The following is a 56,566-nucleotide window of genomic DNA, read 5'->3' as shown; positions in this document are numbered from 1 at the left end:
TGCATGAATAAGCCGACACGGACGTTTACAATGGCCGCCATCGTATTTGGCCCGTGCCAGAACCTGAATCGTCCGCCGCAGCCAAGACTGCGCGGTCATTGCTTTGTGTGAGGAGAGTCTGAATGAGCCAAGTGCTGGAAGATCTGGTCGATCTGCTGACCCTGGAACCGATCGAAGAAAACCTGTTCCGTGGTCGCAGCCAGGATCTGGGGTTCCGCCAGTTGTTCGGCGGTCAGGTGCTCGGCCAGTCGCTGTCGGCGGCCAGTCAGACGGTGGAAGAGGCGCGTCATGTGCACTCGCTGCACGGTTATTTCCTGCGCCCGGGCGATGCCAAGTTGCCGGTGGTCTATTCGGTTGATCGCGTCCGTGATGGCGGCAGCTTCAGCACCCGCCGTGTGACGGCGATCCAGAAGGGCCACCCGATCTTCACGTGCAGCGCTTCGTTCCAGTACGACGAAAAAGGCTTCGAGCATCAGGGCCAGATGCCGGCGGTGGTCGGCCCGGAAAACCTGCCCTCGGAGCTGGAGCTGATCCAGCAGCGTGCGCACCTGATTCCCGAGCACATGCGTGAAAAACTGCTGTGCCCGAAACCGATCGAAGTACGCCCGGTCACCGAAAAGGATCCGTACAACCCGCAACCGGCCGATCCGATCAAATATGTGTGGTTCCGCGCCGACGGCGCCTTGGCCGACATCCCGGCGCTGCACAAATACCTGCTGGCGTACGCTTCGGATTTCGGCCTGCTGACCACGTCGATGCTGCCCCACGGCAAGTCGGTCTGGCAGAAGGACATGCAGGTCGCCAGTCTCGATCACGCGCTGTGGTTCCACAATGATCTGCGCGCCGATGACTGGTTGCTCTACGCGATGGACAGCCCGTGGGCCGGCAACTCCCGTGGTTTTTCCCGTGGCAGCGTGTTCAACCGCGCCGGGCAACTGGTCGCTTCGGTGACTCAGGAAGGCCTGATCCGCCATCGCAAGGACTGGGCATGAGCCTGACCGCAGTTCGCCATTGGGTGTTCGACATGGACGGCACCTTGACCGTCGCCGTGCATGACTTTGCGGCGATTCGTGTGGCGCTGGCGATTCCGCCGGAGGACGACATCCTCACCCACCTCGCGGCGTTGCCAGCGGATGAAGCAGCGGCCAAGCATGCCTGGTTGCTCGAGCATGAACGCGATCTGGCGTTGGGCTCGACCCCGGCCACCGGCGCGGTGGAGCTGGTGCGCGACCTGCATGCGCGCGGTTATCGCCTCGGCATTCTCACGCGCAATGCGCGGGAGCTGGCGCATGTCACGCTGGAGGCGATCGGCCTGGCCGACTGCTTCGCGGTCGAGGATGTGCTGGGTCGCGACGAAGCACCGCCGAAGCCGCATCCCGGCGGTTTGCTGAAACTGGCCGAAGCCTGGCAAGTGCCGGCCAGTAACATGGTGATGGTCGGCGATTACCGCTTTGATCTGGATTGCGGCCGAGCAGCGGGGGCGCGGACGGTGTTGGTGAATCTGCCGGATAACCCGTGGCCGGAGTTGACGGATTGGCATGCGAAGGATTGTGTTGAGTTGCGGCGGATGCTGTTTGCCTGACATCTTCGTCGCCTGAGCCGGCCCCTTCGCGAGCAAGCTCGCTCCCACATTGGATCTTCAGTGCACACATATTTTGTGCATGTCATAGAGCTATGTGGGAGCGAGCTTGCTCGCGAAGGGGGCGGTGGATTCAGAAAAAAACCTACTGATCAAACAACGCCTTCTGCCCCTCCGCCGACGTCAGCATGCCATCCCCGTCATGCCCGACTCCCGGCACTTCCACCAGCCGCTGATTGACCCCCTCGGGATGCCGGCGCAGTAAGTAGCCGAAATACATTTTTCCGCGCATCAACCGGTAAGCCCCTTGCGCCTCGGCCGCACAGCTCTTGTCCAGCGCCGGGTGTTCCGGATCGACGTCCTGCTGCCCGAGCAGATAAATCACCTCACGTTTGACGTAAGCGCTCTCGACCTGCAACGGCGTTTGCCCGCCGGCATACACCGGCATGTCCGCCAGGCCGTACTTCCAGCGATTGAAACCAGGACATTGCGCGTGATCGAACGCCACTGGCCGCTGCTCGTTGAAGTACGCATAAGAAGAAGGATTGGCTACCACATAGCGCAAGCGAATGCCGTTGGCCTTGAGCGCTGGCTGATCCTTGGCCAGCAGGGCGTAACGCTGCACCACCTGGCCCCCGCCAGAGTGGCCGAAGATCACGATCTGCTTCACGTCCGGAAACTGTTTGCGATCGCTGACCCGCGCGACGATTTCATCCAGCGCCGCGTAGGAACTCAGCGGATTCGGCCCGGTGGACAAGCCGCCGCCCATCCACTCGTTGCCCTGCCAGCGCAGCACTGTCGGCGGCAAGGAATACAGGGTGACGTCACTTTCATTGAGAAACTGCGGAGCGATCACCAGCGTGTGCGCAGTTTGCCCGGCGAGTTCGGCGGCACTTTCCGCGCTTTTGCGGTAGGTCTCGGCGTTGCGCAGGCGACCGTGAATGACGATCAGCACCCGCTCGATCTTTTCCGGTGCCGGGCCGATGCCCACTGCCATTTCCCCGGCCTTGAGTTGCAGGCGACCGGGGCTGATCGCATCGACGCCGGCCGCTTGCGCGGTGCCGACGATGAACAGTAACGCCACAAGCCATTTATGCATTTACAGGGTTTTCGCCGCGAAGGTGTCGCACTGGCTTACCTGGCCTTGCGCGAATCCGGTTTTGAACCAGCGCACCCTTTGCGCTGACGTACCGTGGGTAAACGAGTCCGGCACCACACGGCCCTGACCCTGTTGCTGCAAGCGATCATCGCCGATGGCGTTGGCGGCGTTCAAGGCTTCCTCGATGTCGCCCGGTTCCAGCCAGTTCAGGCGTTTCTGCGCGTTATACGCCCAGACGCCGGCGAGACAGTCGGCCTGCAATTCCTGGCGAACCAGCAAGCCGCCGTCGCCCTCCATCTGCCGGCCTTGCTGACGCGCCGCCTGCATCTTCGCCGAGACGCCCAGCAGCGTCTGCACATGGTGGCCGACTTCGTGCGCAATCACGTAAGCCTGAGCGAAATCGCCAGCGGCTTTGAAGCGCTGCGACATCTCCTGAAAGAAGGCCATGTCCAGATAGACCTTCTGGTCGGCCGGGCAGTAGAACGGGCCGGTGGCAGAAGTGGCCATGCCGCACGCGGAGTTCACCCGATTGCTGAACAGCACCAGTGTCGGGTCTTTGTATTGGCGTCCGGCCTGCTGGAAGATCGGACCCCAGGTGTCTTCGGTGTCGCCGAGGATAGAGCGGACGAATTCAGCCTGTTCATCGTTGGCCGGCGGTGCCTGACGGGTTTGCGAGGTGGGCGCCGGTTGTTCCATCTGCCCGGTCAACTGGCCGAGAATCTGCATCGGGTCCTGGCCGGTGAGCCAGCCGATGCCGACGATCAGCACAATAGCGGTCAGGCTCAGGCCCTTGCCGCCACCGAAGCGCATGCCGCCGCCACCGCCGGCATCATCACCCCGGGCGTCGACGACGTTGTCACTGCGTCGGCCTTTTTTCCATAGCATGTGGGAATCCTCTTTCTATTGCCGGTGATGAATCTGCTGGTGATGAGTGTTGCCGCTGTGTGAGTGTGGCGCCAGTCCGGTCGTCCGTCCATGCACACGCGCCCACATGGTGCGGGCCTGGTATTGACGGTCGAGCGGGCCGTGAATTCAATCCCGAGTGGAATTTCTTCCGTCGAATTCATGAACCCGCTGTTTCGACGGCAGTCTGTGATGTTGCACACTGGCCGGGCGCCGAAGTGGCGGGAATCTTGCGTCACGGTTTTGCTCAACGGCGGTTTCCCGGCGAAGAAGAGTGCAACCTGTGCGGTTGCTGAAAGCTCAGCCGACTATGATTGCCACAACGATTGCCGCCAGCGCGAACGCTCGCCCGGATTTTTTTCAGAGATTGCCAATGACCGTCAGCACCCCGCTCTCCGGTGTCAACCAGCCCTTCAAGGGGATTCTGCTGATTGTCGTGGCGACGTTCCTGTTTTCCAGCCACGACGCGTTGTCGAAATACCTCTCCGGTTTTTATCCGATCGTGATGGTGGTGTGGGCGCGCTATGTGGTGCACACCTTGTTGATGGCGGGGATTTTCCTGCCGCAGTCCGGCTTGCGTGTGCTGCGCACCAAAAAACCGTTATGGCAGCTCGCCCGTGCCCTGTGCCTGCTCGGCACCAGCCTGTTTTTCACCACGGCGCTGCTGTACATCCCGCTGGCCGAAGCCACGGCGGTCAACTTTCTCGCGCCAGTATTGGTGACGGCGTTATCGGTGCCGTTGCTCAAGGAACGCGTGACGCGCGGGCAGTGGATTGCGGTGATCTGCGGCTTCATCGGCGTGTTGATCATCGTCCACCCGGGCGGCGAACTGTTTACCCCGGCGATCCTGCTGCCGTTCTGCTCGGCACTGTTCTTCTGCTTCTACCAACTGCTGACGCGCAAGCTCGCCGAAGTGGACAGCCCGACCACCAGCAACTTCTTTGCCGGGCTGTGCAATACCCTGGTGATGAGCGCGCTGGTGCCGTTCTTCTGGCAGGTGCCGACGTGGACTCACGCCGCGCTGATGCTCGCGCTGGGCAGTTGCGGGATGACGGCGCATCTGTTCCTGACCCAGGCCTTCCGTCACGCCGCACCAGCCTTGCTGGCGCCGTTCGGCTATTGCCAGATCGTCTTTGCCGGGTTGTTGGGCTGGCTGCTGTTCAATCACACCCCGAGCGGGTTGACGGTGATTGGTATCGCAGTGATCTGTTGCAGCGGATTGGCGGCAGCGTGGCAGCAGAGCCGGCGCTGAAGAGCGGATCCCGGTACAACTTGTGGGAGCGAGCCTGCTCGCGAAAGCGGTGGGTCAGTCGCCATATTCAGCGGCTGACGTGACGCCTTCGCGAGCAGGCTCGCTCCCACAATGGGATGTATGCAGGCAGGTTATTCGGTAACGGTCGGAATCTTGCGCGGTGCCATGAAGTACATCCACGTCAGTGCGAGGAAGTACATCGCCGGAATCAGCGTGAACAGCACCGTGTAATTGTTGTTGGTGACGGTGAGGATGTGGCCGACGATCTGGGTCATGAACATCCCGCCGATCGCTGCGCACATGCCGCCGAAGCCGAACACCGTGCTCATCATGTGCTTGGGCGTGTAGTCCATCACCAGGCTCCAGATGTTCGCAGTCCAGGCCTGATGCGCGCCGATCGCCAGCGAGATCGCCGCCACCGCCACCCACAGATTCGCCGAGCCGGCAGCCATGACCACGCCGATGATGCAGCAGGCAAACAGCAACATCGACAGCAGCCGCGCCTTGATCGAGTTCATGCCGCGACCGATCAGGAACGAGGACAGAATCCCGCCGCCGACACTGCCGAAGTCAGCCGTGACGTAGATGATGATCAGCGGAATACCCATCTGCGTGACGTTGATGCCGAGGTTGTATTGCTGATTGAGAAACGGCGGCAGCCAGTACAGATAGAACCAGAACACCGGCGCGGTCAGCGAGTAGGCGAGGGCGAAGGCCCAGGTGCCGCGCATGCGCAGGATCTTGCTGAACGGCACGCGGGCCTGTTCCGGTTCGACTTGCTGCTGGATGTAATCGAGCTCCGACTGTTTCACCGTCGGGTGATCTTCCGGATTGAAGTATTTCAGGCCCCAGAACAACAGCCAGATCCCGCCGAGTGCCGCCATGCACAGGAACGCCGCTTGCCAGCCCCACACATGCAGGACCAGTGGCAGCAGCATCGGCGTGAACATCGCGCCGACGTTGGTGCCGGCGTTGAAAATGCCGGTAGCGACTGCACGTTCACCGGCCGGGAACCACAGGCGCGTGGTCTTCACGCAGGCCGGATAGTTGGCCGCTTCCGTCAGGCCGAGGATGAAGCGGCAGACCATGAAGCCGACCGCCGAGGTCGCCAGGCCATGGGCGCCGGTGGCCAGGCTCCAGAGCAGCACGGCGCAGAAGAACACGCGCTTGACGCCGACCCGGTCGATCAGGCGTCCCTGCAGGACAAAACCGATCGCGTAGCCGACCTGGAACCAGAAATTGATGTTGGCGTAATCCATCGCCGTCCAGCTCATTTCCTTGGCGAGGATCGGCTGCATGACGCCGAGTGCGGCGCGGTCGATGTAGTTGAGGGTGGTGGCGAAAAACACCAGCGCCAGCATGCCCCAGCGGGTCTTGCCGACAGCCATGGCGCCGCGGATCTTGTCGCCTATGCCACCCGTGGCAGTGCTCATGGCCGGAGCCATGCGGGAAGTCTGTGAAGGAATCATGTGTTCCACCCGTTTTTGGATTTGTTATTTGGTGTTCTTTTCTGTCGAACACCTTGCCCGGTGGTTAGTGGCCGGACTCGATGTGCAACCGATGTTGGGCAGTGAACAAAAAATCGTCAATTCGCCAAATCGCCTTAGTGTTCGATAATCGCACGCAAAACTAACCGGGTAGTACACTTTAATTTGCTGCGCGCAGGGATGCAGCCAATAATTTGCTCATCCTATAAAAGCGGCGCGGCTCACGCAGCCGCCGTCTCCAAACGGGAGTTGAAACATGCAGCCTTCCATTGCCACCGTTTCCTTGAGCGGCACCCTGCCGGAAAAACTCGAAGCCATTGCCGCCGCCGGGTTCGACGGCGTGGAGATTTTCGAAAACGACCTCCTGTACTACGACGGCAGTCCCCGGGAAATTAAACAGATGTGCGCCGATCTGGGGATCGCCATCACCCTGTTTCAGCCGTTCCGTGACTTCGAAGGCTGCCGCCGCGATCGCCTGGCGCGCAACCTCGAGCGTGCCGAGCGCAAGTTCGATCTGATGCAGGAACTTGGCACCGACCTGGTGCTGGTCTGCAGCAACGCGTCGCCGGACAGTGTCGGCGATCAGCAAATCCTCGTCGATGATTTGCGCCTGCTGGCCGAACGCGCCGGCGCCCGTGGCTTGCGCATCGGTTACGAAGCGCTGGCGTGGGGCCGTCACGTCAATACTTATCAACAGGTCTGGGACATCGTTCGTCAGGCTGATCACCCCAACCTTGGCGTGCTGCTCGACAGCTTTCACACCCTGTCGCTGAAGGGCGATCCCAGCGCGATCGCCGACATTCCCGGCGAGAAGATCTTCTTCGTGCAAATGGCCGACGCGCCGATCCTGGCCATGGACGTGCTGGAGTGGAGCCGGCATTTCCGCTGTTTCCCGGGGCAGGGCGAATTCGATCTGCCGGGTTTCCTCGCGCCGATCATCAAGAGTGGTTATACCGGGCCGTTGTCGCTGGAAATCTTCAACGACGGCTTCCGCGCCGCGCCCCCGCGAGCTAACGCCGCCGACGGTTTGCGCTCGCTGCTGTATCTGGAAGAGAAGACCCGTCAGCGTCTCGAGCAGGAAGCGCCGCCGGTGGCCAACCGTGAAATTCTTTTCGAAACGCCGCCGGCCAGCCAATACAACGGCGTTGAATTTCTCGAGTTTGCCGTCGACGAAGCGCTGGGCGCGAAGCTCAGTCACTGGCTGCAACGCCTCGGCTTTGCCAAGGCCGGGCAGCATCGCTCCAAGAGCGTCAGCCTGCTGCGTCAGGGCGATATCAACCTGATCCTCAACTCCGAGCCGTATTCGTTCGCCCACAGCTTTTTCGAAGCCCACGGCCCGTCGCTGTGCGCCACGGCCGTGCGGGTCAAGGACAGCGGCAGTGCGCTGGCCCGCGCGGTCGCTTACAAGGGGCAGCCCTATCGCGGCTTGGTCGGGCCGAATGAACTGGAGCTGGCGGCGGTGCGCGCACCGGACGGCAGCCTGATTTATCTGGTCGATGCGGACGCCGACGTGTACGGCACCGATTTCAATCTGTTGCCGGACGCGCAGACCGGCGGCGGCCTCAAGCGTATCGATCACATGGCCATGGCGCTGCCGGCGGACAGCCTCGACAGTTGGGTGCTGTTCTACAAAAGCCTGCTGGATTTCGAAGCCGACGATGAAGTGGTCTTGCCCGATCCGTACGGTCTGGTGAAGAGCCGCGCACTGCGCAGTCGCGACAGCTCGATCCGGCTGCCGCTGAACATCTCCGAGAACCGCAACACCGCCATTTCGCATGCGCTGTCGAGTTATCGCGGCTCCGGCGTGCATCACATCGCCTTCGATTGTGACGACATCTTCGCCCAGGTCAGTCGCGCCAAGGAGGCCGGTGTGCCGCTGCTGGACATCCCGCTCAATTACTACGACGACCTCGCGGCGCGTTTCGATTTCGACGATGAGTTTCTCAGCGAGCTGGCCTATTACAACGTGCTCTACGACCGTGACGCCCAGGGCGGCGAGTTGTTTCACGTCTACACCGAGCCGTTCGAGGGGCGTTTCTTCTTCGAGATTATCCAGCGCAAGAATGGCTATGCCGGCTACGGCGCGGCCAACGTTGCGGTGCGGCTGGCGGCGATGGCCAAATCGCGCAGCGGTGCGGTGCGTCAGGCGAAGTTGTAGGGAATTCGTAAACGCGGGATCAAACACCGGCTGCGCGGCTTCCTTCACTGTCCCGCGCGGCCCATAATCGCCGCTTGTGCAGTGATGGCCGTGAGCCCGCGATGACCATGAATTCAGAACTTTCCGCCGCTGCTGTCGAGTCCGACGCAGTGCCGCGCAAGAGTCGCAAGAACAACCCGGAAAAGACCCGCGAGAACATTCTGCAGGAGGCGATCGTCGAGTTCGTCCAGCAGGGCTTGTCCGGTGCCCGCGTCGACGCGATTGCCGAGCGTATCCACACCTCCAAGCGCATGATTTATTACTACTTCGGCAGCAAGGAGCAGTTGTACGTCGAGGTGCTGGAGAAGCTTTACGGCGATATCCGCAGCACGGAAAACCGCCTGCATCTGGACGAACTGCCGCCCGAGTTGGCGATCCGCCGACTGGTGGAATTCACCTTCGATCACCATGACCACAACGTCGATTTCGTGCGCATTGTCAGCATCGAAAACATCCACAACGCCGAGTATGTAAAGCGTTCCGATGCGATCAAGGCGCTGAACAACACGATCCTCGACACCTTGGGCGGGATTCTGCAACGAGGCGCGGACGAAGGTTTGTTCCGGCGTGGCATCGATGCGCTGGACGTGCACCTGCTGATCAGTTCGTTTTGCTTCTATCGCGTGTCGAACCGCCACACGCTGGGAGAAATCTTCCAGATCGACCTGCCGGACGAAACCATCAAGCAGCGCCACCGCGAGATGATCTGCGAATCGGTGTTGCGCTACCTGAAGGCCTGACTCGATCTCCCTGTGGGAGCGAGCCTGCTCGCGAAAGCGGTGTGTCAGTCGCCCTGTTCGTTGACTGAATCGACGCCTTCGCGAGCAGGCTCGCTCCCACAAGAGTTACCCTGTTGTTCAGCCATTCATGCTCTGAAAATGCTCGAGCATGCGCTGCGCATCCGCCACCACGCCGCTGAACAGTTCAAACGCCTTCACCGCCTGAAACACCGCCATGTTGCCGCCATCCAGCGTGCGGCAACCCAAGGCGCGGGCGTCGCGCAGCAGTTCGGTTTCCAGCGGGAAATACACAATCTCCGCGACCCACATTGCCTTGCGCAGCAACCCGGCCGGCACCGGAGAGCCCGGCAGCTTGGCCATGCCCATCGGCGTGGTGTTGACCAGACCATCGGCCTGCGCCAGCGCCCTGGGCAAATCCGCTCCGGCCTGTGCGCGACTGGGGCCGAAATGTTGATTCAGATTGTTTGCCAGGCTCTCGGCACGCTCGCGGTCGACATCAAAAATCGTCAATTGCCGTACGCCTTCGCTGAGCAGCGCGTGGGCCACTGCCGCGCCAGCCCCACCGGCGCCCATCTGGACGACGCGTTCACGGGCAGCGTCTGTCAGACCCCGGCGAAAACCCTCGGCGAAACCGAGGCAATCGGTGTTGTGGCCGACACGCTTGCCGTCCTTCAGCACCACCGTGTTCACCGCGCCGATGCCGCGGGCTTCCGGCGACAACTCATCAAGCAGCGGGATGACCGCCTGTTTGCACGGGAAGGTGATGTTCAGCCCGGTGTAATTCATCCGCTCCGCCGCTTGCAGCAAGTCGGGCAGAGCCGTGCTGTCGAGGCGCAATTGATCGAGGTCGATGAGCTGGTACAGATAACGCAGGCCCTGCGCATCACCTTCGTGCTCATGCAGTGCCGGCGTGCGTGAAGCCTGAATCCCGGCGCCGATCAGCCCGGCGAGTATCACCCTGGAACGCGACATGGTTCTTACCTCTGCAACCGCTGACCGAAATGCTCCAGCGCCAGGCGGTAGCCATGGCTGCCGAACCCGCACATCACCGCCGTGGCAATGCCGGAAACAAATGAATGATGACGAAACGGCTCACGGGCGTGGACATTGGACAGGTGCACCTCGATCACCGGCAATTCACTGGCGACCAGCGCATCGCGAATCGCCACAGACGTGTGCGTCCACGCCGCCGGATTGATCACGATCCCGGCACAACGACCGCGCGCGGCGTGAATCCAGTCGAGCAGCTCGCCTTCATGATTGGTCTGGCGAAATTCCACGGTCAGACCGAACTCGTCAGCCGCGCGACCACACAGCGCGGAAATATCCGCCAGGGTTTCATGACCATAAGTCGCCGGCTCGCGGCTGCCGAGCAGGTTCAGGTTCGGGCCGTTAAGCACCAGAACGGTAGGGGACATGGGGTAACTCCACTTCTTGTTTTTGGCATCGGCCGAGAGGTTCCGGCCTGTGGAGATAAAATGTACTAGATGGTTACATCGGTCAATTGCCGAGAAATGACCAAGGCGTTTTGTGTTCGGTGATCGCACAGGCGCGCAATCAGGCGAGCCGTGAGAACTTTGCTTACTCTTTTTCTGCTCCTGCCGCTGTTCCGGAACGGATGACCACGCTAGCCTTCGGCGCGCTATGACCCCGATGAAGACAAGGTGCTGCTGTCCTTGATCGGCAGTTGGAAGGAGTTGAGATCGAATTATGAAAGTCATCAAGGCAAAACCGTCGGAGCATCGCCCCCTGACGGAAGAAATGCTCGATGTCGCCATCACACTTGGCGAAGTAAGACAGGCCAATAGTTTGCAGGCCGTGTCAGTGAGCTTCGAAGAATCCTCTTTGGTCGTTCGTTTCGAGGACGGCAGCGGTGTGTTGCTTCCAGTGAAGCTGTATCCCGAATTCGCGGGGTTTGAAGCGGCCGATTATGCAAGCCTGACGATCGGCTTCGCCGGCACTGCGCTGTGCCATGAGGGCAAGGATCTGGATATATCCATTGCCGGCATGATTTCAGCAAGCCCGCCGCTTATGCGGATGGCCGCGTCGGTCGTCGCCTCGCGCAACGGGCGTCAAAGCAGCGCTGCGAAATCTGCGGCAGCGCGAGCCAATGGCAAAAAAGGCGGGCGTCCACGCAAAACGGATATCGCGCCATAGCACCCACAAAAAAGCCGTCAATCACGACGGCTTTTCCGTATCAGCTACCCGCAATCAACGCCGGGTCAGCAGCACACCGGATTCCATGTGATGGGTCCACGGGAACTGGTCAAACATCGCGCACTTGGTAATGCGGTGGGTGTCATGCAACTGGGCGATGTTGGCCGCCAGGGTGTCCGGGTTGCAGGAAATGTAGAGGATGTTGTCGAAGCGCCGGGTCAGTTCGCAGGTGTCCGGGTCCATGCCGGCGCGTGGTGGGTCGACGAAGACGCTGCCGAATTCGTAGCTCTTCAGATCGATGCCGTGCAGGCGACGGAACGGGCGCACTTCGTTGAGCGCTTCGGTCAGTTCCTCGGCGGACAAGCGCACCAGCGTGACGTTATCCACAGCGTTTTCGCTGAGATTGCTCAGGGCCGCGTTGACCGAAGTCTTGCTGATTTCGGTAGCGAGCACTTTGCGCACGCGAGTCGCCAGCGGCAGGGTGAAGTTACCGTTGCCGCAGTACAGCTCGAGCAGATCGTCGCTGCGATCGCCCAAGGCTTCGTATGCCCAATTGAGCATCTTCTGGTTCACCGTGCCGTTGGGTTGGGTGAACGCGCCTTCGGGCTGGCGATAGCTGAAGGTGCGGCCGCCGACTTCGAGTTTCTCGACGACATAGTCCTGACCGAGCACTTCGCGCTTGCCTTTGGAGCGGCCGATGATGCTCACGCCCAGATGCGCCGACAACTGAGTGGCTGCCGCATGCCAGTGCTCGTCCAGCGGACGGTGATAGCACAGGGTGATCATCGCGTCGCCGGCCAGCGTGGTCAGAAATTCGACCTGGAACAGCTTGTGGCTCAGCGCCGAACTGGCTTGCCACGCGGCCTTCAACTGCGGCATCAACTGGTTGATGCGCAGGCTGGCAATCGGGAATTCTTCGATGAGGATCGGCGTGCGCTTGTCGTCCTGAGAGAACATCGCGTAATGGCGTTCGCCGCCCTCGCGCCACAGGCGGAATTCGGCGCGCAGGCGGAAGTTCTGCAGCGGCGAATCAAAGACCGACGGCTCGGGTGCATCGAACGGCGCCAGCAGATCACGCAAGCGCGTGACCTTGGCTTCGAGTTGTTCGGCGTAGGCTTGAGAATCGAAAGTCATGCGTTGAACCAACCCAGCTTGATCACAAACAGAATCGACAGAATCACCAGAGCCGGGTTCAGCTCACGGGCACGGCCGGACAGCAGCTTGATGGCGGTCCAGGCGATGAAGCCGAAGGCGATGCCGTTGGCGATCGAATAGGTGAACGGCATGGCCAGTGCGGTGACCACAACCGGCGCCGCCACGGTGATGTCGTCCCAGTCTATTTCCGCCAGGCCCGAAGTCATCAGCACGGCGACGAACAGCAGCGCTGGTGCGGTGGCGAAGGCCGGAACGCTGGCCGCCAGTGGCGAGAAGAACAGCGCCAGCAGGAACAGGATTGCCACGACGATGGCGGTCAGGCCCGTGCGGCCACCGGCACTGACGCCGGCAGCGGATTCGATGTAACTGGTGGTGGTCGAAGTACCCAGCAGCGAGCCGGCCATGGCCGCCGTACTGTCGGCGATCAGCGCACGGCCCATTTTCGGCATGTGGCCGTCCTTGCCCATCAGGCCGGCGCGCTTGGCGACGCCGATCAGGGTCCCGGAGTTGTCGAACAGGTCGACGAACAGGAAGGCGAAGATCACGCTGACCAGACCGATGTCCAGTGCGCCTTTGATGTCCAGTTGCAGGAAGGTCGGCGCCAGCGACGGCGGCATCGACATGATGCCGCCGAACTCGGTGACGTTCAGTACGATCGAGGCGATGGTTACGGCGAGAATGCCGATCAGCACTGCGCCGCGCACTTTCAGTGCTTCGAGGGCGACGATCACGGCAAAGCCGACGGTGGCCAGAATCGGCGCCGGTTTGGTCAGATCGCCGAGGCCGACCATGGTCGCCGGGTTGCTGACCACGATACCGGCGTTGTGCAGGGCGATCAGCGCCAGGAACAGACCGATACCGGCGGCAATCGCCGAGCGCAGTGGCAGCGGAATGGCGTTGATGATCCATTCGCGGATGCGGAAGATCGACAGCAGGAAAAACAGCACGGCGGAAATGAACACCGCACCCAGCGCCACCTGCCAGGTGTGGCCCATGTGCAGCACCACGGTGTAGGTAAAGAAGGCGTTCAGGCCCATGCCCGGAGCGAGGGCGATCGGGTAGTTGGCGATCAGGCCCATCACGGTCGAGCCGATGGCGGCCGCCAGACAGGTGGCGACGAAAATTGCGCCCTTGTCCATGCCGGTCTCGCCGAGGATGCTCGGGTTGACGAACAGAATGTAAGCCATGGCCAGGAAAGTCGTGACGCCCGCAAGAATTTCGGTGCGCACGTTGGTGTTGTGTGCCTTGAGTTGAAACAGCCTTTCCAGCATGTCTGCTCCCCGTGGCGCGCGTGGCGCCGTGAATGTATCGACCTCAACAGCAAAGCACAGACCGTCGCAAGCGCCTGGGAAATTGTCGTGGGCCGGAAAAAGCCGCGCATCATACCAGCCGCGTGAGTAATTTGGCGGATGTTGGTGTCGATCGTCGGCGAAGTTTTGCGCAGGCGACAACTGCGCCATACTGCGCGCTGATTTTTTGGAGTGGGCAGGCATGCGCAACGGCGGGATCAGGATTTTCGGATGGATTGCAGCACTGCTGCTGACAGCTCCGGCGTTCGCGGCATCGGCGCCGCCGCTCACTGAGGTGAAGGTGATCAAAGTGCAATCGCCATCCTGCGGTCTGGAAGATATCGCCGATAACCAGCCGCAAACCCAGTGCAATCACAGCGGGCCGAATATCAAGGTCTATGTGCTGGAAGTCGGCTATGGCCAGAACCAGCCGCACGTGACTTTGGATGGCTTCGAGGTCAACGGCACCCGAGGTCCGGTGTGCGCCTTCGATAATGGCAATCTCACTGAATGCACCCCCGGCAGCAAAACCGTCGGCTCTCTTTATACCTTCGATCTGGCCGGCAAACAGCAAGGCACCTTCAGCTTCAGCAACACCTCGATCAATGCCCCGCGCAACACGCTTTCGACCCAGCTTTACATCAAGTAACGGCTGTCTGCGAACAGGCTGGGCAAAGCTGACTACGCTTGACTGACTACCCAGCGGAAAGCGCCCATGACTTCCAGAGCCCTGATTGCCCTCGCCGAGGGCATCGACGATTTGCAAAGCGTGACCCTGATTGACGTGCTGCGCCGCGCCGGCATCGAAGTGGTCGCCGCCAGCATCGAAGGTCGGCGCATGCTGACCTGTGCGCGCGGCACCCGGCTGACTGCCGACGGCATGCTGGTCGATGTACTGGCACAGACTTTTGACCTCATTGTCCTGCCGGGCGGTGTCGTCGGTTCGCAGCATCTGGCGGCGCATCAGCCCTTGCAGCAGTTGCTCAAGGACCAAGCCAGCGCCGGCCGCCTGTTCGCCGCCATCGGCGAAGCCCCAGCCACCGCCCTCCAGGCATCAGGCGTGCTGCGCCAGCGCCGCATGACCTGCCTGCCCGGCGCCAGCCATCAGTTATCCGGCTGTACGTTTGTTGATCAACCGGTGGTGGTCGACGGCAACTGCATCACCGCCCAAGGCTCGGGCGCGGCGGTGGAATTTGCCCTGACCCTGGTCGAGCAGCTTGGTGGCAAGGCGTTGCGGGCGAGGGTGGCGGGGGAGTTGATGGCCTGACGGGTCAGCCGTGGGCTGCGAGGGGTTCTATCATTGGTTGCTCACGGTGCTCCGCTTGCCAAAGATCGTAGTCGGTTTGGACGCCTAGCCAAACGCGCGCCTTGCCGATCCCTGCACGCTCAAGTCGTACTGCCAGATCCGGGCTGATTGGCGCGTGTCCGTGCAGTACGCGCGAAAGATGCGGTCGTGCAAAGCCAAGGTGCCGGGCCAATTCGCTCACGCTGATACCAAGCTCGGGCAAGACATCCAGCAGCAGGGTTTCACCGGGGTGTGGCGGGTTGTGCATGGGCATGAGCCTGCCTCCTGTCAGTGGTAGTCCAGATAATCGACCAATTCGATATCCGAACCGACAAAACGAAAGATCACTCGCCAGTTGCCTGAAACGCTGAGCGACCAGTATTCACTCAGCTCGCCTTTCAACGGATGCAGGCGCCAGCCCGGCAAGTCCAGATCGCCGGGGAGTGTCGCTCGATCCATGAACTGCAACATGCGCGACAGCCGTTTTGCATGGTCGGCACGAATTCCACGAGTCGTACCTGTTTCATAGAAGCCACGAAGGCCTTTGTGCTGAAAGGATTTGATCATGGCGGCGAGTGTAAGGCGATACATTACACTCAGTGCGGTAACTATGTACCGCACGTTGTCGCTTGATATGTGCTGAGCAGGTGAGTTTTTTCCAAAAACCTCAGACCTTCTCTTCCACCGGCACATGCATCCGGTCCCGATTCGCCAACGTCGGAAACAGTTTGATCCACGTCCCCGTCACCACCAGGGTGCCGATCCCGCCCATAACCACCGCCGGCACGGTGCCGAACCAGTGGGCGGTGAGGCCGGATTCGAATTCGCCCAGCTGGTTCGAAGCACCGATGAACAAGCCGTTGACTGCGCTGACCCGGCCGCGCATTTCGTCTGGGGTTTCCAATTGTACGAACGAGGCACGGATGACCATGCTGATCATGTCCGCTGCGCCGAGCACCACCAGCACCGCCAGGGAGAACCAGAACGAGGTCGACAAACCAAACGCGATAGTGGCGACGCCGAAGATGCCGACGGCGGTGAACATCACCCGGCCGACATTGCGTTCCACGGCAAATCGCGCCAGAAACAGTGACATCAGCAACGCACCCACCGCCGGCGCCGAGCGCAACAGGCCAAGGCCCCACGGGCCGGTCAGCAGAATGTCCTTGGCGAACACCGGCAGCAACGCCGTGGCGCCACCGAGCAACACGGCGAACAGGTCCAGCGAGATCGCGCCGAGGATGTCCGGGCGGCTGCGGATGAAGCGAATCCCCGCCAGCAGCGAGTCCAGCGTGGCTTTGCCTTTATTCAATGGCGTCTGGCGTGCCGGCAGGTTGAGCATCAGCGAACAGGCGATCACATACAGCAGCACGGTCGGGCCGTAGACCCAGACGCTGCCGAATGCATAGAGCAAACCGCCGAGGGCCGGGGCGACGATGGTGGCCGACTGTTGCGCCGATTGCGCGGCGGCAACTGCGCGGGGGAAAAGCGCACTGGGGACGATGCTCGGCAGCAGCGCCTGAGTCGTCGGCATCTCGAACGAACGGGCGGCGCCGAGCAGGAAGGCGAGGATGAAAATCATCTCGCGGGTGACGTGATCGGTTGCGCTGCCGATGGCCAGTGCCAAGGCAATCAACGCCTGCAACGACTGGCAAAGCGCGGCGACCTTGCGCCGATCGTAGCGATCAGCGACATGCCCGGTGTGCAGCATGAACAGCACCCGTGGGGCGAATTCGACCAGACCGACCAGGCCCAGATCCAGCACGTTGCCGGTCAGTTGATACAGGTTCCAGCCGATCGCCACGGTGAGCATCTGGAACCCGCTGGCGGTGAAAATCCGCGCCAGCCAGAAAGCCATGAACGGACGATGGTGACGTAACAGCAGGGGCTCTTGTGTGGGCATCTGAAGGCAGGTCTTGGACGAGTGAACGGCGAGATTATCACCAGTCTGTAACAGGAAGTTGCTACGAGAAACAATTCAGTTAGCCAGACATCGATCTTTCATGCTGACAATCAGCCCTGTGGTGAGGGGATTTATCCCCGTTCGGCTGCGCAGCAGTCGTCGCTTCGAGATTTTGGGGCCGCTGCGCGACCCAACGGGGATAAATCCCCTCGCCACAGGAGAGTGAGGCAACTTGTCACGCGGCAAACCACCACGCAGTTCATTGGCAAAAATGGGACTACTCTTTCAACGTTGCTTGATCCAGATCAAGACCCCGACCGGAACTGATCTGGCGGCCATTTGGCCAGACTCCCTGCGTTGCGATGGTTGCAAAAAAAGAACGAATCCGAATTCGCCGCACTCCATATCCGTGGGGGCAGTGGTGCAGGCCTCCGGGCCAGCTACCCGTATTACCTGACAGAGGAAGCCATATGTTCGGTTTAGAGGCTCTGGATCTCGCCCGAATTCAGTTCGCGTTCACCATCTCGTTCCACATTCTGTTCCCGGCCATCACCATCGGCCTGGCGAGTTACCTGGCGGTGCTCGAAGGCTTGTGGCTGAAGACCCGCAACGACACCTACCGCGATCTCTACCATTTCTGGTCGAAGATTTTTGCCGTCAACTTCGGCATGGGCGTGGTTTCCGGGCTGGTCATGGCTTATCAGTTCGGCACCAACTGGAGTCGTTTCTCCGACTTCGCCGGTGCCGTCACCGGGCCGTTGCTGACCTATGAAGTGCTTACGGCGTTTTTCCTTGAAGCCGGTTTCCTTGGCGTGATGCTGTTCGGCTGGAACAAGGTCGGGCGCGGCCTGCACTTCTTCTCGACGGTGATGGTAGCGATCGGCACGCTGATTTCGACCTTCTGGATTCTCGCCTCCAACAGCTGGATGCAGACCCCGCAAGGCTTTGAAATCGTCAACGGTCAGGTGATCCCCACCGACTGGCTGGCAATCATCTTCAACCCGTCATTCCCTTACCGGCTGATGCACATGGCCACGGCCGCGTTCGTCGCGACGGCGTTCTTCGTCGGCTCGTCGGCGGCCTGGCACCTGCTGCGCGGCAGGGACAACCCGGCGATCCGCACCATGCTGTCGATGGCGATGTGGATGGCGTTGATCGTCGCGCCGATCCAGGCTGTGATCGGCGACTTCCACGGCCTCAACACGCTCAAGCATCAGCCAGCGAAAATCGCTGCGATCGAAGGCCACTGGGAAAACCATGGCGACGAAGCGACGCCGCTGATCCTGTTCGGCTGGCCGGACATGAAAGAAGAACGCACCAAGTTCGCCGTGGAGATTCCCTACCTCGGCAGTCTGATTCTGACCCACTCACTGGATAAACAAGTACCGGCGCTGAAGGAATTCCCACCGGAAGACCGGCCGAATTCGACCATCGTGTTCTGGTCGTTCCGGATCATGGTCGGCCTCGGTTTCCTGATGATCTTCACCGGGTTGTGGAGTCTGTGGCTGCGCAAGCGTGACTCGCTGTATACCTCACGGCCGTTCTTGCATCTGGCCTTGTGGATGGGGCCGTCCGGCCTGATCGCGATTCTCGCCGGCTGGTTCACCACGGAAATCGGCCGCCAACCGTGGGTGGTCTACGGTTTGATGCGCACTGCCGATGCTTCGTCGAACCACAGCTTCATGCAGATGAGCATCACCCTGATCATGTTCGTCGTGGTCTATTTCGCCCTGTTCGGCGCCGGTCTCGGCTACATGATGCGCCTGGTGCGCAAAGGGCCGAAGATCAGCGAAGGCAGCGAAACACCGGACGGTGGTCCAGGCAAGAAACGCACCCCGGCGCGTCCGTTGTCCGCAGCCGACGATCCGGCCGAGGGCGAGCACGAAGACAACACTCGCTTGACCAAGGAGATTTGACTCATGGGTATCGATCTTCCGCTGATCTGGGCCGTGATCATCATCTTCGGCATCATGATGTACGTGGTCATGGACGGCTTCGACCTGGGCATCGGCATTCTCTTCCCGTTCGTGCCCGGCAAGACCGATCGCGACGTGATGATGAACACCGTCGCCCCGGTCTGGGACGGCAACGAAACCTGGCTGGTGCTGGGTGGCGCGGCGTTGTTCGGCGCCTTCCCGCTGGCCTATTCGGTGGTGTTGTCGGCGCTGTACCTGCCGCTGATCTTCATGCTGATGGGCCTGATCTTTCGCGGCGTGGCCTTCGAGTTCCGCTTCAAGGCCAAGGATGAAAAACGTCATCTGTGGGACAAGGCATTCATCGGTGGTTCGATCGCGGCAACGTTCTTTCAGGGCGTGGCGCTGGGAGCGTTCATCGATGGTCTGCCGGTGGTCAATCGCCAGTTCGCCGGTGGTTCACTGGACTGGCTGACGCCGTTCACGCTGTTCTGCGGCGCGGCGCTGGTGGTGGCCTATGCCTTGCTCGGCTGTACTTGGCTGATCATGAAAACCGAAGGCAAGTTGCAGGAGCAGATGCATGACCTGGCGCGACCGCTGGCGTTTGTCCTGTTGGCAGTGATAGGTATCGTCAGCCTGTGGACGCCTCTGTCGCATCCGGAAATCGCCTCGCGCTGGTTCAGCATGCCGAATCTGTTCTGGTTCATGCCGGTGCCGATTCTGGTGCTCGTCACCTTGTACGGCCTGATCCGCGCGGTGGCACGTAACGCCAACTACACGCCGTTCCTGCTGACGCTGGTGCTTATCTTCCTCGGCTACAGCGGTCTGGGCATCAGCCTGTGGCCGAACATCGTGCCGCCGTCGATATCGATCTGGGACGCCGCCGCGCCGCCGCAAAGTCAGGGCTTCATGCTGGTCGGCACGTTGTTCATCATTCCGTTCATCCTGGGATATACCTTCTGGAGCTACTACGTGTTCCGCGGCAAGGTCACCCACGAAGACGGTTATCACTAATCCCATGCTGGGCTTGCCCTGTGGGAGCGAGCCTGCTCGCGAAGGCGTCCGCAGTGACGCCTTGGCTTAACGGAGATCGATACAATGACCGGCAAACATTCCCTGCACGACATTGAAGAAGCCGAAAAAAAGCCGCTGTGGCAGCGGCTCGGCTGGTTGGCCCTGATCTGGGTTGGCAGTGTCGGCGTGTTGTTCATCGCCGCCAGCCTGATGCGCATGTTCATGAATGCCGCAGGTTTGACCACCCACTGAAACATCCCGTCCCGGCGCCTTCGGGTATGGATTTGCAACCCTCCTCACGGAGGGTTTTTTTACGCCGCAGTTTTATTTGCGCGCCTTGAGGATGACGAATTTCGGCGTCGCCGCCACTTGCTCGACACCACGAAACAGGCGCGCCAGTTTGCTGTGATAGCCCAGATGCCGGTTGCCGACGATGTACAGCGCACCACCAACCACCAGTGCCTCGCGCGCCTGCTGGAACATGCGCCAGGCGAGGAAATCGCCAACCACCTGCTGCTGATGGAACGGCGGGTTGCACAGCACCACGTCCAGCGACTGCGGCGCCTGCCCGGCCAGACCATCGCCAGCGCGCACGGTGACTTCGCGATCGGCCAATGCCGCGCGCCAGTTCTCGGCAGCCGATTGCACCGCCATGAACGATTCGTCGACCAGCGTGTAATGTGCATCCGGGTTCTGCAAGGCGCTGGCGATTGCCAGAACACCGTTGCCGCAACCGAGGTCGGCGACTCGCGCGTGGCCAAGGTTTTTCGGCAGGTGTGGCAGAAACGCGCGAGTGCCGATGTCGAGGCCTTCGCGGCAGAACACATTGGCGTGGTTAAGCAATTCGATCGCCGGTTCGTCGAGGCGATAGCGAGTGGGGTAGGGCGATGTGGCGGGCGCTTTGCTTTCAGGCGTGGCGATCAGCAGTCGGGCTTTCTTCACGGCTAGCGACGCCTGCACAGGACCAACGTAGCGCTCCAGCAAGTCGCCGGCAGCGCGCGGCAGATGCTTGACCATGGCGGCGGCGATCACTTGCGCGCCGGGAGCGAGTTGTCCTTGCAGGCGGATCAGCTGTTCTTCCAACAGCGCCAGCGTCTTGGGAACGCGGATCAGCACCCGATCAAACGGCCCGACCAAGGGCTCACTGGCCGGAATCGGACGAATCGCATCGAACGCCTGACCATTGCGCAGCAGATTCTTTTCCAGCCCGACGAAACCCAGGAACGAGTCGCCGCTGCTGCTCACCTCGACCTTGCCCAGCAGGCTGATCGCCAAGGCGCCAAAGCTGTCGTTGAGCACCAGCACGCGGGTGCTCCTCGCAGGTTGTTCGCTGGCGAGATGATTGAGCAGGTATTCGTCCGCCGCATCGAAGGCTTGCAGTGGTTCATTCTGCTGTTCAGGCTGGCGGATCAGGTCGAGCTGGGCGAAAGGCGTTTCGAGCAAAGGCATGGGGCGGGGACTCAGGATATTCGGCAGATATCCCGTTGCCGGCAGATGGTGCGACGGGATCCGACCGAGTGGACTGCGATGCAAGCGGTATGCGTCATCACTCGGAAAGGCCTGAATGGTACGTTTTTTTGCGCGTAAATACTTGCAGGATTACCGCGTGATAACGCTCAGCTGTCAGATGATGCCGGCGCGAGCGGCAGCAATCACTGCGGAAATCTTGTTGCAGACGTTGAATTTTTCGATGACGTTTTGCACGTGATAGTTAACGGTGCGTTCGCTCAGGCTGAGGATTCTCGAAATATCGTGAGCGGTCTTGCCCATGGCGGACAATTTCATGATCTCCAGTTCCCGGGACGATAGCCTCGGCTTGCTGGGTTTGGCCGGTGTGGGAACGGTGCGGGCATACAGGTCACTGAAGTGTCGGTTGGCAAAGAACAGATAACCGTAATGCTCGTACAGCTCGAGCGGACTGATCGGACAGTGGGTTCGAGCCAGGCTGATGATGCTGCACAAACCGCTGGTGTCGTCATGAAAGGCCTGCGACCAGCCATGCTGCAGTCCATTTTTCTTCAACGCCTGCCACAATTCTGGCGCATCGGTGAACACTCTTTCTTCCCAGACGATCGGCAATACCGAATGATTGCAATGCGCTATTACCGGATCAATATTCCGGTAGTTCTCTTTGTTGTACTGGATGTTCCATTCTTTCGGATAGTTATTGATTTGCAAGGCATTCAAATGGACATCGCGATGGGGGGAGGTGACCGCTATCGCACAATAGTTAAAGCCCAGATTCTCGGCAAATCTCAGCAGTATCGGGTATGCCACCTCAATGCCTTTGGCAAATGTCAGTTGTTTTAATTGTGATTCCTTCCACGTTTCCATGAACTTTGCCTCCATCCTGATATAGGGGCGCCAAATGGATCCAAAAAATCCGGCACGAATCGAAGTGTAGGATCTTTCCTGCGAAACGCCTTACATTTTTTCGAGATTGAAACTTTGATGTTTTTTGTAAAGTGTTCTTAGCAATACAGGCTGTTATATTTTAACTGGCATCTTAAAGTTATTGCTCTAGATCCAGCATTGCCAGCGAATCGAATGTTTAGCGCTGATCCCGTCAATACCATTACCAATCACGAGTGTTTGGCAGCGCGATTTTGCGGGACACTGTGGGCAATCGTTTCAAGGAGTGCCTCATGACTGCCAGTGCCGAGAAGTACACCACCCAGACCTTGCTCGATGTGCAACCGTTGACGCCGAACCTGTTCACGCTGCGCACCAGCCGTGATCCCGGCTTTCGCTTCCGTGCCGGCCAGTTCGCCCGGCTGGGCGTCACCAAGGCCGATGGCAGCACGGTCTGGCGCGCCTATTCGATGGTGTCGTCGCCGTTCGATGAGTTTCTCGAGTTCTTTTCCATCGTCGTGCCGGGCGGCGAATTCACCAGTGAGCTGAGCCGGCTACAGGTCGGCGACAGCTTGATGGTCGAGCGCCAGGCGTTCGGCTACCTGACGCTGGATCGTTTTGTCGACGGCCGAGACCTGTGGTTATTGTCGACCGGCACCGGGGTGGCGCCCTTTCTGTCGATCCTGCAGGACTTCGAGGTCTGGGAGAAATTCGAGCGGATCATTCTGGTTTACAGCGTCCGGGAGGCGCGGGAACTGGCCTATCAAGAGTTGATCGCCGGGTTGGCGCAACGTGACTATCTGAGTGAATACGCCCACAAGCTGCAATTCATCCCCACTGTTACCCGCGAAGCGCATCCAGGCGCGTTGCAGGGCCGGATTACCACGTTGATCGAAAACGGCGAACTGGAACGAGCGGCAGGGGTTGAACTCTCGCCAGAGCATTCGCGAGTGATGCTGTGTGGCAATCCGCAGATGATCGACGACACACGCGCCTTGCTGAAACAGCGCGACATGCGCCTGAGCCTGACGCGCAAGCCGGGGCAGGTTGCGGTGGAGAATTACTGGTAACGAAAACGGCACCCGCGGGTGCCGTTTTGATGTGTAGCGAATGCCTCAGGGCCGCTCGTTCTGCGCCTTGAGCAGGTCGCGGATTTCGCCCAGCAGTTGCTCTTCCTTGCTCGGGATCGGCGGCGCGGTCGGGGCTACGGCTTCTTCGCGCTTGAGGCGGTTGATGGCTTTGACGCCCATGAAGATCGCAAACGCGACAATCACGAAATCCAGCACCGTCTGCAGGAATTTGCCGTAAGCCAGCACCACGGCGGGCGCATCGCCCTGGGCGGCTTTGAGCGTGACAGCCAGATCGCTGAAGTCCACCCCACCGATCAACAGGCCAATCGGCGGCATGATCACGTCGCCGACAAACGACGAAACGATCTTGCCGAACGCCGCGCCGATGATGATACCGACGGCCATGTCGACCACATTGCCTTTGACCGCGAAGGCCTTGAACTCGCTAAGCACGCCCATAGTTATTTCCTTGTTACAGATGAGTTTGGTGTAGGAAGTGTAAATCAGCGAAACGCCTCCTGCGCGAAACACCTTCTTACAATGCCCGTTTTTATCGACACATCAATTGACGATTAGTTTGCAAAATGCCAGCAATCGCGCGCGGAATACGCGCTAACCCGCTGACGGCAAAGCCAATTTCTTCAATCATGGCGTTACGTTCTTTCTATTTATGTTCCTCGGCACGGGCCTCTAGCCTTGCTGTGGCGCACCTGGATGCGCTCAATAAAACCAGAGGAACCTGATATGACTTCCGCTCTTGGACTGGGGGCTTTTCCCCATCGCCGCACTCTCGGCGTTCTCACCGCCAGCCTGCTGACCTTCTCGGTCAACGCCGCTCCGCTGACCCGCGATAACGGCGCTGCTGTCGGTGACAATCAGAACTCGCAAACCGCCGGCGCCACCGGCCCGGTGCTGCTACAAGATGTGCAACTGATCCAGAAGCTGCAACGCTTCGACCGTGAACGTATTCCCGAGCGCGTGGTACATGCACGCGGCACCGGCGCTCATGGCACCTTCACCGTGACCGATGACCTCAGCGACCTGAGCAAGGCCAAGGTGTTCGCCGCAGGCCAGAGCACGCCGGTATTCGTGCGTTTCTCGGCGGTGGTGCATGGCAACCACTCCCCGGAAACCCTGCGCGACCCGCGGGGTTTCGCCACCAAGTTCTACACCGCTGACGGCAATTGGGATCTGGTCGGTAACAACTTCCCGACCTTCTTCATCCGCGATGCGATCAAATTCCCGGACATGGTCCACGCCTTCAAGCCCGATCCGCGCACCAACCTCGATGACGATTCGCGCCGGTTCGATTTCTTTTCCCACGTGCCGGAAGCAACCCGCACACTGACCGAGTTGTATTCCAACTACGGCACTCCGGCCAGTTATCGGGAAATGGATGGCAATGGTGTTCATGCCTATAAGCTGATCAATGCCAGGAATGAAGTTCACTACGTTAAGTTTCACTGGAAGAGTCTGCAAGGCATCAAGAACCTTACGCCAAAACAAGTTAGCGAAGTTCAAGGTCAGGATTACAGTCATATGACCAATGACTTGGTGAATAATATTAACAAAGGCAACTTTCCAAAGTGGGACTTGTACGTGCAAGTTCTCAAGCCGCAGGATTTGTCCAAGTTTGATTTCGATCCACTGGATGCAACCAAGATTTGGCCGGGTATTGCCGAGCGCAAAGTTGGACAAATGGTCTTGAACCGTAATCCGGCCAATGTCTTCCAGGAAACTGAACAAGTTGCCATGGCACCGGCCAACGTAGTTCCGGGTATCGAGCCTTCGGAAGATCGTTTGTTGCAGGGCCGAGTGTTCTCTTATGCCGATACGCAGATGTATCGCCTCGGCGCCAACGCTTTGCAATTGCCGATCAACGCACCGAAAACCGTAGTGAACAATGGCAATCAGGATGGCGCGATGAATTTTGGCGCCAGCCAGTCCGGCGTCAACTACCAGCCGAGTCGTCTGCAACCGCGTGAAGAAACGCCAGCGGCGCGTTACAGCCAGTCGGCGCTGGCGGGCAGCACGCAGCAGGCAAAGATCCAGCGTGAGCAGAACTTCAAGCAGGCCGGTGATCTGTATCGCTCGTACAGCAAGCAGGAACGTCGCGACCTGATCGACAGCTTCGGCGGCTCGCTGGCCACCACCGATGACGAGAGCAAGCACATCATCCTATCCTTCCTGTACAAGGCTGACCCCGAGTACGGCAGCGGTGTGACCGAAGTGGCCAAGGGCGACCTCAGCCGTGTGAAAGCACTGGCGGCCAAACTGACCGACTGATAGCGATGCGGCGTACGCGAGGGCCTGTGCGGCCTCGCGTGCGCTCAAGGAGAGCCCGATGCGTATTTTTCTTTTGTGCCTGGCCGGGTGCCTGTCGTTCAGCGCGTGGGCGGCACCGGTCGAGCAAAGCCCCGAGGCAATCAAGGCGCAGTTGCAGGATTACTACTTTGACGCCGCACGGCGTGGCGACGTGCCGATGCTCGAGACCTTTATCGAGTCCGGCTATTCCCTCGATACCCGCGACAGCAAGGGTTACACCGCGCTGATTCTGGCGGCCTATCACGGTCAGGCGCCAGCGGTTGAACGCCTGCTCGCCGCTGGCGCAGATGCCTGTGCTCAGGACCAACGCGGTAACACGGCGCTGATGGGCGCGATTTTCAAAGGCGAGTTGCAGATCGCCCGGCGCCTGATGGCCACCGATTGCAGCCCCGACCAACGTAACGGCGCCGGACAAACAGCGGCGATGTACGCCGGGCTGTTCAAGCGTCTGGAATTGCTCGACGCCTTGCAGGCCAAGGGCGCCGACCTCAACGCCGAGGATCCGCTGGGCAACAGTGCCGCGCGTCTGGCCAGCGGCGAAATCCGTACCGCTGCGCCGCGCTGATCGGCGGTGGCTGCGTTATCATCGCGTCTTTTGTTCCGGGGGTTCTGATGGCCAAGGCCAAGCGCATGTACGGCTGCACCGAGTGCGGCGCAACCTTTCCCAAGTGGGCCGGGCAGTGCGGCGAGTGCGGTGCCTGGAACACCCTGACCGAAACCATGATCGAAAGCGGCGGCGCCACGGCTCCCACCGGGCGCACCGGTTGGGCTGGCCAGCAGGCACAGATCAAGACTCTCGCCGAAGTCAGCATCGAAGAGATTCCACGTTTTTCCACCGCGTCCGGTGAGCTCGACCGCGTGCTCGGCGGCGGGCTGGTCGATGGCTCGGTGGTGCTGATCGGCGGTGATCCGGGGATCGGCAAGTCGACAATCCTGCTCCAGACCCTGTGCAATCTGGCCAAAAGCATGCCGGCGCTGTACGTCACCGGCGAAGAATCCCAGCAGCAGGTGGCGATGCGCGCTCGCCGTCTCGGCCTGCCGCAGGATCAACTGCGGGTGATGACCGAAACCTGCATCGAAACCATCATTGCCACTGCCCGCCAGGAAAAGCCCAAGGTGATGGTGATCGACTCGATCCAGACCATCTTCACCGAACAACTGCAATCGGCGCCGGGCGGCGTATCCCAGGTGCGCGAGAGCGCGGCGTTGCTGGTGCGTTACGCCAAACAGAGCGGCACGGCGATCTTCCTCGTCGGCCACGTCACTAAAGAAGGTGCGCTGGCCGGGCCGCGTGTTCTGGAACACATGGTCGACACGGTGCTGTATTTCGAAGGTGAATCCGATGGTCGACTGCGTCTGCTGCGGGCGGTGAAAAACCGTTTCGGCGCGGTCAACGAGTTGGGCGTGTTCGGCATGACCGACAAGGGCCTGAAAGAAGTCTCCAACCCATCGGCGATTTTTCTTACCCGTGCTCAGGAAGAAGTCCCGGGCAGTGTGGTCATGGCGACGTGGGAAGGCACCCGGCCGATGCTGGTCGAAGTGCAGGCGCTGGTCGATGACAGCCATCTGGCCAACCCGCGTCGGGTGACGCTGGGGCTGGATCAGAACCGATTGGCGATGTTGCTCGCGGTGCTGCACCGCCACGGCGGGATTCCGACCCACGATCAGGACGTGTTCCTCAACGTGGTGGGTGGCGTGAAGGTGCTGGAGACGGCGTCGGATCTGGCGTTGATGGCGGCGGTGATGTCGAGTTTGCGCAACCGGCCGCTGCCCCATGACCTGCTGGTGTTCGGCGAAGTCGGCCTGTCTGGCGAAGTGCGCCCGGTACCGAGCGGGCAGGAGCGGTTGAAGGAAGCGGCCAAGCATGGCTTCAAACGCGCGATCGTGCCGAAGGGTAACGCACCGAAGGAATCGCCTCCCGGCTTGCAGATCATTGCCGTGAGCCGCCTTGAACAAGCACTTGACGCATTGTTTGAGTGAGCGCCGAACCTCTGTGGTGAGGGGATTTATCCCCGTTGGGGCGCGTAGCGGCCCTGAAAAAACGGGTCTGCTGCGCAGCCCAACGGGGATAAATCCCCTCGCCACATAAATCCCCTCGCCACATAAATCCTCTCACCCTATAGATCCCCTCACCACAGGGCATTCCGAATCGGGATTGGGGGGGGGCCTAGATTTCGATCAGGGCACCCAGTTCGCGCTCCAGCTCGGCCTCATCCGCCAGATTCAGTTCGATGAAGCGGCGCAGGCGCTGGATCGATTCCAGGCTGATGTGCCGGCAGATGAACCCCAAGTGGCCGTTTTCCTCATGGGCCAGATGCACGTCCATTTTGATATCGACGTCTTCGCTCAGATGAATGTCGACGAAGAAGTCCTGCTCTTTATCTCCAAGCCACGGCTCCGGTCCCTCGATCAGCAGGCCCTTGAGCGACAGGTCGATCAGTTTGACCGGCCAGATGTACTCGCCCTGTTTCAGCTCGGTTCGGGCATCGAACGCAATACGTTTGAAACGACGTCGATTGGCGGGGTGCTCGCTCATGGCGCAATCCTCATGAAGGTTCGCTGACTATAGACCGCGAATGCGGGCGCCAGCCAATCGCTCAAGCGTCTAGACCTATGTCGGGGTATGGCCTTTGGCGCCGTAAGCGCTAAACTCGGGGTGGCTGTCTTTCTTGTCCACCCTGGCTGGAATAATAAAATGAAAAATAATAATAGCCTGCTGCGCCACTTACCCTGGCTCGTGCTGGCAATCGTAGGAGCGTGCGCCCTTGGCGTAGTGGCATTGCGCCGCGGCGAGGCGATCAACGCCTTGTGGATTGTGGTCGCTGCCGTGGCCATTTATCTGGTTGCGTACCGTTACTACAGTCTGTTCATCGCCAACAACGTGATGCAACTGGATCCGCGTCGGGCCACCCCCGCCGTGCTCAACAACGATGGTCTGGACTATGTGCCGACCAACAAACACATTCTTTTCGGTCACCACTTCGCGGCCATCGCTGGCGCGGGGCCACTGGTCGGTCCGGTGCTGGCGGCGCAGATGGGGTATCTGCCCGGCACACTTTGGCTGATTGCCGGTGTGGTGCTGGCGGGCGCGGTGCAGGACTTCATGGTCCTGTTCATGTCGACCCGACGCAACGGCCGTTCCCTGGGCGATATGGTGCGTGAAGAAATGGGCCGGATTCCTGGAACCATTGCACTGTTCGGCTGCTTCCTGATCATGATCATCATCCTCGCGGTGCTGGCGCTGATCGTGGTCAAGGCCCTCGCCGAGAGCCCGTGGGGCATCTTCACCGTGATGGCGACCATCCCGATCGCGATGTTCATGGGCATCTACATGCGCTACATCCGCCCGGGCCGCATCGGCGAAATCTCCGTGGTCGGTGTATTGCTGCTGCTCGGTTCGATCTGGCTGGGCGGGCAGATCGCTGCCGATCCGGTATGGGCCAAAGCCTTTACCTTCACTGGTGTGCAGATTACCTGGATGCTGGTCGGCTATGGTTTCGTCGCTGCATCGCTGCCGGTCTGGCTGATCCTCGCGCCACGCGACTACCTGTCGACCTTCCTCAAGATCGGCACCATCGTCGCCCTGGCGATCGGCATCCTGATCACCATGCCCGAGCTGAAAATGCCGGCGCTGACCCAGTTCGTCGACGGCACCGGGCCGGTATGGAAGGGCGGTCTGTTCCCGTTCCTGTTCATCACCATCGCCTGCGGCGCGGTATCGGGTTTCCACGCGCTGATCTCGTCGGGCACCACGCCGAAGCTGCTGGATAACGAAACCAACGCCCGCTACATCGGTTACGGCGGCATGCTGATGGAATCGTTCGTGGCGATCATGGCCATGGTTGCCGCTTCGGTGATCGAGCCGGGCGTGTACTTCGCCATGAACAGCCCGGCCGCAGTTGTCGGCAGTGACGTCGCTTCGGTGGCGCAGGTTGTCACCAGCTGGGGCTTTGCGATTACGCCGGAAGCGCTGCAAGCGGTTGCCCATGACATCGGCGAAACCACCATTCTGGCTCGCGCCGGTGGTGCGCCGACCCTGGCGGTCGGTATCGCACAGATCCTGCACAGTGTCCTGCCGGGTGAAAACACCATGGCGTTCTGGTACCACTTCGCGATCCTGTTCGAAGCGCTGTTCATCCTCACCGCTGTGGACGCCGGCACCCGTGCCGGACGCTTCATGCTGCAGGATCTGCTCGGCTCCTTCGTACCGGCGCTCAAACGTACCGAATCGTGGGGCGCCAACCTGATCGCCACCGCCGGTTGTGTGGCGATGTGGGGCTGGTTGCTGTATCAGGGCGTAATCGATCCACTGGGCGGCATCAACACCTTGTGGCCATTGTTCGGCATCTCCAACCAGATGCTCGCCGGTATCGCGCTGATGCTTGGCACCGTGGTCCTGATTAAGATGAAGCGCCAGCGCTACATCTGGGTCACCCTGTTGCCGGCCACCTGGCTGTTGATCTGCACCACCACTGCTGGCTTCATCAAGCTGTTCGACGCCAACCCGGCGATCGGCTTCCTGTCCCTGGCCAAGAAGTACAGCGATGCGCTGGCCAACGGTCAGGTGCTGGCGCCGGCGAAAAGCGTCGAGCAGATGCAGCACGTGATCTTCAACGCCTACACCAACGCCACACTCACCGCGCTGTTCCTGTTCGTGGTGTTCAGCATTCTGTTCTATGCGCTCAAGGTCGGCATCGCCGCCTGGGGCAAAAAAGAGCGTACGGATAAAGAATCGCCATTCCAGGCCCTGCCGGATGCGTAACCAGAGGATTGCAGCATGTTCAATGACCTGAGTCGCCTCGGTAAATACCTCGGTCAGGCCGCGCGCCTGATGGTCGGCATGCCCGACTACGACACCTACGTCGAGCATATGCAAACCAAACACCCGGACAAACCGGTGATGAGCTACGAGATGTTCTTTCGCGAACGTCAGGAAGCCCGTTACGGTGGCAAGGGTGGGCCGAAGTGCTGTTGAACTGACAGCATCAGGTTGAGGTAATCCCTGTGGGAGCGAGCCTGCTCGCGAATACGGAGTGTCAGTTGATGAATGATTTGACTGACACACCGCTTTCGCGAGCAGGCTCGCTCCCACATTTGTTTTTGTGTTCTTTTCAGGAGATCGGGTTTTGTCTTCTCCCATTCCGGTAACGGTCCTCAGCGGTTTCCTCGGCGCCGGCAAGACCACCTTGCTGCGCCATTTATTGAAAGCCGAGCACGGCCTGAAAATCGCCGTGATCGAAAACGAATTCAGCGACGCCGGCATCGACACTCAGTTGCTGGGTGACGAGCCGGTGCAAGTCATGACCCTGGCCAACGGCTGCGTCTGCTGCACCATTCACACCGACCTGACCAAGGCGCTGTACTTGCTGCTCGAGCGCCTGGACAGCGGCGAGATCGCCTTCGATCGTCTGGTGATCGAGTGCACCGGTCTCGCCGATCCGGCACCGGTGGCGCAGACCTTTTTCATCGACGAAGAGCTGCGCGAGCGTTATCTGCTCGACGGCATCATCACCCTGGTCGACGCCGCTCACGCTGACGTGCACCTGACCCAGACCATCGCCCAGGCGCAGATCGGTTTCGCCGATCGCTTGCTGGTGAGCAAGACCGATCTGGTCGATGAACCGACGTTCACTGCGCTGAGCGAGCGCCTTACGCGAATCAACCGCCGCGCGCCGATCCGCGTGGTCGAGCATGGCAATATCGATCTGGCTGAATTGCTGGATGTACGCGGCTTCAACCTCAATGCTGACCTGGGCGGCGGTCTGAGCCTGCGTCCGGTGAGCAAGGCGCCGTCGATCGATCGCATCTCCAGCCTGGTGTTGCGCACCGATCAGGCGCTGGATATCGATCAACTCAGCGAGTTCATGAACGAACTGCTGGAAGAGCACGGCAAGCAGTTGCTGCGCTACAAAGGCGTGCTGAACATTGCCGGCGAAGATCGGCGGTTGGTGTTTCAGGGTGTGCTGAAACTCTATGGTTTCGACTGGGACACCGAATGGGCCGAGGGCGAGACGCGCGAGAGTGTGATCGTGTTTATTGCCGATGATTTGCCGGAAGAGAAAATTCGGGTGGGGTTTGCCAGGGTTGCTTCTGCCTGATGGATCTTGGTTGTCAGTGATGGCGTCTTCGCGAGCAAGCTCGCTCCCACAGGAGACCGTATTCCGTCCAGAGAAATGCGGTCAACTGTGGGAGCGAGCTTGCTCGCGAAGGCCGTCTAACCGACAGCACAATGCTCAAGGTCTGAACCCAGCAGTGTCTGCTCAAGATGATCCAGATGCCGATCCATCAACATGCCGGCTTTGGAAACATCACCTCGCTCCACAACCTCAACCAACGCCAAATGCTCCTGCCATGCGCAACAGCTTTGCGTCGAAAAATGACTCCGCGCAATTGCCAGCGACGTCAGCGGCACCAGACTGCGCAGAAAATGCGCCAGCGGCAGATTTCCCGCCATCCGTGCCAATTGCAGATGAAACTCCCCCGACAACCGAATCGCCGCCCCGCGCCGAGCCTGCTCGATGGCGCGCTTCTCGCGCTCTATCAACGTGCGCAAACATTTCAGATCGTCTGGCTGCGGACGCTGACAGGCCAACCGCACCAAGGTGTGCTCAGCCAGCCGTCGCGCATGCAAGGTCTGCCGGATCAGCTCCCGATCAGGCGCGGCCACTCGTGGTCGATGATTGGCGCGCAATACCACGATCTGCTCGTGGGACAACTGCGTCAGCACCCGTCGTACATCGGCGCGGCCGGCGCCGAACATCGCTTGCAGACTGTCCTCGGTGAACCGGCTGTCTTCATCGATACGCTGCTCGAGAATCGCGTCGAACAGTCGCGGATACAGATCTTCCGTCGGCGTGCCGAGCCGAGAGACGAGCAGGGCGGTCGAATTGGCATGCGAGGCTGAAGCAAAACTGTTCATGGCCGTTCTCCTGGCAAATCAGGTGGGCAAGTTGTCGTCCGGAATATTCAGCTCAACGCCCATGCGCTGGCCTTCGCGCAGAATGTGCCGACGCATTTCGGCGCTGGCCTGAGCGCTGTTCTTGCTGCGGATCGCGCGGACTACCGCTTCGTTTTCTTCCAGGCGTTCGGCCAGATGTTCCGGGGAATTGCGCAATACCTCGGCGCTTTGCTTGAGGGCGTTGCTGGTCTGCTGTACCACGCTCTGGAAAATCGGGTTCGAGGTCAGCGTGAACAGTTCTTCGTGGAAAGCGATGTAGGCACTGACTCCGGCCTCACTGTCACCGGCCTCGAGGGCTTCGCGCATGTCCATCAGGGTCAGGCGCAATTGGCCGACTTCCTTGCTGCTGATCGATTGCGCGACCAGCCCGACGATGAACGGCTCAAGGGTGTAGCGCAGTTGCAGCACGTCTTCGAGACTGGCGCTGGCCACCGCGCTATCGTGGCTCTGGCTCTGGCTCTGGCTCTGGCTCTGGCTCTGGCTGTCGCTGAGTTGTGCGTCGAGGACGACTACGCCTTTGCCCGGCATCGAGCGCACCAGGCCGAGGGTTTCGAGGACGATCACCGCTTCGCGCAGGCTCGGCCGGCTGATGCCCAGTTGTTCGGCCAGTTCGCGCTGGCCCGGCAGCATGTCGCCGGAGCGCCACTGGCCTCGGGCCAACGCGGCGCGGAGTTTTTCCACCACTGAGTTGACGACGGTTGAAGTTGTAATCACGTATCGGCTCCCTGCGCCGTGCCTGCGCTTTGGCAGGCACGGCACTCATTCAAAATTCTTTGGCCGCCGCCTGAGCGACGGTTTTTCGCGGTTGAAAGTTATAGCCCTGTTCGCCGTTGAGCACCTTGTTCGCGCGCTGCACGTCGATGTCCTTTTCCCAGCGGGCGATAGCCACGGTGGCGACGCAGTTGCCGATCAGATTGGTCAGCGCGCGGCCGATGCCCATGAACCAGTCCACGGCCAACACCAGCACCAGACCGACTACAGGAATCGCTGGGATCGCCGTCAGCGTCGCGGCGAGAATCACCAGCGCCGAACCGGGAATGCCGTGGGCGCCTTTGGAGGTAATCAGCGACACCAGCAGGATGGTCAGCAAGTCGGTCATCGCCAGCGGTGTGCCGGTGGCGTTGGCGATGAACACGATGGCCAGGGTCAGGTAGATCGAGAAACCGTCGAGGTTGAACGAGTACCCGGTCGGGATCACCAGACCGACCGTCGAACTGCCGATACCGAGGTGTTCGAGCTTGCGCATGATCTGCGGCAGCACGGCGTCGGAAGAGGCGGTGCCCATGACGATCAGCAGTTCTTCCCGCAGGTACTTGAGCAGCGGCCACATGCGCAGACCGGAAACGCGCATCACCAGACCGAGGATCAACGCGACGAAGGCGACGCAGGTCAGGTAGAACAGACCGACCAGACTGCCAAGGTGCTGCAGCGAATCCAGGCCGTATTTGCTGGTAGTAAAGGCGATGGCACCGAACACGCCGATCGGCGCCAGACGCACGATCATGCCCATGATGCGGAAGATCACGTGGCTGAGTTCGTTGATCAGCCGCGAAATCCCGGAAGCGGCTTCGCCAACCAGATTCAGTGCACTGCCGAACAGCACCGAGAACAGCAGCACTTGCAGAATATTGTTGTCAGCGAAGGCGCCGATCACCGAGGTCGGGATCAGGTCCATCAGAAATTGCGTGGTGGTGTGCATGTGCTGGCCGCGCTCGGCGAGGTCGCCCATGTCGGCGCTGGAGAGCTGCTCCAGATGAATGTTCGCGCCGCTGCCAATGCCGGTGCTGAAGGCGAACACCAGACCGATCACCAGAGCGATGGTGGTCAGCACTTCGAAATAGATCACCGACTTGAGGCCGATGCGCCCGACCTTCTTCAGATCGCCCGCGCCGCTGATGCCGCTGACCACCACACAGAACACGATCAGGCCAATGAGCATCTTGATCAATTTGATGAAGCCATCGCCGAGCGGTTTCAGCTGGGCGGAGTATTCAGGAAGGGTCAGCCCGCAGACGATGCCGAGCATCAGTCCGAGAACCACTTGAAGGAAGATTGAACGCGAGCACCATCTGAGCATGGGAGGAATCCTGGGTCGGTGTCCTGGCTGCCGTACGCGTGGCGCAGCGGATTCAGGACTTAATTATTGTGGTCTTACCGGTATGTCCAGTGCAGGCGCAGTCTAGGCGCAGGTTTTCGCGGATCGCAAGGGAAAATTAGAAAATTGGCATGACCGGTCTTACCAGTTGTCTGGATGGCCCGGTCTTGAGCATTTGAGAAAAATTGGCGGCTATGCCTTTTTTTCTGGGCGGGGCGTGATTCACGTTTTGATGACTGGTACATGTCTTTCGACGATGCTCAGGATGAAAGTGATCTTTGAACGTTCTTCGGTTTTGCCCAGATAGACGTAAGGCAGACTTGTGATTTTTATACCGCCCAGATAGGCATGATTTTTCAGTTTGAGAGAAACAGCTGTATGTACGCCCGTTAAGTTGTCCAGCGTTATAGCGGTGCCGCTACGGTCGACAAGAATAAACGTGGTCAAGTTGTCAGTGTCTGGCTTGACGGCCTCGACGGTATCCAGCCAGTGATTGCTGATTACCTGATTGAAATAGTTGCCCTGGTTTTTCACGGTGAGGATGTAGCCGTCAGGGTTATGACCGAAATGCAGCTTCAGCGGTTTTATCCGGCCGCTCTGCTCGTTGCTCCGGATGCCGAGCAGGTGGGACTGATCCCGTGTTTGCGGGCGTCCGGTATAGAAACCGCCGCTGAACAGACTGATGGTAGCCATCGCCGGTTTGCCGTACAGCTGTTCAAGAAAGCCGACCCTGTGGTCGAACATTCTCAGCGTTGCGATGAAAGATTTTTCGATATTGCTCGTCATGATGAAATCCATTTATCAAGTCGGGTTTCAGACTAAGCGGTTTTCATTTGTGGCGGTTTGCATGTGTGTTGCAAGAGTTTGGTTTTAACGAAGAGATGAACAATCCTGCTGGACGGGATTAGCAGGTTGCTGCTTTATTCGGGTGGTATTTTTTTATTGAATTTATGGCAATAAAAAACCGGCCATCGTGACCGGTTTTTTATTGCGGATTAACGAGGCATCAAGCGCCGTACACCGGCAGTTTCTTGCAGATGGCTTTGACTTTCTCGCGAACGGCGTCGATCACCGCTTCGTTGTTCAGATCAGCCAGGATGTCGCAGATCCAGCCGGCCAGCTCTTTGCACTCGGCCTCTTTGAAACCGCGAGTGGTCACAGCCGGAGTACCGAAGCGCAGGCCGGAGGTGACGAACGGCGAGCGTGGATCGTTAGGCACGGAGTTCTTGTTCACGGTGATGAACGCTTTGCCCAGAGCGGCGTCGGCATCTTTACCGGAGATGTCCTGCTTGATCAGCGACAGCAGGAACAGGTGGTTTTCAGTACCGCCCGATACCACGTCGAAACCGCGTGCGATGAACACTTCGGCCATGGCCTTGGCGTTCTTCACCACTTGTTGCTGGTAAGCCTTGAACTCAGGCTGCAGCGCTTCCTTGAAGCAGATCGCCTTGGCCGCGATCACGTGCTCCAGCGGGCCACCCTGGGCGCCCGGGAATACTGCGGAGTTGAGCTTCTTCTCGATCTCGGCGTTGGCACGGGCCAGGATCAGACCGCCACGTGGACCGCGCAGGGTCTTGTGCGTGGTGGTGGTCACGACGTCGGCGAACGGCACCGGGTTCGGATAAACACCAGCGGCAACCAGACCGGCGACGTGAGCCATGTCGACGAACAGGTAAGCGCCGACCTTGTCAGCGATCTCGCGGAAGCGCGGGAAGTCGAGAATCTGCGAGTAGGCCGAGAAACCGGCAACGATCATTTTCGGCTTGTGCTCGACCGCCAGGCGCTCGACTTCGTCGTAGTCGATCAGGCCGTTGGCATCGATACCGTATTGAACGGCGTTGTACAGCTTGCCCGAGGAGGAAACGCTGGCGCCGTGGGTCAGGTGACCACCATGGGCCAGGCTCATGCCCAGAATGGTGTCGCCACCTTGCAGCAGAGCCAGGTAAACAGCGGCGTTGGCCTGGGAACCGGCGTGCGGCTGAACGTTGGCGTAATCGGCGCCGAACAGTTCCTTGGCGCGGTCGATGGCCAGTTGTTCAACCACGTCCACGTATTCGCAACCACCGTAGTAACGCTTGCCCGGATAGCCTTCGGCGTACTTGTTGGTCAGGACCGAGCCTTGAGCTTCCATCACCGCTGGGCTGGTGTAGTTTTCCGAAGCGATCAGCTCAATGTGTTCTTCCTGACGCTGAGCTTCTTGCTCCATGGCGGCAAAAAGGTCGGCGTCGTACTTGGCAATAGTCAAATCACGGCTGAACATGGCGGTCCTCAAGGATCGGGGGCAGAAAAGGGGGGCATTCTAACCCAACCGCTTTTGGATGACATATGAAACGACGTCATGTCGCAGACAAGTGGCGTTCATGACAGATGTGCGGTGCTTTTGCCGGCCCCTTCGCGAGCAAAAGGGGCATTGATCGTTCCCACGCTCTGCGTGGGAATGCAGCCCGTGACGCTCTGCGTCACCTGCCGAAGCGGACGCAGAGCGTCCAGTGAGGCATTCCCACGCGGAGCGTGGGAACGATCGAAGGCTGCGATCTTTTCGGGCGCGCCGCAGATCGTCAGTCGAACATGAACAGCGCGTCGTTACAGAACTGCGCTTCAAACCGTCCCGCCGGCATCGGCCGGCCGAACAGATATCCCTGCACCTCATCGCAGCCATGCTCGCGCAGGAAGTCCAGCTGCTCATGGGTTTCCACACCCTCGGCGATCACCGCCAGGTTCAGGCTGTGGGCCATGGCAATGATCGCCCGGGCGATCTGCGCGTCCTGTTCGCCGGACGGCAGGCCGTCGACGAAAGTACGGTCGATCTTCAGCACGTCGATCGGGAATTGCTTGAGGTAGTTCAGCGATGAATAACCGGTGCCGAAGTCGTCGACCGCGATGCTCAGGCCGAGGTTTTTCAGCCCGGCAAGAATCTGCATCGCCTCGCTGACTTCGCGCATCAGGATGCTTTCGGTCAGTTCCAGCTCCAGACACGCCGGCGGCAGGCCGGTTTCGCGCAGGATCGTCGCGATTCGCGTGCCCAACTGGCCGTCGGAGAACTGCCGTGCGGAAATGTTCACCGACACCTTCGGCACCCGCACCCGTTGCTGGTGCCAGGTTTTCAGCTGTCGACAGGCCTCGCTGATGACCCAGTCGCCAACGTCCACCACCAGGCCGAGCTCTTCCAGCACCGGAATGAAATCCCCCGGCGGCACCAGCCCGCGACGCGGATGGCGCCAGCGCAGCAGCGCTTCGGCGCCGGTCAGGCGCTTGCCGTCGCCACTGAACTGCGGCTGGTAATACAGGACGAATTCGTTCTGCTCCAGCGCATGGCGCAGATCGCTTTCCAGTTCCAGACGCTCCAGCGCACTGGCGTTCATGTCGGCCTGATAGAACTGGAAGTTGTTCTTGCCGCGTTCCTTGGCGTGGTACATCGCCGTGTCGGCGTTCTTCATCAACTGGCTGAGTTCGTTGCCGTCCTGCGGACTCAGGGCGATGCCGATACTGGCGGTGACGAAGAACTCGCGGCCCTCGAGCACGAACGGCCGCACCAGGCTGGCGAGAATCTGCTCGGCGACATGAATCGCCCGGTTCAGCGCCAGTTCGCGATTGGAGCGATGCTGCAGCAGCAAGGTGAATTCGTCGCCGCCCATGCGCGCCACGGTGTCGTCGTCATCGACGCAGGCCAGCAGGCGCGTGGCCATGTCCTTGAGCATGCGGTCGCCGGCGGCGTGGCCCAAGGAGTCGTTGATCGGTTTGAAACGGTCAAGGTCGAGGAACATTAGCACCACCCACGACTTCTGCCGTTCGGCCGCTTGCAGCGCGGTGTGCAGGCGATCCTGGAACAGCGTGCGGTTCGGCAGGTGGGTGAGGGCGTCGTAATAGGCGAGGCGGTGGATGCGCTGCTCGCTGGCCTTGCGCTCGCTGATGTCGCTGAAGAAACACACGTAACTGGCCAGATCGCCCTCATCGTCAAGCACGGCAGTAATGCCGACCCACGCCGGGTAATGCTCGCCGTTACGGCGCTTCATCCACACTTCGCCTTCCCAGGTGCTGTGCTCGTGCAACTGCTTGAGCACGTAGCGCAAGTGCGCGTCCTGCTGCTCGTCGACGGTGAGCATGTTCGGCAACTGGTCGAGCACTTCGCCGACGCTGTAGCCGCTGACCCGACTGAACGCTTCGTTGGCCTGGACGATGTACCCAGCGGGGTCGGTGATCAGGATTGCCGAAGTCGAGTGCTCGAATACCGTGGCGGCCATGCGCAGATCTTTTTCGGCACGGCGCTGCTGGCTGATATCGCGGCCGACACCGAGCACGCCTTCGAACGCGCCGTGTTCGTCCCACACCAGCACCAGGCGCAGTTCGATCGGAATCTTGCGGCCATCGGCACGCAGGCAATCGAAGAGGAACAGCTGCGTTTGCACCTGACTGCGCAGCAATGCCAGTTGCTCGGGCTTGTCCAGCGCCTTGCTGACGCGGTCCATCAGCACATGAATGCCGTTCAGTTGCCCGGGATTGGCGATGATCGATTGCCAGCCGTTCTGGAAAATCCATTCGGCGTTGTAACCGAGCACCGCCTGCACCGACGGGCTGACGTAGTTCAGCGAGAGCTTGCTGTCGGTGGAGAAAATCACGTCGCTGATGCTTTCGGCGAGCATGCGGTAACGCTGCTCGCTGTCACGCAGCGATTCGCTGGCCTCGATCTGTTCGGTGATGTCCTTGGCCACGCCGATGATCCGCGTGACCTGGTCGTGCTTGTCCCGCGCCAGCGCCTGTTCACGGATGTCGAAGCGCCGCCACTTGCCGTCGCGATGGCGGAAGCGCAATTGGCATTGCAACAACTGGCTGTAACCGGCGTGACGCTGCAACTGCCGCGAACGATGGTAATAGTCGGCGTCTTCCGGGTGCAGGAGGATTTCCCAGAAGTACTCGCCCATCTGATGCAGTTCAGTGCGGTTGTAGCCCAGGGTCTGGCCGAGGTGATGGTTGCTGAAAATCATCCGCTGGCTGATCACGTCCTGCACATACAGATGATCGGGCACGGTGCGCACCACGTCCGACCAGAAGCCTTCACGCTCCAGCAGCGACAGCTCGATCAGCTTGCGACTGGTGATGTCGTTGATGCTGAGAATCACCGCTTTATAGTCGTGCTGCTCGCTCGGCAGGCGCAGGACCATCCACAGGTGCTGGTCGCGGCCATTGCTGTTGGGCAGTTTGATTTCCAGTTCCAGCTGTTTCTGCTGCTGCAGGACGGCGTCGAGGATCTGCTGACCGATCGCGCACTGCGGATGGCGCTGGCCATCGATCAGCAGTTGCCAGGCATCGTCGCAGGAATGCACATCGAGCAGTTGCAGGGCGACCTGATTGACTTCGGTGACGCGCATTTCCGCGAGCAACTGCTGGCGCTGCTGCGGTTGGTCGAGCCAGGCCTTGAGCTGGTCACTGGTCTGGATCTGCGCCTTGTCGAACATCTGCTTGAGGCCGGACAGGTCGAGTACGCACAAGGCCACGCCGGTGCCTTCGAAAATATCCTGATAACGCCGCCGGCCTTCATGCACCTGACGCTGGCGCCGACGCATGTTCAGCAGCGCGATCACCGGCAACATCGAAAACGCCAGGCCGAGCAGGCATTTGCCGATGAACGCTGGCAGCAATTCTTCGAGTACGCGCTGGCGGTCGAACAGCCCGCGCAATTGCCAGTCGCTGCTGCTCAGCGGCACGGTCAGCACGGTGTTGGCGACATCGTCGGGCGTCAGCCCGCCAGCCTTGACCGAGGGCAGCCCGGCGTCGCGGCTGATGATCTGGTGATTGAGGCGGTTTTCCACCAGCCACAACGGGCGCAGGGCGGTGGCGTCCTGTTTGGTCAGCGAGTCGAAGAAGGTTGGCGTCAAACGCAAGGCCCAGTAACCGCGACTGCTGCCGCTGGCCTGATGCAACAGCAGATGCACCACCGAGCCGTCATCGGCATTGCTGAAGTAATGCGCCTGGGCACGGCTGCGGCGCACCAGTTCGGTCAGGTAATCGGCGTCGGAACTGTCGGTGGCGCTGTCGCTGATGATCCGGCCGGAGGGCGAGAGCAGGGCCATGCTGCGCAGATCTGGCAGCGAGCGTTGCAGTTTGCGCAGGAGCATCTGCTGTTCGTCGGCTGTTTGCGGCTGTTCGACGATCGGTAGCAGATTGAGGGCGATTTGCGCATTCAGCGCCATGTTCAGGCTGACCTGGGCGGCGAGGTCGGCGGTGTAGTCGATGGTGTATTGGCGCTGATTTTTCTGAGTTTCGCGCAATTGATCGAGCAGTTGCCAGAACAGCAACGCGAGCAATAACAGCACGAGGGTGGCCAGCGCACCCTTTAATGTCCCGCGCAGGGGCGAGCCGGGCGCCGGTGGGGTGCTGCTCACAGAGGCTGGCGGAGTGACATTGGTCAAGCTGTGATCCTGCGATTTGGCTGGACTGGCGCGACGTGCACTATAAGCCGGACGCCCGAAGGGCGGCTAGCATGCCTTGACTCGTGGCGAAGTGCCAGCCCCTCTCGGCTGGACTGCCTTCTAGCATTAAGGTAGCTTTGCCGGTTAGACCGGGGGCGTTCCAGCCCCTACAATCAGACTTTTTCCAGCGCGCACGCATTGATCGCGATCAAGTGAACGACGCGCACAGTCTGGCCAGGCATCGCCTGCGCTCCAATCATTCATCTGTCACTGACCCAAGGTTCTCCATGGCTCAATACGTCTTCACCATGCATCGGCTGGGCAAAGTTGTTCCGCCGAAGCGGGAAATCCTCAAGAACATTTCGCTGTCCTTCTTCCCCGGCGCCAAGATCGGCGTGCTCGGCCTCAACGGTTCGGGTAAATCCACGCTGCTGAAAATCATGGCCGGCGTCGACACCGAGTTCGAAGGCGAAGCCCGTCCGATGCCGGACCTGAACATCGGTTACCTGCCGCAAGAGCCGCAGCTCGACCCTGCCAAGACCGTGCGTGAAGTGGTCGAGGAAGCGGTCAGCGTGATCAAGGATGCGCAAGCGCGTCTGGACGAGGTCTACGCGGCCTACGCCGACCCGGATGCCGACTTCGACAAGCTTGCTGCTGAACAGGCCAAGCTCGAAGCGATCCTGCAGGCCAGCGACGGCCACAACCTCGAGCGCCAACTGGAAGTCGCCGCCGATGCGCTGCGTCTGCCAGCCTGGGACGCGAAAGTCGAACACCTGTCCGGTGGTGAAAAGCGCCGTGTCGCCCTGTGCCGTCTGCTGCTGTCCGCGCCGGACATGCTGCTGCTCGACGAACCGACCAACCACCTGGACGCCGATTCGGTGGCGTGGCTGGAGCATTTCCTCCACGACTTCCCGGGCACCGTGGTCGCGATCACGCACGACCGTTACTTCCTCGACAACGTCGCCGGCTGGATTCTGGAACTCGACCGCGGCGCGGGCATTCCTTACGAGGGCAACTATTCGGGCTGGCTCGAAGCCAAGTCCGATCGTCTGGCCCAGGAATCCAAGCAGCAGTCGGCTCATGAAAAAGCCATGAAGGAAGAACTGGAGTGGGTGCGCAAAGGCGCCAAGGCCCGCCAGTCGAAATCCAAGGCACGTCTGCAACGCTTCGAAGAAATGCAATCGCAGGAATTCCAGAAGCGCAGCGAGACCAACGAGATCTACATCCCGGCCGGTCCGCGCCTGGGCGACAAGGTCATCGAATTCAAGAACGTCACCAAGGGCTACGGCGATCGCGTGCTGATCGACAACCTGTCGTTCTCCATGCCGAAGGGCGCCATCGTCGGCGTGATCGGCGGTAACGGTGCCGGTAAATCGACGCTGTTCCGCATGCTGATGGGCAAGGAAACCCCGGATTCGGGCAGCATCGAAATCGGTGAAACCGTGCAACTGGCCTGCGTCGACCAGAGCCGCGAAGACCTCGACGGCAGCAAGACCGTGTTCCAGCAGATTTCCGACGGTTCCGACCAGATCCGCATCGGCAACTACGAGATCCCGTCGCGCACCTACGTCGGTCGCTTCAACTTCAAGGGCGGCGACCAGCAGAAGTTCGTCAAGGATCTGTCCGGCGGTGAGCGCGGTCGTCTGCATCTGGCGCTGACCCTGAAGGAGGGCGGCAACGTCCTGCTGCTCGACGAACCGTCCAACGACCTCGACGTGGAAACCCTGCGTTCGCTGGAAGAAGCCCTGCTGGACTTCCCGGGCGCCGCCATTGTGATCTCTCACGATCGGTGGTTCCTTGACCGTGTCGCCACGCACATTCTGGCGTACGAAGACGACTCGCAAGCGGTGTTCTTCGAAGGCAACTACACCGAGTACGAAGCCGACCGCAAAAAGCGCCTCGGCGAAGCAGCGGCCCAGCCTCACCGGGTGCGTCACAAGAAACTGGCCTGATATCGGGTTGGTTGCAGAAAGAGCGGAGCCTTCGGGCTCCGTTTTTTTTGCCCTGGTTTTTTCCTGATAAACCGAGTTGCGGCTTTCGCGAGCAGGCTCGCTCCCACAGGGGTAACGCATTCCAAATGTGGGAGCGAGCCTGCTCGCGAAGATGGTGTAGCTATTGGTGCAAGTCTTGAATCTGTGCTCCCCACTCAGGTGCAAAAACGGATCAAAAACCCCTTGGATTTATATCCTGTGCACCATTTAATTTCATAACTGCGACATTTTGCTCTGTTCCTGTGCGCAATTCGTTTGTTACAGTCCGGCCCAATCTCCTCCAACGACAATAAATTTGCCGAGACTTTGCCCATGATCGAATCCGTCGAATCCTTCCTAGCGCGCCTGAAAAAACGCGACCCGGACCAACCCGAATTCCACCAGGCTGTCGAAGAAGTCCTGCGCAGTCTTTGGCCGTTTCTCGAAGCCAATCCGCATTACCTGACTTCAGGCATTCTCGAGCGTATCTGCGAGCCGGAGCGCACGCTGGTTTTCCGGGTGTCGTGGGTCGACGATCAGGGCAAGATCCAGGTCAATCGCGGCTTCCGTATCCAGATGAACAGCGCCATCGGCCCGTACAAGGGCGGCTTGCGTTTTCATCCGTCGGTGAACCTCGGCGTGTTGAAATTCCTCGCCTTCGAGCAGACCTTCAAGAACTCGCTGACCTCCCTGCCCATGGGCGGCGGCAAGGGCGGTTCCGACTTCGATCCGAAGGGCAAGAGCGATGCTGAAGTCATGCGCTTCTGCCAGGCGTTCATGAGCGAGCTGTATCGCCACATCGGTGCCGACGTTGATGTGCCGGCCGGTGACATCGGCGTCGGTGCGCGGGAGATCGGTTTCCTTTTCGGCCAGTACAAGCGCCTGAGCAACCAGTTCACCAGCGTCCTCACCGGCAAGGGCATAACCTACGGCGGCAGCCTGATTCGCCCGGAAGCCACCGGTTTCGGCTGCGTGTACTTCGCCGAAGAAATGCTCAAACGCCGCGGGCAGAGCGTGGAAGGCAAGCGCGTGGCGATTTCCGGTTCCGGCAACGTCGCGCAGTACGCGGCGCGCAAAGTGATGGACCTGGGCGGCAAAGTGATTTCCCTCTCCGATTCCGAAGGCACGCTGTACTGCGAAGCAGGACTGAGCGAAGCACAGTGGCTGACGCTGCTGGAGCTGAAAAACATCAAGCGCGGGCGCATCAGCGAACTGGCAAGCGCCCATGGTCTGGAATTCCGCGCCGGCCAACATCCGTGGTCGCTGCCGTGCGACATCGCGCTGCCCTGCGCGACGCAGAACGAACTCGACGCCGAAGCCGCGCGCACGCTGCTGCGTAACGGCTGCGTCTGCGTGGCTGAAGGCGCGAACATGCCGACCACGCTGGCGGCTGTGGATATCTTTATCGAGGCCGGCATTCTGTTCGCACCGGGCAAGGCGTCGAATGCCGGCGGTGTTGCCGTGAGTGGTCTGGAAATGTCGCAGAACGCCATGCGCCTGCTGTGGACCGCGGGCGAGGTCGACAGCAAGCTGCACGCGATCATGCAGTCGATCCACCACGCCTGCGTGCATTACGGCGAAGACAACGGTCAGATCAATTACGTCAAGGGCGCGAACATTGCCGGCTTCGTCAAAGTCGCCGATGCGATGTTGGCGCAAGGCGTGGTTTAAGCCGGTTCGATGCGGATCACTTCGATCAGTTGATCGCCGGCAGGTCGCTGCCATAGCACTTCATCGTTGAGCCGGGCGCCGAGCAGGGCCCGGCCCAGCGGTGAGGCCCAGTTGATCAGGCCCTGACTGGCGTTGGCCTGATCCTCGCCGACCAGTTGCACGCGGTGTTCAGTGTCGTGTTCATCGGCAAAAGTCACCCAGCTACCGATCTGCACCTTGTCGGTGGAGGTCGCAGCGACTGCGACTTGGGCACTGCTCAGGCGTTGAGTGAAATAGCGCAGATCCCGTTGCAGATCGGCCAGACGTTGCTTGTCGGCTTGCTCGCCCTTGGCCGTTTGCTCGGCGTGCAGGCTCTGCAACTCGGCGACTTTCGCCTGCAACTGCGCCAGACCTTGCGGGGTGACGTAGTTGGGCTGCGTGCTGACCTGACGTTCGACCGGCTGATCGGCCTGCGCGGCGGCGTTGTCTTCGTTGACGAATGCGCGACTCATGAAGTCCTCCTGTTAAAGGATTTGGGCCATGGTTGCCGGCATTTGGTTTCAACGGATGTCTGCAAGCGACCTATTGCGAGCGATAAGCCCGCCCGATGTCCTGGTCCTTCTGCTGCTGCCAGGCGCGTTCGCGTTCGTCCCAATGCTCGTTGCGATATTGCTCGCGATCCCTGTTTTCGAGCATCGCCTGACATTGGCGGAAGCCGTCGACCCAGCCGTCGGCGTATTGCTGATCCTTGAGATAGCGCGGCACGTTCTTGCGAAACTCGCCGCTGATCGAGCCCGCCGCTTGCCGGCCGCTGACGCAACCGTTATCGAAACCGTCGGCGAAGGCCGGTGGATAACCCTTGGCGATCAAGTCTTCATGGGTGGTCTGGCAACCGCCCAGCGCCAATACAACGGCCAACAATCCCACGCACCGCCACATCGCACTCTCCCGCGCCGGTTTTCGGCTGATACGGGAAGTCTAGAAGGCGATTCATGAGGCGGCTGTCGAAGGCCTGTGAAAAATCCATTGCACACCACAAAGCACCTGTGGGAGCGAGCCTGCTCGCGAAGGCGTCGTGTCAGGCAACACTACTATTGACTGAACCACCGCTTTCGCGAGCAGGCTCGCTCCCACAGGAAGATTTACACAGGCTCGGGATCAGTAGTGATACCACTTCACTTCCAGCATGACTTCCGTTTCCGGGCTGGCGAGCTGGCTGAATTCGCGCTGCGCGCTCAGGCGCAAACCGAGGTTGCGCGACAGTTCCCACTGCTGATTCAGGCTCAGGCTGCGGCGCACTTCACCGTTGAAGAAGTAGTCGCCCTTGGCTTCCAGGCTCAGATTGCCCAGCGGGTTTTTCCATAGCACGCCGGTGTTGAAGCCACCGGCCGGGGAAACAAACTCGGCGAAGTCGTTGTTATGTTCCACGCGCACCGTGCCCAGCGCAAAGCCGAGCACGTCTTCGCCCAACTGCCACGTGCCGCCGCCGCCACCGTTGACATGGCTGACCAGCGTTTCGTCGTCATGCTTGCCCGGCACGCGCTCAAGGCCACCGGTGACTTGCCACGACAATGGTTGCAGCAGCTCGTTGCGCGGGGTCAGCGAACGAATGGTCGCCAGGTCCAGTTGCTGCAACTGCCAGTCATTGCCTTCGTATTGGCGCAGCTTCAGTTGCAGGATCTCGATCTGCGCGCCGAGAGGAAAGCTTTCGGCGTTGTCATTGAGGTCGTGATAAGCCATGCGCAGGCCATATTCGCCGAACGCGCGATCGCCGCGCGTACCGAGGCCGGCCTGCCAGGTGCGGGACTCGTGGCCATCTTCGGGCAGACCGGGTTGCGGTATTTCCAGCTCCGGCGCCGGGTTCTTGTTGATCGCCCGCAGCAGTTCGAAACTGCGCTGCGCCCGTTGCGGGTCGCGCTCCTGGCCGTTGGCGCGGTAGCGCTCCAGACGATAGGCGGCGTCGACGATCAGCGCCTGACGTGCGCGCGGCAGGGCTTTGAACGTTGGCTCTTGCAGGACTTTTTGATCGGCGCTGACTTTCAGCACCCATTGCTGTTCATCATCGCTCAACGGCTCGGCGCGGCTGAGCAGTTCACGTTCGCGGGACGGGCGATATTCGATGTGCTCGACCAGCCCGGCCTCTTTCACCGCTTTGACGGTGTCGGTGGGGATTGCGGTCAGCGGGAATTGTTCGGTCAGGCGCAGGCTCGGCCGCGCCACTTGCAGCAGTTCCAGCAAGCGATACGAGCAGTTTTCGTCGAAGAAGAAATAGTCGAACTGGATCTGCTTGAGCTCCCACACATGTTCGACCATGCGTGCGGTTTCTTCCTGTGTCAGATTGAGCCGGTATTCCCACAGGTCACGGTTTTCCAGGCTGCGGTATTCCGACAGTTTTTCCTGATACGGCACCAGCGCGAACAGCCCCGGGTAGCCGCCCATCAAGCCTTTCCAGGCATACAGAATGCTGTTGTCCGAGCCTTCGATGTAGGCGCCGAAGTTGATCGCGTAGCTGAGCAGCGAGGTCTTGTCGGCCTGCACATCCGCCTGATCGATGCGCAGCAGGGTGTGGCCGAACATCGACGACGGGCTGTTGAGATACGCCGCCGGGAAAATCATCACCGCACTGTGCGGCGAGACGTCCTTGAACCATTGCTTGTATTCGGCGCATTCCGGCGCTGGCAGGTCGGCGAGATTGAGCTGCGCTTTCAGCCAGCGTGTACGCGCGGGGTATACGCATTGTGCGTGTTGCTCGCCGAGGCTGGCCGGGGCGTACAACGCCTGCACGGTGGCGGCCAGTTCGCGGTCCGGATGCTCGTTGCCGTCGGGCGCGAGAAAAAACTTCTTGTCGCTGACATAGCTGCGCCAGCCGCCGAGTTTGGCGGTTTCGTAATGACCGAGGGAAATCCAGAAGCGGTCGTTGGCCAGTTGCTGCAAACGTTGAGGATCGATGTGAGGCGCGGCGGACAGCGGGGCGCAGACACAGAGCGCCAGCCAGGCAAGGCGTTTGAGCATAGGTGGCAACTTAAGTCGAAAGAAAACAAATCCCGGATCGGGGGTAATCACTGCACCCTGTGGCGAGGGGATTTATCCCCGCTGGGCTGCGAAGCGGCCCCATAAGCTGTGTCACCAATGCATCGGATACATCGCATGCACAGGTTTTACGACTGCTTCGCAGCCGAACGGGGATAAATCCCCTCGCTACAGACCGTATTCAAAATAAAACCCGCTTCCCGAAGGAAGCGGGCGGGGTCGAGCTTAAGCCTGAGTTGCGTACTTGGCCAGACGTGGGTCCGATTTCAGTACTGCCAGGGTGTTGGTATGCACGTCTTCAGCGGTCACGTCAGCTTTGCTGAAGATCTGCTGGAAGTGCTCGTGGGTCACTTGCGCGAAGTGCGCGCGATCTTCCGGTGCTACGCCCAGGACCACGGCATAAGTGGTCAGCGCTTCGCCATTGCCTTTGGCCATGTCTTCGGACAGCTCGTTCATCATGCCATTCATGGCGAACCAGGATTTGCCGCCGTAGGTCAGCGATGCGTTGGTCGAGCAACCGTTGGTGCCGGAAGTCATACCGAACGTGGCGTTACCGGAAGTGCCGTTGGTGGTGGAAGCAAGGAAGTGCGCCGGGGTGCCACGCTGACCTTCGAACAGCATGTTGCCCCAACCGCAATCCGGGCCGCCCGGGGCTTGCGCCATTGCGTTGATGGATACAGCGGTGAAGAGAGTACCGAGAAGAATCCGTTTCATAGCTTTGTTCTCTTTATGTGCATACCAATGGACAGGGTTCTGGCCCTTCGTGCTCTGCCCGAGGACAAAGCCGAAAGTGTCAGTGGGCCGGTATTAGTTCCAGCCGCGCAGTTTGGAGTTTAGGCACGTTCCAGCGGTTCCGTGACTTTTTGCAAAATATTTGGAATAAACCTCTGATTTATCGGGACGCGTCGGCCGGCCGCGCGCTTGTCTATGCTTTGTCATGTGGCGCGCCTTGCCAGTGGGGCACGGGCAGCGCCAGAATGCCGCTACCTGCCCCGCCTGATTGTTAAGGAAGCCCGATGCCTGATCCTGTTGCTGCCAGCCTGCGTCTTGCGCCCGAAGCGCTGACTCGTCCGTTTTCCGCTGAACAGTTCAGCTTCACTAGCACCAATGATCTGGAGCCCTTTCGCGGTGTGCTCGGCCAGGAACGCGCGGTCGAAGCCTTGCAGTTCGGTGTGGCGATGCCACGCCCCGGTTACAACGTATTCGTCATGGGCGAGCCCGGCACCGGCCGTTTCTCGTTCGTCAAACGCTACCTGAAAGCCGAAGGCAAGCGCCTGCAGACCCCGGCGGACTGGGTCTACGTCAACAACTTCGATGAGCCGCGCGAACCGCGTGCACTGGAGCTGCCATCGGGCACGGCGGCCTCGTTCATCGGCGACATCAACGGCCTGATCGACAATCTGCTGGCGACTTTTCCAGCAGTTTTCGAACACCCGTCCTACCAGCAGAAAAAAAGCGCCATCGACCGCGCCTTCAATCAGCGCTACGACAAGGCGCTGGACATCATCGAGCGCCTGGCCCTGGAAAAAGACGTCGCCCTGTACCGCGACAGCAGCAACATCGCTTTCACCCCAATGCTCGACGGCAAGGCCCTGGACGAAGCCGAATTCGCGCAGTTGCCGGAAACCGAGCGCGAGCGTTTTCACGATGACATTTCCGGCCTCGAAGAGCGCCTGAACGAAGAACTCGCCAGCCTGCCGCAGTGGAAGCGCGAGTCGAACAATCAACTGCGTTCGCTCAACGAAGAAACCATCACCCTGGCCTTGCAGCCTTTGCTGGCGCCGCTGTCGGAGAAGTACGCAGAGAACGCCGGGGTCTGCGGTTACCTGCAAGCGATGCAGGTGTATCTGCTGAAAACCGTGGTCGAGCAACTGGTCGACGACAGCAAGACCGACGCCGTCGCGCGCAAGTTGCTGGAAGAACAATACGCACCGAGCCTGGTGGTCGGGCATCCGGCCAGCGGCGGTGCACCGGTGGTGTTCGAGCCGCATCCGACATACGAAAACCTGTTCGGCCGCATTGAGTACACCACCGATCAGGGCGCGCTCTACACCACTTACCGGCAGTTGCGTCCGGGTGCGCTGCACCGCGCCAATGGCGGTTTCCTGATTCTCGAAGCGGAAAAAATGCTCAGCGAGCCGTTCGTGTGGGATGCGCTCAAACGCGCCCTGCAATCGCGCAAACTGAAAATGGAATCGCCGCTGGGCGAGATGGGCCGCTTCGCCACCATGACCCTGAATCCGCAGCACATCCCGTTGCAGGTCAAAGTCATCATCATCGGTGCGCGGCAGCTGTATTACACGCTGCAGGATCTCGATCCGGACTTCCAGGAGATGTTCCGCGTTCTGGTCGACTTCGACGAAGACATCCCGATGGTCGACGAAAGCCTCGAGCAGTTCGCCCAGCTCCTGAAAACCCGTACTTCGGAAGAAGGCATGGCGCCGCTGACCGCCGATGCGGTGGCACGGCTGGCGACCTACAGCGCACGGCTGGCCGAGCATCAGGGGCGCTTGTCGGCGCGCATTGGCGATCTGTTCCAACTGGTCAGCGAGGCGGATTTCATTCGCCATCTGGCCGGCGATGAAATGACCGACGCCGGCCATATCGAACGCGCCCTGAAAGCCAAGGCCACCCGCACCGGGCGCGTCTCGGCGCGGATTCTCGACGACATGCTCGCCGGGATCATCCTCATCGACACCGACGGTGCGGCAGTCGGCAAGTGCAACGGGCTGACGGTGCTGGAGGTCGGTGATTCGGCGTTCGGCGTGCCGGCGCGGATTTCCGCCACGGTCTATCCGGGCGGCAGCGGTATCGTCGACATCGAACGTGAGGTCAACCTCGGCCAGCCGATTCACTCCAAAGGCGTGATGATCCTTACCGGTTATCTGGGCAGCCGTTACGCCCAGGAATTCCCGCTGGCGATCTCGGCGAGCATTGCGCTCGAGCAGTCTTACGGCTACGTCGATGGCGACAGTGCATCGCTGGGCGAGGCGTGCACGCTGATTTCGGCCCTGTCGAAAACCCCGCTCAAGCAATGTTTTGCCATCACCGGTTCGATCAACCAGTTCGGCGAGGTGCAGGCCGTCGGCGGGGTCAACGAGAAGATCGAAGGCTTCTTCCGCCTCTGCGAAGCGCGCGGCCTGACCGGCGAGCAGGGCGCGATCATTCCCCAGGCCAACGTCGCCACGCTGATGCTCGATGAGAAGGTCCTCGCCGCCGTGCGCGCCGGGCAGTTCCACGTGTATGCGGTGCGTCAGGCCGATGAGGCGCTGAGCCTGCTGGTGGGCGAGCCGGCCGGGGAGCCGAACGCCGATGGCGAATTCCCCGAAGGCAGCATCAATGCGCGAGTGGTTGAGCGCCTGCGCGATATTGCCGAGATGATCAGCGAAGAGGACGTGAAAGAGGCCGAGAAGGAACTGGCGCAGGAGGCTCTCGCCGAAGCCAAACCGGCCTGATCAGTTCACGCCAGACCCTGTGGGAGCGAGCCTGCTCGCGAAAGCGCTGTATCAGTCGACGAATGAGTTGGCTGATCCATCGTCTTCGCGAGCAGGCTCGCTCCCACAGTGCTTTTCCAGACTGATCTCTGCGGGGATCTTCGGGGAATGTGCCACTACTCTGGCGCCAATATTCACACAATGACCATTCGGCGCCTTCTGGTTCCATTTGGCTTGCGCGGGACACTTTTCTTCTATTCTCAGGTCAAGGATATCGACAGTATCACTGGATCGAGCCAGTCCTCCCGTGGGGGCTGAATACCGGCTTTACCGAGGGTCGCCGCCATGTCGCGCAACCTCTGTCTCACCCGTCAATGCCTGGGTCTGGTGACCCGTATCGAATGCGCCGTCAAGCCGCTGGCCGGCGACAACGGCATGTGGACGCTGCTCTTCGCGGCCGGCATGGCCGGCGAACAACCTTCCGCGATAAAAGCCCAAGGCCCGTTCCACGGCCCGGTCGCGGCCGAGTCGATTCTCGACACCATCGTTGAAAGCCTGACCTTGCATGGTTACGAACTGGCCGATGATCCGCAGATCTGGAGCCTGCACCTGCAAGCGCAGTTGCGGCAGATCAACGGCGGCCGTGGGCGCAGTCTCAACGGTTAAGGCGTTGTCTGGTCCACCTGCGCCTTGTCGAGCTTGACCTCAAAGCCGTATTGCACGGTGGCGAGGTCGGTGCGCTGATAGGTTTCCACGCGAGTCGGGCGACCATAAAAGTAGTGCACGCCGAGTAGCGCCGGGCCTTCGGTGCTGGCGTCGTGGCTGACCGAAAGAATCTGCTTGAGGTAATGGCCACTGTCGTCCTTGACGAAGAAACGCCATTCGTTGGCCGGGAAGGTTTTCAGGTCGACCACCAGCGTGTTGTCCTTGATCGCCAGGCCTTTGGGCAATGACTGCGCGTCGTAAGATTGCTTGGCCACCGTGGCCAGAAACAACGGCATCGAGCCCACGGCAATCGCCGGGGTTTCCGGAAACAGATTCAGATCATAAGTAATCGTCGCTGATAGCGGATCAACCTGATATGCCTCGGGCGGCAGTTCGATCGGCTCGTCGAGTTTGCCGCCGCGCTTTTCCGTGAAGAAGGTCACCGGGCTGACGCCGGGGTTGAGTTCGTCGCCAAGCAATTCGTCGTTGAAGGTGCGGCGGTGGGAAAACTCGATACGCGCCGCGCTCGGTTCTTCCACCGATTGATGAATGCGCACGCCGGCCTTCAATTGTTCCTCGGTCAGGTCCGCGCCTTTGAGCCAGTTGGCGGCGAGATCGTCATACACCACAACTGGCAGGTCCAGCGGCTGCACGGCTTTGGCCGTGGTGTGCGGATTGAAGGTGCGCACCGGCAGGTCCAGGGATTTGCGCGTCATCGTTGCCGAGGAGAAGTCGAGCACGCTGACTTCCAGGGTCTCGATCGGGCCGTGGAAATACACCTTGTTGTAGCGGCGCGGGTGGTCTTTCTCGAAGGCTTGCTGGTCGTCGCTGAGCTGTTTTTCCAGGGTGTCGCTCCAGCTCTTCTGCTTCTGTAACTGCGTCAGTTGTTTCTGGTAAAACGCGACCTGCTCCGGGCTTTCGTTGATCGAACCGGCGCGCACCAGGTATTGGCCGCTGGCGTCGCGGGCCTGGACGATCAGCGGATTGATCCGGGTTTCGGCGACTTCCGCTGCCAGCGGCAGGCTGTTGCTGACTTCGACCTCGGCATAGTTCTTTTCCAGCTTGAGCAGTTTGACGCTGAGGTTGTCGTTGCTGCGGGTCTGGCCGACGTCGTTCTGCGTCAGGTCGAAGCTGTACAGCCGCCGGGGCGCGATGACTTCGACCTGGCCTTGCAGGCTGACCGGTTGCGGCAGGCTTTTCTTGTCGACGTTGAGGCCATCGATGAACGGGTAGGTCACCGTCAGGTCATCGGGGTTGGTCACGTTGGAGCTGGACGGGCTGAGCTGAATGCCCGGATCGGTTTCCGACCACTCCGGCTGCCAGGCGATCACGCGTTTGTTGCTCAGCGTCACCGAATGCCATTCGATGCCGTGCGGAAACAGGAACCCGCCGGGAATGTTCAGGTTGAACGGGAATACCGGTTGCAGATCGGTCAGGTAATCCGAGCTGGCGTCCTTGTGCAGCACGAACAGACCGTTGATGAAGGTATCGACCAGCGCTTGCGGGGTAGGGTAGTGCTTGAGCACGGCGAGGGCGTCGGCACCGTATTCGGTGTGCGGCGCGATGTCGTCGAGCTTGAGCCGGGCGCGTTCGAGCAACAGCAGCGAGCCGCCGAGTTCGGTGATGGCGTCCTTGAGCTTGGGATCGCTGATCGTGTCCAGTGACTGTTCGAAGGTGGCGGTCTTTTCGTCGAGGTTGGCGACTTGTTTTTCATCGCCGGGCGAGCAACCGCCGATGAGCAAGGCGAGGCAGATTCCGGCAGTCGTCAAGGCTGATCGCACATCCATTTCCACGCGTCCTGTCCACTGTCATTGGGCTGTCAATGCTTTGGACACTAGCAGAAAAACTTTGTCACACACACGCAGGTGGCGGATTTTCCGGCGGTTTCTGGCTGTCACAGCGGGCTGTTATACTCGCCGCCATTTCCAGCCCCTTGTGTGAGAGTCAATGGAACGCTTTATCGAAAATGCAATGTACGCCACCCGCTGGCTGCTGGCGCCGATCTACATCGGCCTGTCCCTCGGTCTGCTGGCGCTGGCATTGAAGTTCTTCCAGGAAATCATCCATATCCTGCCCAACGTCTTCGCCATGGCTGAATCGGATCTGATTCTGGTGCTGCTGTCGCTGATCGACATGGCGCTGGTGGGTGGTCTGCTGGTGATGGTGATGATTTCCGGCTACGAGAACTTCGTCTCGCAACTGGACATCGACGAAGGCAAAGAGAAGCTCAGCTGGCTGGGCACCATGGACTCGTCGTCGCTGAAGATGAAAGTCGCGGCGTCGATCGTGGCGATTTCTTCGATCCACCTGCTGCGCATCTTCATGGATGCCAAGAACGTCGATCCCGAGCATCTGATGTGGTACGTGATCATTCACATGACTTTTGTGGTGTCCGCGTTTGCCATGGGTTACCTGGACAAGGTCACCAAGCACTGATCAGCCGATCAAGGCAAAAAAACCGCCCGTCTGTTGCGAAACAGACGGGCGGTTTCGTTTGTGGCTTGTGCTTTCAAACGCAGCGGCCTATGCCTGTAACGGTGCGATTCGCCACGGTGTGAGGTGCTTCCATGAACCTGCAAGAGTTGAACGCGTTTGCTGTTGCCAAAAAGGTCGACGAGTTGAACCTGATCTCCATGGAAGGAGGCATTTACCTGTTGGAAGCGAGGATGCATGGGACGGCGTATCCGTTGAGCGATCTCAAGGGCAATATGCTGACGCTGCGCTCAGTGGAGCACGCGCGGGATCTGCTGCATGCCTTCCACACCTCAGTCCATGACGAAATGTGCGGGCTGGTCGCTGACCTCGATGAAAGCCTGAAAGTGCCGCTCGCCTGGCGCTCGGCCCTGTAGCCCCGGCCCCAAGTCCGGGGTATCTGTGCTAGTCTGCTCGCCCTTTTGGTTCCGGGCGCGCCGGGACGCGCTGTGCACGCACGGCAAGTCCTGTGGCCGTCCGCACAGCGGAGCAGTGTCATGTCCGAAGTAAATCTGTCCACCGACGAAACCCGCGTCAGCTACGGTATCGGCCGTCAACTCGGCGACCAGCTGCGCGACAACCCGCCACCGGGTGTCAGCCTGGACGCGATCCTGGCCGGTCTGACCGACGCTTTCGCCAGCAAGCCAAGCCGTGTTGGCCAGGAAGAAATGTCCGCCAGCTTCAAAGTGATCCGCGAGATCATGCAAGCCGAAGCAGCTGCCAAGGCTGAAGCCGCGGCTGGCGAAGGCCTGGCCTTCCTCGCCGAAAACGCCAAGCGTGACGGCATCACCACCCTGGCTTCCGGCCTGCAATTCGAAGTGCTGACTCAGGGCGACGGCGCCAAGCCGACCCGTGAAGACCAGGTGCGTACGCATTACCACGGCACGCTGATCGACGGCACTGTGTTCGACAGCTCCTACGAGCGCGGCCAGCCTGCAGAATTCCCGGTTGGCGGCGTGATCGCTGGCTGGACCGAAGCCCTGCAACTGATGAATGCCGGCAGCAAATGGCGCCTGTACGTGCCGAGCGAACTGGCTTACGGCGCACAAGGCGTGGGCAGCATCCCGCCGCACAGCGTTCTGGTATTCGACGTCGAGCTGCTCGACGTTCTGTAATACCGAGCCTGCCTTGATGGCGGGCTAACCCTGTGGGAGCGAGTTTGTTCGCGAAGGCGGTGTGTCAGTCAACTCAATTGTCGACTGGAAATCGGTCTTCGCGAGCAGCCTCGCTCCCACAGGTTTTGTACTACCGCTCATATTTCGATCTTGTTGTGCAGCTCATTGGTCGGGCGCAACGCCCGGGCATAGCAGAACAGGAACAGATTGCGCACCAGCTCCTTGAGCACCAGCGGCTCGCTGGAATTGAGGCTGCTGACGTCCAAATCGCCTTGATCCTGCAGCTCATGCAACGCTTCTTCTTCAAGCACTGCGCAGACTTCGCCGGTTTCCCGATGGAGGATTCTGAGGTAAGGGTGTGGGCGATCCAGCCAGGCGTCGATCAAATAAGTCATGGGTCTCATCTCCTTGAAAGGTTTCAATGAGAATAATTCTTATTCATCAAATAGCAAGTGCCTATTGGCGGATCGTGGAGTTTTCCGGGTAAAGATTGTGTCAGGTCAAAATGGCTGGCTGATGGCCATGCGCGGATTCATTGAGCCGAAGCGGGGAGGGCAAAGCTCCATCCCACGGCTGGCGCAGGATGGATGACGCAAGGCTCAGACTTTTCTGACGAACTCGGATTTGAGCTTCATCGGGCCGATGCCGTCGATCTTGCAGTCGATGTCGTGGTCGCCATCGCACAGGCGGATGTTCTTGACCTTGGTGCCGACCTTGACCACCAGCGATGTGCCCTTGACCTTGAGGTCCTTGATCACGGTGATGGTGTCGCCGTCCTGCAGGACGTTGCCGACCGAATCTTTCTTCACGGCATCATCGGCCGCCACTTCGGCTTCGCCGCTGGCAGACCACTCGTGGGCGCACTCGGGGCAGACCAGTTGGGTGCCGTCTTCGTAGGTGTATTCGGAATTGCATTTCGGGCAGGGTGGCAACGTGCTCACTAAGGTTCCTTGGGTATCAGGAGGACTAAAGGGCGCACATTGTATAGGGTTTTACGCGGAGGAGGGCAT

At 60.2% G+C, this 56,566-nt stretch carries 53 protein-coding genes (1 of these 53 cut by a window edge); 26 read left to right on the top strand and 27 right to left on the bottom strand.

Annotation, left to right across the window (positions count from 1 at the left end; genetic code table 11):
• The 3 genes from OK411_RS24370 to OK411_RS24360 all read left to right on the top strand — a co-directional run.
• On the top strand, positions 1-11 hold the final stretch of the coding sequence (locus OK411_RS24370) for a GNAT family N-acetyltransferase (RefSeq protein WP_110603105.1). The gene continues 559 nt to the left of window position 1, outside the view; the window shows 11 of its 570 coding nt (coding positions 560-570); its start codon lies off the left edge, out of view; its stop codon occupies positions 9-11.
• A gap of 111 nt (positions 12-122) precedes the next feature.
• Entirely contained in the window at positions 123-992 is an 870-nt protein-coding gene (tesB, locus tag OK411_RS24365) for an acyl-CoA thioesterase II (RefSeq protein WP_016773073.1), read from the top strand.
• On the top strand, positions 989-1,582 hold the full coding sequence (locus OK411_RS24360; protein WP_264365806.1) for an HAD family hydrolase: 594 nt from the start codon (positions 989-991) through the stop codon (positions 1,580-1,582). Before tesB ends, OK411_RS24360 begins: the two co-directional genes overlap by 4 nt.
• Positions 1,583-1,724: 142 nt before the next feature.
• Here the strand turns inward: OK411_RS24360 and OK411_RS24355 are convergent, their stop codons facing one another.
• Together OK411_RS24355 and OK411_RS24350 are read right to left on the bottom strand one after the other, a co-directional pair.
• Positions 1,725-2,678 carry an alpha/beta fold hydrolase gene (locus OK411_RS24355; RefSeq protein WP_130887736.1) on the bottom strand — a complete coding sequence of 318 codons (954 nt, stop codon included), beginning with the start codon at positions 2,676-2,678 and terminating at the stop codon, positions 1,725-1,727.
• Entirely contained in the window at positions 2,679-3,563 is an 885-nt protein-coding gene (locus OK411_RS24350; RefSeq protein WP_016773076.1) for a neutral zinc metallopeptidase, read from the bottom strand.
• A gap of 391 nt (positions 3,564-3,954) precedes the next feature.
• Between OK411_RS24350 and OK411_RS24345 the strand changes: the two genes are divergently transcribed.
• On the top strand, positions 3,955-4,833 hold the full coding sequence (locus OK411_RS24345) for a DMT family transporter (protein WP_016773077.1): 879 nt from the start codon (positions 3,955-3,957) through the stop codon (positions 4,831-4,833).
• A gap of 131 nt (positions 4,834-4,964) precedes the next feature.
• Here OK411_RS24345 and OK411_RS24340 read toward each other — a convergent pair whose 3' ends face one another.
• The gene (locus OK411_RS24340; protein ID WP_024014417.1) at positions 4,965-6,302 is read right to left on the bottom strand and encodes an MFS transporter; all 1,338 of its coding nucleotides are present in this window, start codon (positions 6,300-6,302) and stop codon (positions 4,965-4,967) included.
• Positions 6,303-6,576: 274 nt separating this feature from the next.
• Between OK411_RS24340 and quiC the strand changes: the two genes are divergently transcribed.
• A complete protein-coding gene (gene quiC / locus OK411_RS24335) occupies positions 6,577-8,478 on the top strand; it encodes a 3-dehydroshikimate dehydratase QuiC (protein WP_264365805.1) in 1,902 nt (633 codons plus the stop codon).
• A 101-nt stretch (positions 8,479-8,579) separates the two neighbouring features.
• A complete protein-coding gene (locus tag OK411_RS24330; RefSeq protein WP_016773079.1) occupies positions 8,580-9,257 on the top strand; it encodes a TetR/AcrR family transcriptional regulator in 678 nt (225 codons plus the stop codon).
• A gap of 117 nt (positions 9,258-9,374) precedes the next feature.
• Here OK411_RS24330 and OK411_RS24325 read toward each other — a convergent pair whose 3' ends face one another.
• On the bottom strand, positions 9,375-10,229 hold the full coding sequence (locus OK411_RS24325; protein WP_136494062.1) for a shikimate dehydrogenase: 855 nt from the start codon (positions 10,227-10,229) through the stop codon (positions 9,375-9,377).
• Between the two features lie 5 nt (positions 10,230-10,234).
• Positions 10,235-10,675 (bottom strand): type II 3-dehydroquinate dehydratase, encoded by a 441-nt coding sequence (aroQ, locus tag OK411_RS24320; RefSeq protein WP_136494061.1) that lies wholly within the window; start codon positions 10,673-10,675, stop codon positions 10,235-10,237.
• 292 nt (positions 10,676-10,967) lie between these two features.
• On the opposite strand from aroQ, the gene OK411_RS24315 reads away from it, so the two are divergent.
• Positions 10,968-11,414, top strand: coding sequence for a DUF2442 domain-containing protein (locus OK411_RS24315; RefSeq protein WP_264365804.1), 447 nt, complete (start codon positions 10,968-10,970; stop codon positions 11,412-11,414).
• Positions 11,415-11,468: 54 nt separating this feature from the next.
• Here OK411_RS24315 and trmA read toward each other — a convergent pair whose 3' ends face one another.
• Both trmA and OK411_RS24305 read right to left on the bottom strand, forming a co-directional pair.
• Positions 11,469-12,548 carry a tRNA (uridine(54)-C5)-methyltransferase TrmA gene (gene trmA, locus OK411_RS24310; protein WP_264365803.1) on the bottom strand — a complete coding sequence of 360 codons (1,080 nt, stop codon included), beginning with the start codon at positions 12,546-12,548 and terminating at the stop codon, positions 11,469-11,471.
• Positions 12,545-13,840, bottom strand: coding sequence for an NCS2 family permease (locus OK411_RS24305; RefSeq protein ID WP_016773083.1), 1,296 nt, complete (start codon positions 13,838-13,840; stop codon positions 12,545-12,547). The genes trmA and OK411_RS24305 overlap by 4 nt, the downstream gene beginning before the upstream one ends.
• Positions 13,841-14,060: 220 nt before the next feature.
• Here OK411_RS24305 and OK411_RS24300 point away from each other — a divergent pair, with 220 nt between their 5' ends.
• The gene (locus OK411_RS24300; protein WP_258711707.1) at positions 14,061-14,507 is read left to right on the top strand and encodes a YolA family protein; all 447 of its coding nucleotides are present in this window, start codon (positions 14,061-14,063) and stop codon (positions 14,505-14,507) included.
• Positions 14,508-14,573: 66 nt separating this feature from the next.
• Positions 14,574-15,125, top strand: coding sequence for a DJ-1 family glyoxalase III (locus OK411_RS24295; RefSeq protein WP_264365802.1), 552 nt, complete (start codon positions 14,574-14,576; stop codon positions 15,123-15,125).
• 4 nt (positions 15,126-15,129) lie between these two features.
• On the opposite strand, the gene OK411_RS24290 is transcribed toward OK411_RS24295, so the two are convergent.
• The 3 genes from OK411_RS24290 to OK411_RS24280 form a co-directional block, all read right to left on the bottom strand.
• Positions 15,130-15,417 carry a HigA family addiction module antitoxin gene (locus OK411_RS24290; protein ID WP_016773085.1) on the bottom strand — a complete coding sequence of 96 codons (288 nt, stop codon included), beginning with the start codon at positions 15,415-15,417 and terminating at the stop codon, positions 15,130-15,132.
• A gap of 14 nt (positions 15,418-15,431) precedes the next feature.
• Entirely contained in the window at positions 15,432-15,710 is a 279-nt protein-coding gene (locus OK411_RS24285; protein ID WP_038861219.1) for a type II toxin-antitoxin system RelE/ParE family toxin, read from the bottom strand.
• Between the two features lie 100 nt (positions 15,711-15,810).
• The gene (locus tag OK411_RS24280; protein ID WP_016773087.1) at positions 15,811-17,046 is read right to left on the bottom strand and encodes an MFS transporter; all 1,236 of its coding nucleotides are present in this window, start codon (positions 17,044-17,046) and stop codon (positions 15,811-15,813) included.
• Positions 17,047-17,516: 470 nt separating this feature from the next.
• Here OK411_RS24280 and OK411_RS24275 point away from each other — a divergent pair, with 470 nt between their 5' ends.
• The 3 genes from OK411_RS24275 (at position 17,517) to OK411_RS24265 (ending at position 20,225) form a co-directional block, all read left to right on the top strand.
• Positions 17,517-18,962: a cytochrome ubiquinol oxidase subunit I gene (locus tag OK411_RS24275; protein ID WP_024014409.1), complete on the top strand. Its 1,446-nt coding sequence runs from the start codon at positions 17,517-17,519 to the stop codon at positions 18,960-18,962.
• A gap of 3 nt (positions 18,963-18,965) precedes the next feature.
• Entirely contained in the window at positions 18,966-19,973 is a 1,008-nt protein-coding gene (gene cydB / locus OK411_RS24270; RefSeq protein WP_016773089.1) for a cytochrome d ubiquinol oxidase subunit II, read from the top strand.
• Between the two features lie 84 nt (positions 19,974-20,057).
• Positions 20,058-20,225, top strand: a complete 168-nt coding sequence (locus OK411_RS24265; protein ID WP_016773090.1) for a DUF2474 domain-containing protein — start codon at positions 20,058-20,060, stop codon at positions 20,223-20,225.
• 72 nt (positions 20,226-20,297) lie between these two features.
• Here the strand turns inward: OK411_RS24265 and OK411_RS24260 are convergent, their stop codons facing one another.
• Both OK411_RS24260 and OK411_RS24255 read right to left on the bottom strand, forming a co-directional pair.
• Complete coding sequence (locus OK411_RS24260) at positions 20,298-21,422, bottom strand: methyltransferase (protein ID WP_264365801.1); 1,125 nt, start codon at positions 21,420-21,422, stop codon at positions 20,298-20,300.
• A gap of 174 nt (positions 21,423-21,596) precedes the next feature.
• Positions 21,597-22,307, bottom strand: coding sequence for an autoinducer binding domain-containing protein (locus OK411_RS24255; RefSeq protein ID WP_264365800.1), 711 nt, complete (start codon positions 22,305-22,307; stop codon positions 21,597-21,599).
• Positions 22,308-22,618: 311 nt separating this feature from the next.
• Between OK411_RS24255 and OK411_RS24250 the strand changes: the two genes are divergently transcribed.
• Positions 22,619-23,395 carry a ferredoxin--NADP reductase gene (locus tag OK411_RS24250; protein WP_122603864.1) on the top strand — a complete coding sequence of 259 codons (777 nt, stop codon included), beginning with the start codon at positions 22,619-22,621 and terminating at the stop codon, positions 23,393-23,395.
• 45 nt (positions 23,396-23,440) lie between these two features.
• Here OK411_RS24250 and mscL read toward each other — a convergent pair whose 3' ends face one another.
• On the bottom strand, positions 23,441-23,854 hold the full coding sequence (mscL, locus tag OK411_RS24245; protein WP_024014404.1) for a large-conductance mechanosensitive channel protein MscL: 414 nt from the start codon (positions 23,852-23,854) through the stop codon (positions 23,441-23,443).
• A 285-nt stretch (positions 23,855-24,139) separates the two neighbouring features.
• Between mscL and OK411_RS24240 the strand changes: the two genes are divergently transcribed.
• From OK411_RS24240 to radA, 3 genes are read left to right on the top strand one after another with little or no spacing between them, the layout of a single operon-like run.
• Positions 24,140-25,681: a catalase gene (locus OK411_RS24240; protein WP_217878854.1), complete on the top strand. Its 1,542-nt coding sequence runs from the start codon at positions 24,140-24,142 to the stop codon at positions 25,679-25,681.
• A gap of 58 nt (positions 25,682-25,739) precedes the next feature.
• On the top strand, positions 25,740-26,285 hold the full coding sequence (locus OK411_RS24235) for an ankyrin repeat domain-containing protein (RefSeq protein ID WP_122750944.1): 546 nt from the start codon (positions 25,740-25,742) through the stop codon (positions 26,283-26,285).
• Positions 26,286-26,332: 47 nt separating this feature from the next.
• Positions 26,333-27,700 (top strand): DNA repair protein RadA, encoded by a 1,368-nt coding sequence (gene radA / locus OK411_RS24230; RefSeq protein WP_024014403.1) that lies wholly within the window; start codon positions 26,333-26,335, stop codon positions 27,698-27,700.
• 187 nt (positions 27,701-27,887) lie between these two features.
• Here the strand turns inward: radA and OK411_RS24225 are convergent, their stop codons facing one another.
• Positions 27,888-28,256: a PilZ domain-containing protein gene (locus OK411_RS24225; protein WP_264365799.1), complete on the bottom strand. Its 369-nt coding sequence runs from the start codon at positions 28,254-28,256 to the stop codon at positions 27,888-27,890.
• A gap of 159 nt (positions 28,257-28,415) precedes the next feature.
• Between OK411_RS24225 and OK411_RS24220 the strand changes: the two genes are divergently transcribed.
• From OK411_RS24220 to yjiA, 3 genes are all read left to right on the top strand, one after another.
• On the top strand, positions 28,416-30,482 hold the full coding sequence (locus OK411_RS24220) for a carbon starvation CstA family protein (RefSeq protein WP_016773099.1): 2,067 nt from the start codon (positions 28,416-28,418) through the stop codon (positions 30,480-30,482).
• Between the two features lie 15 nt (positions 30,483-30,497).
• The gene (locus OK411_RS24215) at positions 30,498-30,695 is read left to right on the top strand and encodes a YbdD/YjiX family protein (protein ID WP_003228401.1); all 198 of its coding nucleotides are present in this window, start codon (positions 30,498-30,500) and stop codon (positions 30,693-30,695) included.
• Between the two features lie 151 nt (positions 30,696-30,846).
• Positions 30,847-31,818 (top strand): GTPase, encoded by a 972-nt coding sequence (gene yjiA, locus OK411_RS24210; RefSeq protein WP_264365798.1) that lies wholly within the window; start codon positions 30,847-30,849, stop codon positions 31,816-31,818.
• 116 nt (positions 31,819-31,934) lie between these two features.
• Here yjiA and OK411_RS24205 read toward each other — a convergent pair whose 3' ends face one another.
• From OK411_RS24205 to morA, 6 genes are all read right to left on the bottom strand, one after another.
• Positions 31,935-32,639 carry a GntR family transcriptional regulator gene (locus OK411_RS24205; RefSeq protein WP_264365797.1) on the bottom strand — a complete coding sequence of 235 codons (705 nt, stop codon included), beginning with the start codon at positions 32,637-32,639 and terminating at the stop codon, positions 31,935-31,937.
• An 18-nt stretch (positions 32,640-32,657) separates the two neighbouring features.
• Positions 32,658-33,392, bottom strand: coding sequence for a FadR/GntR family transcriptional regulator (locus OK411_RS24200; RefSeq protein WP_264365796.1), 735 nt, complete (start codon positions 33,390-33,392; stop codon positions 32,658-32,660).
• A gap of 49 nt (positions 33,393-33,441) precedes the next feature.
• Positions 33,442-34,755 carry a C4-dicarboxylate transporter DctA gene (locus OK411_RS24195; RefSeq protein ID WP_110603140.1) on the bottom strand — a complete coding sequence of 438 codons (1,314 nt, stop codon included), beginning with the start codon at positions 34,753-34,755 and terminating at the stop codon, positions 33,442-33,444.
• Between the two features lie 240 nt (positions 34,756-34,995).
• Positions 34,996-35,559: a hypothetical protein gene (locus OK411_RS24190; RefSeq protein WP_264365795.1), complete on the bottom strand. Its 564-nt coding sequence runs from the start codon at positions 35,557-35,559 to the stop codon at positions 34,996-34,998.
• 220 nt (positions 35,560-35,779) lie between these two features.
• The gene (gene glyA, locus OK411_RS24185; RefSeq protein ID WP_016773106.1) at positions 35,780-37,033 is read right to left on the bottom strand and encodes a serine hydroxymethyltransferase; all 1,254 of its coding nucleotides are present in this window, start codon (positions 37,031-37,033) and stop codon (positions 35,780-35,782) included.
• A gap of 298 nt (positions 37,034-37,331) precedes the next feature.
• A complete protein-coding gene (morA, locus tag OK411_RS24180) occupies positions 37,332-41,180 on the bottom strand; it encodes a cyclic di-GMP receptor MorA (RefSeq protein WP_110603143.1) in 3,849 nt (1,282 codons plus the stop codon).
• Between the two features lie 287 nt (positions 41,181-41,467).
• Between morA and ettA the strand changes: the two genes are divergently transcribed.
• Entirely contained in the window at positions 41,468-43,132 is a 1,665-nt protein-coding gene (ettA, locus tag OK411_RS24175; protein ID WP_016773108.1) for an energy-dependent translational throttle protein EttA, read from the top strand.
• Positions 43,133-43,483: 351 nt separating this feature from the next.
• Positions 43,484-44,821, top strand: coding sequence for an NADP-specific glutamate dehydrogenase (gene gdhA, locus OK411_RS24170; RefSeq protein ID WP_264365793.1), 1,338 nt, complete (start codon positions 43,484-43,486; stop codon positions 44,819-44,821).
• Here the strand turns inward: gdhA and OK411_RS24165 are convergent.
• The 4 genes from OK411_RS24165 to OK411_RS24150 form a co-directional block, all read right to left on the bottom strand.
• Positions 44,818-45,312 carry a GreA/GreB family elongation factor gene (locus tag OK411_RS24165; protein WP_136494052.1) on the bottom strand — a complete coding sequence of 165 codons (495 nt, stop codon included), beginning with the start codon at positions 45,310-45,312 and terminating at the stop codon, positions 44,818-44,820. The genes gdhA and OK411_RS24165 overlap by 4 nt on opposite strands.
• Positions 45,313-45,382: 70 nt before the next feature.
• Positions 45,383-45,739 (bottom strand): hypothetical protein, encoded by a 357-nt coding sequence (locus OK411_RS24160; RefSeq protein WP_264365792.1) that lies wholly within the window; start codon positions 45,737-45,739, stop codon positions 45,383-45,385.
• A 219-nt stretch (positions 45,740-45,958) separates the two neighbouring features.
• Entirely contained in the window at positions 45,959-47,812 is a 1,854-nt protein-coding gene (locus OK411_RS24155; protein WP_024014368.1) for a DUF4105 domain-containing protein, read from the bottom strand.
• A gap of 243 nt (positions 47,813-48,055) precedes the next feature.
• On the bottom strand, positions 48,056-48,544 hold the full coding sequence (locus tag OK411_RS24150) for a DUF3015 domain-containing protein (protein ID WP_016773112.1): 489 nt from the start codon (positions 48,542-48,544) through the stop codon (positions 48,056-48,058).
• A gap of 302 nt (positions 48,545-48,846) precedes the next feature.
• Here OK411_RS24150 and OK411_RS24145 point away from each other — a divergent pair, with 302 nt between their 5' ends.
• A complete protein-coding gene (locus tag OK411_RS24145) occupies positions 48,847-51,285 on the top strand; it encodes a Lon protease family protein (protein WP_264365791.1) in 2,439 nt (812 codons plus the stop codon).
• Between the two features lie 324 nt (positions 51,286-51,609).
• The gene (locus tag OK411_RS24140; protein WP_016773114.1) at positions 51,610-51,930 is read left to right on the top strand and encodes a hypothetical protein; all 321 of its coding nucleotides are present in this window, start codon (positions 51,610-51,612) and stop codon (positions 51,928-51,930) included.
• On the opposite strand, the gene OK411_RS24135 is transcribed toward OK411_RS24140, so the two are convergent.
• On the bottom strand, positions 51,927-53,756 hold the full coding sequence (locus OK411_RS24135; protein ID WP_264365790.1) for a hypothetical protein: 1,830 nt from the start codon (positions 53,754-53,756) through the stop codon (positions 51,927-51,929). The two genes, OK411_RS24140 and OK411_RS24135, sit on opposite strands and share 4 nt — an antisense overlap.
• Positions 53,757-53,916: 160 nt before the next feature.
• Between OK411_RS24135 and OK411_RS24130 the strand changes: the two genes are divergently transcribed.
• The 3 genes from OK411_RS24130 (at position 53,917) to OK411_RS24120 (ending at position 55,556) form a co-directional block, all read left to right on the top strand.
• The gene (locus OK411_RS24130; protein WP_016773116.1) at positions 53,917-54,405 is read left to right on the top strand and encodes a TIGR00645 family protein; all 489 of its coding nucleotides are present in this window, start codon (positions 53,917-53,919) and stop codon (positions 54,403-54,405) included.
• Between the two features lie 131 nt (positions 54,406-54,536).
• The gene (locus tag OK411_RS24125) at positions 54,537-54,818 is read left to right on the top strand and encodes a DUF6482 family protein (protein ID WP_264365789.1); all 282 of its coding nucleotides are present in this window, start codon (positions 54,537-54,539) and stop codon (positions 54,816-54,818) included.
• A gap of 120 nt (positions 54,819-54,938) precedes the next feature.
• Positions 54,939-55,556: an FKBP-type peptidyl-prolyl cis-trans isomerase gene (locus OK411_RS24120; protein ID WP_264365788.1), complete on the top strand. Its 618-nt coding sequence runs from the start codon at positions 54,939-54,941 to the stop codon at positions 55,554-55,556.
• Between the two features lie 137 nt (positions 55,557-55,693).
• On the opposite strand, the gene OK411_RS24115 is transcribed toward OK411_RS24120, so the two are convergent.
• Positions 55,694-55,951 (bottom strand): hypothetical protein, encoded by a 258-nt coding sequence (locus OK411_RS24115; RefSeq protein ID WP_016773118.1) that lies wholly within the window; start codon positions 55,949-55,951, stop codon positions 55,694-55,696.
• Between the two features lie 204 nt (positions 55,952-56,155).
• Complete coding sequence (locus tag OK411_RS24110; protein ID WP_016773119.1) at positions 56,156-56,497, bottom strand: zinc ribbon domain-containing protein YjdM; 342 nt, start codon at positions 56,495-56,497, stop codon at positions 56,156-56,158.
• Positions 56,498-56,566: the final 69 nt, after the last annotated feature.

The organism is Pseudomonas sp. RG1 (assembly GCF_025910115.1).
Lineage (GTDB): Bacteria > Pseudomonadota > Gammaproteobacteria > Pseudomonadales > Pseudomonadaceae > Aquipseudomonas > Aquipseudomonas atacamensis.
Note: the sequence above shows the minus strand (reverse complement) of the source record. Positions and strands in the feature narration are given on the sequence as shown.

Bases quoted from the DNA above. Each gene is read 5' to 3' on its own strand.
- OK411_RS24205 (WP_264365797.1), bottom strand. From the start codon at position 32,639: ATGAACAGTTTTGCTTCAGCCTCGCATGCCAATTCGACCGCCCTGCTC.
- OK411_RS24325 (WP_136494062.1), bottom strand. From the start codon at position 10,229: ATGTCGCGTTCCAGGGTGATACTCGCCGGGCTGATCGGCGCCGGGATT.
- OK411_RS24120 (WP_264365788.1), top strand. From the start codon at position 54,939: ATGTCCGAAGTAAATCTGTCCACCGACGAAACCCGCGTCAGCTACGGT.
- cydB (WP_016773089.1), top strand. From the start codon at position 18,966: ATGGGTATCGATCTTCCGCTGATCTGGGCCGTGATCATCATCTTCGGC.
- OK411_RS24255 (WP_264365800.1), bottom strand. From the start codon at position 22,307: ATGGAAACGTGGAAGGAATCACAATTAAAACAACTGACATTTGCCAAA.
- OK411_RS24305 (WP_016773083.1), bottom strand. From the start codon at position 13,840: ATGCTGGAAAGGCTGTTTCAACTCAAGGCACACAACACCAACGTGCGC.
- OK411_RS24160 (WP_264365792.1), bottom strand. From the start codon at position 45,739: ATGTGGCGGTGCGTGGGATTGTTGGCCGTTGTATTGGCGCTGGGCGGT.
- OK411_RS24195 (WP_110603140.1), bottom strand. From the start codon at position 34,755: ATGCTCAGATGGTGCTCGCGTTCAATCTTCCTTCAAGTGGTTCTCGGA.
- OK411_RS24280 (WP_016773087.1), bottom strand. From the start codon at position 17,046: ATGCCCACACAAGAGCCCCTGCTGTTACGTCACCATCGTCCGTTCATG.
- OK411_RS24350 (WP_016773076.1), bottom strand. From the start codon at position 3,563: ATGCTATGGAAAAAAGGCCGACGCAGTGACAACGTCGTCGACGCCCGG.
- ettA (WP_016773108.1), top strand. From the start codon at position 41,468: ATGGCTCAATACGTCTTCACCATGCATCGGCTGGGCAAAGTTGTTCCG.
- OK411_RS24155 (WP_024014368.1), bottom strand. From the start codon at position 47,812: ATGCTCAAACGCCTTGCCTGGCTGGCGCTCTGTGTCTGCGCCCCGCTG.
- OK411_RS24275 (WP_024014409.1), top strand. From the start codon at position 17,517: ATGTTCGGTTTAGAGGCTCTGGATCTCGCCCGAATTCAGTTCGCGTTC.
- OK411_RS24315 (WP_264365804.1), top strand. From the start codon at position 10,968: ATGAAAGTCATCAAGGCAAAACCGTCGGAGCATCGCCCCCTGACGGAA.
- OK411_RS24295 (WP_264365802.1), top strand. From the start codon at position 14,574: ATGACTTCCAGAGCCCTGATTGCCCTCGCCGAGGGCATCGACGATTTG.
- aroQ (WP_136494061.1), bottom strand. From the start codon at position 10,675: ATGTCCCCTACCGTTCTGGTGCTTAACGGCCCGAACCTGAACCTGCTC.
- radA (WP_024014403.1), top strand. From the start codon at position 26,333: ATGGCCAAGGCCAAGCGCATGTACGGCTGCACCGAGTGCGGCGCAACC.
- OK411_RS24150 (WP_016773112.1), bottom strand. From the start codon at position 48,544: ATGAAACGGATTCTTCTCGGTACTCTCTTCACCGCTGTATCCATCAAC.
- OK411_RS24340 (WP_024014417.1), bottom strand. From the start codon at position 6,302: ATGATTCCTTCACAGACTTCCCGCATGGCTCCGGCCATGAGCACTGCC.
- OK411_RS24260 (WP_264365801.1), bottom strand. From the start codon at position 21,422: ATGCCTTTGCTCGAAACGCCTTTCGCCCAGCTCGACCTGATCCGCCAG.
- OK411_RS24360 (WP_264365806.1), top strand. From the start codon at position 989: ATGAGCCTGACCGCAGTTCGCCATTGGGTGTTCGACATGGACGGCACC.
- OK411_RS24265 (WP_016773090.1), top strand. From the start codon at position 20,058: ATGACCGGCAAACATTCCCTGCACGACATTGAAGAAGCCGAAAAAAAG.
- OK411_RS24285 (WP_038861219.1), bottom strand. From the start codon at position 15,710: ATGATCAAATCCTTTCAGCACAAAGGCCTTCGTGGCTTCTATGAAACA.
- trmA (WP_264365803.1), bottom strand. From the start codon at position 12,548: ATGACTTTCGATTCTCAAGCCTACGCCGAACAACTCGAAGCCAAGGTC.
- OK411_RS24355 (WP_130887736.1), bottom strand. From the start codon at position 2,678: ATGCATAAATGGCTTGTGGCGTTACTGTTCATCGTCGGCACCGCGCAA.
- mscL (WP_024014404.1), bottom strand. From the start codon at position 23,854: ATGGGCGTGCTTAGCGAGTTCAAGGCCTTCGCGGTCAAAGGCAATGTG.
- OK411_RS24145 (WP_264365791.1), top strand. From the start codon at position 48,847: ATGCCTGATCCTGTTGCTGCCAGCCTGCGTCTTGCGCCCGAAGCGCTG.
- OK411_RS24240 (WP_217878854.1), top strand. From the start codon at position 24,140: ATGACTTCCGCTCTTGGACTGGGGGCTTTTCCCCATCGCCGCACTCTC.
- gdhA (WP_264365793.1), top strand. From the start codon at position 43,484: ATGATCGAATCCGTCGAATCCTTCCTAGCGCGCCTGAAAAAACGCGAC.
- glyA (WP_016773106.1), bottom strand. From the start codon at position 37,033: ATGTTCAGCCGTGATTTGACTATTGCCAAGTACGACGCCGACCTTTTT.
- OK411_RS24115 (WP_016773118.1), bottom strand. From the start codon at position 55,951: ATGACTTATTTGATCGACGCCTGGCTGGATCGCCCACACCCTTACCTC.
- quiC (WP_264365805.1), top strand. From the start codon at position 6,577: ATGCAGCCTTCCATTGCCACCGTTTCCTTGAGCGGCACCCTGCCGGAA.
- OK411_RS24345 (WP_016773077.1), top strand. From the start codon at position 3,955: ATGACCGTCAGCACCCCGCTCTCCGGTGTCAACCAGCCCTTCAAGGGG.
- OK411_RS24220 (WP_016773099.1), top strand. From the start codon at position 28,416: ATGAAAAATAATAATAGCCTGCTGCGCCACTTACCCTGGCTCGTGCTG.
- OK411_RS24330 (WP_016773079.1), top strand. From the start codon at position 8,580: ATGACCATGAATTCAGAACTTTCCGCCGCTGCTGTCGAGTCCGACGCA.
- OK411_RS24190 (WP_264365795.1), bottom strand. From the start codon at position 35,559: ATGACGAGCAATATCGAAAAATCTTTCATCGCAACGCTGAGAATGTTC.
- OK411_RS24290 (WP_016773085.1), bottom strand. From the start codon at position 15,417: ATGCCCATGCACAACCCGCCACACCCCGGTGAAACCCTGCTGCTGGAT.
- OK411_RS24135 (WP_264365790.1), bottom strand. From the start codon at position 53,756: ATGGATGTGCGATCAGCCTTGACGACTGCCGGAATCTGCCTCGCCTTG.
- OK411_RS24225 (WP_264365799.1), bottom strand. From the start codon at position 28,256: ATGAGCGAGCACCCCGCCAATCGACGTCGTTTCAAACGTATTGCGTTC.
- OK411_RS24125 (WP_264365789.1), top strand. From the start codon at position 54,537: ATGAACCTGCAAGAGTTGAACGCGTTTGCTGTTGCCAAAAAGGTCGAC.
- OK411_RS24215 (WP_003228401.1), top strand. From the start codon at position 30,498: ATGTTCAATGACCTGAGTCGCCTCGGTAAATACCTCGGTCAGGCCGCG.
- OK411_RS24235 (WP_122750944.1), top strand. From the start codon at position 25,740: ATGCGTATTTTTCTTTTGTGCCTGGCCGGGTGCCTGTCGTTCAGCGCG.
- OK411_RS24165 (WP_136494052.1), bottom strand. From the start codon at position 45,312: ATGAGTCGCGCATTCGTCAACGAAGACAACGCCGCCGCGCAGGCCGAT.
- tesB (WP_016773073.1), top strand. From the start codon at position 123: ATGAGCCAAGTGCTGGAAGATCTGGTCGATCTGCTGACCCTGGAACCG.
- OK411_RS24250 (WP_122603864.1), top strand. From the start codon at position 22,619: ATGACTGCCAGTGCCGAGAAGTACACCACCCAGACCTTGCTCGATGTG.
- OK411_RS24140 (WP_016773114.1), top strand. From the start codon at position 51,610: ATGTCGCGCAACCTCTGTCTCACCCGTCAATGCCTGGGTCTGGTGACC.
- OK411_RS24130 (WP_016773116.1), top strand. From the start codon at position 53,917: ATGGAACGCTTTATCGAAAATGCAATGTACGCCACCCGCTGGCTGCTG.
- OK411_RS24300 (WP_258711707.1), top strand. From the start codon at position 14,061: ATGCGCAACGGCGGGATCAGGATTTTCGGATGGATTGCAGCACTGCTG.